The 57,671-nt window shown below is 75.3% G+C and carries 39 protein-coding genes and 1 pseudogene (1 of these 40 running past the window's edge); 16 read left to right on the top strand and 24 right to left on the bottom strand.

Annotated elements, in window-relative coordinates; genetic code table 11:
* The 3 genes and pseudogenes from ACWDBE_RS15475 to ACWDBE_RS15485 all read right to left on the bottom strand — a co-directional run.
* A pseudogene (locus ACWDBE_RS15475) lies at nucleotides 1–1,825 on the bottom strand (hypothetical protein); the annotation flags it as partial.
* 296 nt (nucleotides 1,826–2,121) lie between these two features.
* On the bottom strand, nucleotides 2,122–3,723 hold the full coding sequence (locus ACWDBE_RS15480) for a lipase maturation factor family protein (RefSeq protein WP_449808302.1): 1,602 nt from the start codon (nucleotides 3,721–3,723) through the stop codon (nucleotides 2,122–2,124).
* Between the two features lie 335 nt (nucleotides 3,724–4,058).
* Entirely contained in the window at nucleotides 4,059–5,132 is a 1,074-nt protein-coding gene (locus tag ACWDBE_RS15485) for a GAF domain-containing protein (protein ID WP_449788560.1), read from the bottom strand.
* Between the two features lie 413 nt (nucleotides 5,133–5,545).
* Between ACWDBE_RS15485 and ACWDBE_RS15490 the strand changes: the two genes are divergently transcribed.
* Both ACWDBE_RS15490 and ACWDBE_RS15495 read left to right on the top strand, forming a co-directional pair.
* The gene (locus tag ACWDBE_RS15490) at nucleotides 5,546–6,823 is read left to right on the top strand and encodes an acyl-CoA dehydrogenase family protein (RefSeq protein WP_449788561.1); all 1,278 of its coding nucleotides are present in this window, start codon (nucleotides 5,546–5,548) and stop codon (nucleotides 6,821–6,823) included.
* 406 nt (nucleotides 6,824–7,229) lie between these two features.
* A complete protein-coding gene (locus ACWDBE_RS15495) occupies nucleotides 7,230–9,092 on the top strand; it encodes a sensor histidine kinase (RefSeq protein WP_449808254.1) in 1,863 nt (620 codons plus the stop codon).
* A 112-nt stretch (nucleotides 9,093–9,204) separates the two neighbouring features.
* Here ACWDBE_RS15495 and ACWDBE_RS15500 read toward each other — a convergent pair whose 3' ends face one another.
* The 8 genes from ACWDBE_RS15500 to ACWDBE_RS15535 all read right to left on the bottom strand — a co-directional run bounded on the left by ACWDBE_RS15500 (nucleotide 9,205) and on the right by ACWDBE_RS15535 (nucleotide 24,916).
* A complete protein-coding gene (locus tag ACWDBE_RS15500) occupies nucleotides 9,205–9,663 on the bottom strand; it encodes a MarR family winged helix-turn-helix transcriptional regulator (RefSeq protein WP_392872158.1) in 459 nt (152 codons plus the stop codon).
* Between the two features lie 152 nt (nucleotides 9,664–9,815).
* Nucleotides 9,816–11,834, bottom strand: a complete 2,019-nt coding sequence (locus ACWDBE_RS15505) for a hypothetical protein (protein WP_449808255.1) — start codon at nucleotides 11,832–11,834, stop codon at nucleotides 9,816–9,818.
* Nucleotides 11,831–15,766, bottom strand: coding sequence for a vWA domain-containing protein (locus ACWDBE_RS15510; RefSeq protein WP_449808256.1), 3,936 nt, complete (start codon nucleotides 15,764–15,766; stop codon nucleotides 11,831–11,833). Before ACWDBE_RS15510 ends, ACWDBE_RS15505 begins: the two co-directional genes overlap by 4 nt.
* 4 nt (nucleotides 15,767–15,770) lie before the next feature.
* The gene (locus ACWDBE_RS15515) at nucleotides 15,771–16,922 is read right to left on the bottom strand and encodes an ATP-binding protein (RefSeq protein WP_449808257.1); all 1,152 of its coding nucleotides are present in this window, start codon (nucleotides 16,920–16,922) and stop codon (nucleotides 15,771–15,773) included.
* Nucleotides 16,919–21,973, bottom strand: a complete 5,055-nt coding sequence (locus ACWDBE_RS15520; RefSeq protein WP_449808258.1) for a hypothetical protein — start codon at nucleotides 21,971–21,973, stop codon at nucleotides 16,919–16,921. Before ACWDBE_RS15520 ends, ACWDBE_RS15515 begins: the two co-directional genes overlap by 4 nt.
* Nucleotides 21,970–22,827, bottom strand: coding sequence for a DUF4132 domain-containing protein (locus ACWDBE_RS15525; RefSeq protein ID WP_449808259.1), 858 nt, complete (start codon nucleotides 22,825–22,827; stop codon nucleotides 21,970–21,972). The genes ACWDBE_RS15520 and ACWDBE_RS15525 overlap by 4 nt, the downstream gene beginning before the upstream one ends.
* 252 nt (nucleotides 22,828–23,079) lie before the next feature.
* A complete protein-coding gene (locus ACWDBE_RS15530) occupies nucleotides 23,080–23,862 on the bottom strand; it encodes an ABC transporter ATP-binding protein (protein ID WP_449808260.1) in 783 nt (260 codons plus the stop codon).
* Between the two features lie 28 nt (nucleotides 23,863–23,890).
* Nucleotides 23,891–24,916, bottom strand: coding sequence for an ABC transporter substrate-binding protein (locus ACWDBE_RS15535; RefSeq protein ID WP_449808261.1), 1,026 nt, complete (start codon nucleotides 24,914–24,916; stop codon nucleotides 23,891–23,893).
* A gap of 107 nt (nucleotides 24,917–25,023) precedes the next feature.
* Between ACWDBE_RS15535 and fhuB the strand changes: the two genes are divergently transcribed.
* The 6 genes from fhuB (at nucleotide 25,024) to ACWDBE_RS15565 (ending at nucleotide 29,663) form a co-directional block, all read left to right on the top strand.
* Nucleotides 25,024–27,240 carry a Fe(3+)-hydroxamate ABC transporter permease FhuB gene (gene fhuB, locus ACWDBE_RS15540; protein ID WP_449808262.1) on the top strand — a complete coding sequence of 739 codons (2,217 nt, stop codon included), beginning with the start codon at nucleotides 25,024–25,026 and terminating at the stop codon, nucleotides 27,238–27,240.
* A 20-nt stretch (nucleotides 27,241–27,260) separates the two neighbouring features.
* Nucleotides 27,261–28,391, top strand: coding sequence for an enterochelin esterase (fes, locus tag ACWDBE_RS15545; RefSeq protein ID WP_449808263.1), 1,131 nt, complete (start codon nucleotides 27,261–27,263; stop codon nucleotides 28,389–28,391).
* A gap of 26 nt (nucleotides 28,392–28,417) precedes the next feature.
* The gene (locus tag ACWDBE_RS15550; RefSeq protein ID WP_449788700.1) at nucleotides 28,418–28,579 is read left to right on the top strand and encodes a Scr1 family TA system antitoxin-like transcriptional regulator; all 162 of its coding nucleotides are present in this window, start codon (nucleotides 28,418–28,420) and stop codon (nucleotides 28,577–28,579) included.
* A gap of 68 nt (nucleotides 28,580–28,647) precedes the next feature.
* A complete protein-coding gene (locus ACWDBE_RS15555; protein WP_449788570.1) occupies nucleotides 28,648–28,854 on the top strand; it encodes a DUF397 domain-containing protein in 207 nt (68 codons plus the stop codon).
* 145 nt (nucleotides 28,855–28,999) lie between these two features.
* Nucleotides 29,000–29,272 carry a hypothetical protein gene (locus ACWDBE_RS15560; protein WP_449808264.1) on the top strand — a complete coding sequence of 91 codons (273 nt, stop codon included), beginning with the start codon at nucleotides 29,000–29,002 and terminating at the stop codon, nucleotides 29,270–29,272.
* On the top strand, nucleotides 29,262–29,663 hold the full coding sequence (locus ACWDBE_RS15565; RefSeq protein WP_449788572.1) for a hypothetical protein: 402 nt from the start codon (nucleotides 29,262–29,264) through the stop codon (nucleotides 29,661–29,663). Before ACWDBE_RS15560 ends, ACWDBE_RS15565 begins: the two co-directional genes overlap by 11 nt.
* A gap of 4 nt (nucleotides 29,664–29,667) precedes the next feature.
* Here the strand turns inward: ACWDBE_RS15565 and ACWDBE_RS15570 are convergent, their stop codons facing one another.
* From ACWDBE_RS15570 to ACWDBE_RS15580, 3 genes are read right to left on the bottom strand one after another with little or no spacing between them, the layout of a single operon-like run.
* Nucleotides 29,668–31,065: a DHA2 family efflux MFS transporter permease subunit gene (locus ACWDBE_RS15570; RefSeq protein ID WP_449808265.1), complete on the bottom strand. Its 1,398-nt coding sequence runs from the start codon at nucleotides 31,063–31,065 to the stop codon at nucleotides 29,668–29,670.
* The gene (locus ACWDBE_RS15575; RefSeq protein WP_449788574.1) at nucleotides 31,062–31,247 is read right to left on the bottom strand and encodes an MbtH family protein; all 186 of its coding nucleotides are present in this window, start codon (nucleotides 31,245–31,247) and stop codon (nucleotides 31,062–31,064) included. Before ACWDBE_RS15575 ends, ACWDBE_RS15570 begins: the two co-directional genes overlap by 4 nt.
* Nucleotides 31,244–38,596, bottom strand: coding sequence for an amino acid adenylation domain-containing protein (locus ACWDBE_RS15580; RefSeq protein WP_449808266.1), 7,353 nt, complete (start codon nucleotides 38,594–38,596; stop codon nucleotides 31,244–31,246). The genes ACWDBE_RS15575 and ACWDBE_RS15580 overlap by 4 nt, the downstream gene beginning before the upstream one ends.
* Before the next feature lie 119 nt (nucleotides 38,597–38,715).
* On the opposite strand from ACWDBE_RS15580, the gene ACWDBE_RS15585 reads away from it, so the two are divergent.
* Entirely contained in the window at nucleotides 38,716–39,906 is a 1,191-nt protein-coding gene (locus tag ACWDBE_RS15585; protein ID WP_449788576.1) for an amidohydrolase, read from the top strand.
* 114 nt (nucleotides 39,907–40,020) lie between these two features.
* Here the strand turns inward: ACWDBE_RS15585 and ACWDBE_RS15590 are convergent, their stop codons facing one another.
* From ACWDBE_RS15590 to ACWDBE_RS15620, 7 genes are all read right to left on the bottom strand, one after another.
* Complete coding sequence (locus ACWDBE_RS15590) at nucleotides 40,021–40,767, bottom strand: AMP-binding protein (RefSeq protein ID WP_449808267.1); 747 nt, start codon at nucleotides 40,765–40,767, stop codon at nucleotides 40,021–40,023.
* Between the two features lie 77 nt (nucleotides 40,768–40,844).
* Nucleotides 40,845–41,069, bottom strand: coding sequence for a phosphopantetheine-binding protein (locus ACWDBE_RS15595; RefSeq protein WP_449788578.1), 225 nt, complete (start codon nucleotides 41,067–41,069; stop codon nucleotides 40,845–40,847).
* Between the two features lie 5 nt (nucleotides 41,070–41,074).
* Nucleotides 41,075–41,809 carry an isochorismatase family protein gene (locus tag ACWDBE_RS15600; protein ID WP_449788579.1) on the bottom strand — a complete coding sequence of 245 codons (735 nt, stop codon included), beginning with the start codon at nucleotides 41,807–41,809 and terminating at the stop codon, nucleotides 41,075–41,077.
* Nucleotides 41,810–41,881: 72 nt separating this feature from the next.
* On the bottom strand, nucleotides 41,882–43,594 hold the full coding sequence (locus tag ACWDBE_RS15605; RefSeq protein ID WP_449808268.1) for a (2,3-dihydroxybenzoyl)adenylate synthase: 1,713 nt from the start codon (nucleotides 43,592–43,594) through the stop codon (nucleotides 41,882–41,884).
* Entirely contained in the window at nucleotides 43,591–44,802 is a 1,212-nt protein-coding gene (dhbC, locus tag ACWDBE_RS15610) for an isochorismate synthase DhbC (RefSeq protein WP_449808303.1), read from the bottom strand. The genes ACWDBE_RS15605 and dhbC overlap by 4 nt, the downstream gene beginning before the upstream one ends.
* 193 nt (nucleotides 44,803–44,995) lie before the next feature.
* On the bottom strand, nucleotides 44,996–45,778 hold the full coding sequence (locus ACWDBE_RS15615; protein WP_449808269.1) for a 2,3-dihydro-2,3-dihydroxybenzoate dehydrogenase: 783 nt from the start codon (nucleotides 45,776–45,778) through the stop codon (nucleotides 44,996–44,998).
* Between the two features lie 774 nt (nucleotides 45,779–46,552).
* Complete coding sequence (locus ACWDBE_RS15620; RefSeq protein ID WP_449808270.1) at nucleotides 46,553–47,821, bottom strand: CapA family protein; 1,269 nt, start codon at nucleotides 47,819–47,821, stop codon at nucleotides 46,553–46,555.
* Nucleotides 47,822–48,158: 337 nt separating this feature from the next.
* Between ACWDBE_RS15620 and ACWDBE_RS15625 the strand changes: the two genes are divergently transcribed.
* The 4 genes from ACWDBE_RS15625 to ACWDBE_RS15640 all read left to right on the top strand — a co-directional run bounded on the left by ACWDBE_RS15625 (nucleotide 48,159) and on the right by ACWDBE_RS15640 (nucleotide 52,227).
* On the top strand, nucleotides 48,159–48,965 hold the full coding sequence (locus tag ACWDBE_RS15625; protein ID WP_449808271.1) for a universal stress protein: 807 nt from the start codon (nucleotides 48,159–48,161) through the stop codon (nucleotides 48,963–48,965).
* A 197-nt stretch (nucleotides 48,966–49,162) separates the two neighbouring features.
* Nucleotides 49,163–50,416, top strand: a complete 1,254-nt coding sequence (locus ACWDBE_RS15630; RefSeq protein WP_449808272.1) for a M48 family metalloprotease — start codon at nucleotides 49,163–49,165, stop codon at nucleotides 50,414–50,416.
* A gap of 30 nt (nucleotides 50,417–50,446) precedes the next feature.
* Nucleotides 50,447–50,869, top strand: coding sequence for a MarR family winged helix-turn-helix transcriptional regulator (locus ACWDBE_RS15635; RefSeq protein ID WP_392872236.1), 423 nt, complete (start codon nucleotides 50,447–50,449; stop codon nucleotides 50,867–50,869).
* Between the two features lie 71 nt (nucleotides 50,870–50,940).
* Complete coding sequence (locus ACWDBE_RS15640) at nucleotides 50,941–52,227, top strand: PP2C family protein-serine/threonine phosphatase (protein ID WP_449808273.1); 1,287 nt, start codon at nucleotides 50,941–50,943, stop codon at nucleotides 52,225–52,227.
* A gap of 163 nt (nucleotides 52,228–52,390) precedes the next feature.
* Here ACWDBE_RS15640 and ACWDBE_RS15645 read toward each other — a convergent pair whose 3' ends face one another.
* A complete protein-coding gene (locus tag ACWDBE_RS15645) occupies nucleotides 52,391–53,002 on the bottom strand; it encodes a hypothetical protein (RefSeq protein ID WP_449788586.1) in 612 nt (203 codons plus the stop codon).
* 587 nt (nucleotides 53,003–53,589) lie between these two features.
* Between ACWDBE_RS15645 and ACWDBE_RS15650 the strand changes: the two genes are divergently transcribed.
* Genes ACWDBE_RS15650 through ACWDBE_RS15660 form a run of 3 tightly spaced genes read left to right on the top strand, consistent with a single transcriptional unit; the run spans nucleotide 53,590 to nucleotide 55,710 of the window.
* Nucleotides 53,590–53,922, top strand: coding sequence for a type VII secretion target (locus ACWDBE_RS15650; RefSeq protein WP_449808274.1), 333 nt, complete (start codon nucleotides 53,590–53,592; stop codon nucleotides 53,920–53,922).
* A gap of 2 nt (nucleotides 53,923–53,924) precedes the next feature.
* Entirely contained in the window at nucleotides 53,925–55,184 is a 1,260-nt protein-coding gene (locus ACWDBE_RS15655; protein ID WP_449808304.1) for an amidase domain-containing protein, read from the top strand.
* 4 nt (nucleotides 55,185–55,188) lie between these two features.
* Complete coding sequence (locus ACWDBE_RS15660; protein WP_449788588.1) at nucleotides 55,189–55,710, top strand: hypothetical protein; 522 nt, start codon at nucleotides 55,189–55,191, stop codon at nucleotides 55,708–55,710.
* A gap of 244 nt (nucleotides 55,711–55,954) precedes the next feature.
* On the opposite strand, the gene ACWDBE_RS15665 is transcribed toward ACWDBE_RS15660, so the two are convergent.
* Together ACWDBE_RS15665 and ACWDBE_RS15670 are read right to left on the bottom strand one after the other, a co-directional pair.
* The gene (locus tag ACWDBE_RS15665) at nucleotides 55,955–56,728 is read right to left on the bottom strand and encodes a GNAT family N-acetyltransferase (RefSeq protein WP_449808275.1); all 774 of its coding nucleotides are present in this window, start codon (nucleotides 56,726–56,728) and stop codon (nucleotides 55,955–55,957) included.
* Between the two features lie 240 nt (nucleotides 56,729–56,968).
* Nucleotides 56,969–57,671, bottom strand: partial view of an SDR family NAD(P)-dependent oxidoreductase gene (locus ACWDBE_RS15670; RefSeq protein WP_449808276.1) — the 3' portion only. The gene runs 86 nt beyond the window's last position; only the last 703 of its 789 coding nucleotides appear in the window; its start codon lies beyond the right edge, outside the window; it ends in the stop codon at nucleotides 56,969–56,971.

Genomic DNA, 57,671 nt, shown 5'->3' on the forward strand with positions numbered 1-57,671 from the left:
GCTCCGCCGCTACGGCCTCAGGCTCGGACTCGGACTCGATCTCGGCCGCCGGCGCGACCTCAGCAGCGGCCTCCTCGACCTCAACGGCCGGTTCCTCGACCGCGACGGCGGGCTCGGCCACGGCGGGCTCTGCGACGACAGCCTCAGGCTCGGGCTCTGCGACGACAGCCTCAGGCGCGTTCTCGACCACCGGCGCGACCGCGTCCTCGACGGCCGGCTCCTCGACCGTGACCTCGGCAGCGGTCTCCTCGGCCCCTACGGCCTCAACGACCTCAATGACCTCGGCGCTCTCGGTGACCGGGGCGTCCTCCGGCTCCACCTCCGCCGTCGGCTCGTCCGCGGCCTCGGCCAGAGCGGCGGTCGCGGCGGCCACCAGGTCGTCGGCCGCCGGGGAAGGCGCCGGGAGGGAGACCACGGCAACCGGCGTCTCCTCCTCGGCCTGCGCCGCCGGCGGCTCGTCGTCAGCGGCACCCGCGTCCGACGCCGTCTCTGCCTCCGCCCCTACCTCTACCTCGACCTCCGTCACGACGTCGGCCTCGACCTCGTCAGCCTCGGTCACAGTCGCCGCAGCAGCGTCGTCGGCCGACTCCGCCACAGGCGTCACCAGGACCGGAACCTCCTCCACGAGGCCGTCCCGCTGCCCGGCGGCCAGCGCCTGCAGGGCAGCCGCCTCGGCGTCAGCCCGGTCGACCGACTCCTCGGTCCCCGGCTCGTCGGTCCCGGACTGCTCGGCCGCAGCCTCCTCTGCACCGGTCCCACCGTCGACCTCGGCGCCGACCTCGACCGCGGTCTCGGCCGCCGCCTCCGCGGTCTCCTCGGTACCCGGCTGCTCCTCGACCACCGTCTCCTCGACCGCGACAGCGGCCGCCTGCTCCGCCAGCCCGTCCCGCTGCCCGCCGGCGAGCGCCTGGCGGGCCGTGTAAGCGGCCTCGGCGGCGCGGCGGTCGGCCTTGGCGGCGGCGAGTTCGGCGAGCAGGTCGGCGAGGCCGGCCTCCTCCAGGCCGGCGCGCAGGCCGCGGATGGTGGGCAGGCGGTAGAGGGTGCCCTCGTCCGCGGCGAGCCGCTCGACCAGGTCGATCAGCTCGGCGAAGGGCAGCCCGTCCAGGTCGTGGTCGGGCAGCAGGCGGGCGAGGCCGCGCAGGCCGGTGTTGATCGCCTCGAAGGCCTGGGCGGTGCGGTCGACCAGGGCGCCGTCGGTGGGCACCCGCGGGAGGGTGCCCACCGGGGCGAGCGCGGCCCAGGCGCGGCGCTCGATCTCCGCGGAGGTGAGAGCCTCGTGCAGGTCCTCCCGGCGGATGCGCCGGTCGATGGCGAGCGCGACGGCCTGCTTGCGCAGCGAGCGGCCCCGCAGCCAGGAGAGCTTGACGCCGTTCTCGCGGCGCCAGGCGCTGTCGGCGGTGGCGGCGGCGAGGGCGCCGAGGTCGGCGTCGTACGCGGCGGGGAAGAGGGTCGCGGAGGTGCGGTGCACCCGCTGGAGCATCTCGACCAGGAGCGCGGTCTTGGCGACGGTGTCGGGCTCTTCGAGCTTGGCGTCGGCGGCGAGGGCGGCGACGGCCTCCCGGGTCTGCTGGAGGTCGCTGCCGCGCAGCTCGGCGAGGGCCGTGGAGGCGGCGCGGGCGTCCTCGGGGGTGGCGACGGTGTCGACGGCCGCGTACCAGGCGTGGGTCTCGGCGGTGAGCGTGAAGGCCCCGAGCTCCGCGTAGCGGCCGAGGTCCTCGCGGAGGTCGGGCTCCGCGGCGGCGTCCTGGGGGTCCTTGACGTCTGCGGCGTCGGCGACGTCCGCCGGGTCGGCTGCGTCGGCGTTGCGCGAGTGAAGCACTGTCATGTGAGGTCCGGTTCTGGGCGACGACGGCGGGGCTGGCGGCGAGGGGGCGGCGGACCGGGTGCGCGAGGTCGCCCCTGGGGGGCAAGGGGGCGCGCGGTCGGGCTGCCGGTTGTGGACGCCCAGAATACGGGTGCCCGTTCGAGCCTTGCACGCACCCACCGTCCGGATGGGCGGGTGTCGTATGCCATACCGCCCGCCTGGCCGCCACTCGGGCGGTCCGCACGGGTGGTCCGCACGGCGGTCCGTCCTTGGTCCGTCATTGGTCCGTCATTGCTCCGGACGGGTGTCCGTGCTGCTCACGGCTCCTCTCCGCGGGGCCCGCGCCGTCCCCCGTCGGACGGCCCGGACGGCCCTGACGGACCGGACCGGCGGCCGGACTGGCGGCCGGGCCGCTGGAACCCTCCCAGCGGCACCTCCCGGACGCCCCGGCCTCCCGCCGGGCCCCGCCGGCCGAGCGGCGGCCGGTACCCGGCGCGGCCGAGGGCCCGCAGATCGACCGGCGCGAGGTACTCGCTGAGCGCGGTTCGGTGCCACCACGCGCCGGTTTCCCGCAGTTCGCGCCAATCGGTGAACCGGTACAGGTAGAGGGTCGCCCGGACGTGGGTCGGCGGGGCGTCCGGGAAGGGGTTGTGGCGCAGCAGGCGCAGGGTGGCCCGGTCGCCGGCGAGCAGGCGGGCGACGAAGGGCAGGAACCAGGGGCGGGCGTAGGCGGGCGAGATGCCGGCGAACCACATCAGCCAGTCGAGCCGCAGGTGGTAGGGCGCGAACTGGCGCGGGAGTCGGCGGACGTCACCGGGCTTGCCCTTGAAGCCGTACTCGCGCCAGACGGTGTGCGGGGTGAGCACCGCCTCGTCGGTGCCCTCGACCACCACCTCCTGGCGGAGCCGGTTGACGCTGCCGAAGGCGCCGTAGGTGTTGACGAGGTGCAGCCGGTTGAAGGAGCGGTTCATGGCCTGGCCGCGGGACAGCATGTTGCGCACCGGCCAGTAGCTGAGCACGACGACGGCGGCGGTCAGCGCGATCACCAGCGCCTCGTACCAGACCGGCGCGCCGGGGTACGCGCGGGCGTGGACGGGCAGGCCGAGGCGGGCGGGCTGCACGGCGGCGATGGCGAGGGCGATGGTCAGCCAGTTGAGCCAGGCGAAGTTGCCGGAGGCGACCAGCCAGAGCTGGGTGGCGAGGACGGCGCAGGCCGCGTAGCTCGCGACCGGCTGCGGCAGCAGCAGGCAGACCGGTACGACGAGTTGGACGACGTGGTTGGCGGCGGCCTCGACCCGGTGCAGCGGGGCGGGCAGGTGGTGGAAGAACCAGCTGAGCGGTCCGGGCATCGGCTGGGTCTCGTGGTGGTACTGGAGGCAGGTCAGGTCACGCCAGCAGCTGTCGCCGCGCAGCTTGATCAGTCCGGCGCCGAACTCGACCCGGAAGACCAGCCATCGCATCAGCCAGAGCACCGGGGCGGGCGGGGCGGTGTCGGCGTTGCCGAGGAACGCGGCGAGGAAGCCGGCTTCGAGCAGCAGGGACTCCCAGCCGAAGGAGTACCAGGTCTGCCCGACGTTGACGATGGAGAGGTAGAGGCCCCAGAGCGCCATCCACAGCAGGACGGACGCCCAGAGCGGGACGGCGTCGCCGAGCCCGGCCACCACGGCGGCGGCGAGGGCGGCGCCGCTCCAGGCGACGGCGGCGAAGAACCGGTCGCTGTAGTGGAGGTGAAACAGGCCGGGTGACTGTCGGAACGGGACGCGGGCGGTGAACCGGGGCACGGGCAGCATGCCGTCGGCGCCGATCAGGGCGCGGAACTGCGCGGCGGCGGCCAGGAATCCGATCAGGTAGAGGGCGGCGAGCAGGCGTTGGACGAGCAGTCGGCTCAGCCAGTAGTCGGGGGCGGCGAACCAGTCCATGCGGCCCATGCCTACCACCCGGGACCCCGGGCGCGGGGCCGGTCGGGGCGGTGGTACGGGGTCGGTTCACCCGCTCGGCCCGGACGGCGGGCCCGGCGGGCTCGGGCGGGCTCCGACTCGGGCGGGCTCCGGCGGGGTTCGGGTCCGGCGGGCTCCGACTCGGGCGGGGCTCGGCTCCGACTCGGGCGGGCTCCGGCGGGCTCCCGGTGAACTCCCTTCCCCGGACGGCACCGTGGCGGCACCGCGCCGGCACCGGGGCCGCACCGCGGCGGGGTCCTCTCCACGGGGGTGAGAGGCGCCCGCCACGGTGGTGGACGGTCCGCACCGGCCGGGGGTCAGCCGGGCAGGCGGGTTCCGGCCTCGCCGGCGATGGCCGAGCGGCCGGGCACCGAGGCGCCGCTCTGCTGGAGCCGGTCGACGAGCAGGGCGGCCAGCGTGCCGAGCTCCTCCTCGGTGCGGGAGCGGGCGGTGATGTCCATGCCGACGGTGAGGACGCCGTTGATCCGGCCGGTGAGCGCGGCCCGCAGCGGGGTGCAGGTGAAGCTGAAGACCTGTGGGCCGCGCTGGGCGTCCGGGCGGGCGGACTGGATCCGGACGTCGTCGAGGACGGCGGTGCGACCGGTGTGGTAGGCCTCGGCGACGGTCTGTTCGAGGCCTACCGCGCCGAGCAGCGGGTACGCGGCGCCGATCGTCCCGTAGGCCGTCGGCGCGCCGAAGGTGTCGGCGTGCTGGGCGTTGGCGTACCGGATCTCCTGGCCCGGGCCCTCGGTGAGCATGATGGGGAACGGCGAGCCGTCGAAGGCGGCGAACATCTCCTGGCGCTGGGCGAGCAGGCTGTCGCGCAGCCGGATCTCGGAGAGCAGCGCCTCGGCGAGGTGCTGGATGTCGCGCAGCCGCTCGCGCCCCCACTGCCGGGGTTCCCGGTCGAGGACGCAGACGGTGCCGATGACGGTGTTGGTGTCGTCGACGAGCGGGGCGCCGAGGTAGGCGCGGACGCCGAGTTCGTCCACCACCGGGTTCCCGGCGAACCGGGGGTAGGCGAGGATGTCGTCGAGGGCGAGGGGGGAGCGCTGGGCGACCACGTGCGGGCAGAAGCCGTGACTCAGCGGCATCTCGCGGGTGGGGAGGTCGAAGGCGATGCCGCGGTCCGCCCAGGACGACCCGTCCTCGGCCGGGGCGTCGGCCGAACTTGGCGGGATGTAGAGCCCCCGGAACATCTGGCGCTCGTCGTTGATGAAGTTGACCATCGCGATGGGAGCGCGCGTGATACTGGCTGCCAGGTGGGCGAAGCGGTCGAAGGCCTCGTCCGCGGACGGGTCGTTGAGCCCAAGGCCGCGCAGCCTGCGGGTTCGCGCGGACTCCCCGGAGGCACCCGGGAACTGGCCTTGAGTGCTCATCACATCAGTCATGGCGCACATGTAACCAGACATCAGAACCGCTGGAACGCTTCGATCGGGCGTTCCTCGGCATTGCCGATGGCTTGTCAAAACCGCATGTGAACGACAGGTCGACGGACCGTCACGGAAGCGAAGTTCGATTCCCGTCCGAGGCCCGGGCGAAACCCCTCCCGGCGGGGATGGACCGAATCGCGCCAATCCAAGATCGACTCTGGGATGCCCCGGTGCCCCATACAACAATGAGCCCTGCCGAAGACACGGACGGCGCCCGTCACCGGGACACCGCCCCGTGACGCATGCGCCGATCGCACCGGGGCGACCGGCCGGAACTCCCGCACCCCCACCGCCCCCCGAGGGCGTCGCCGGAGCGGCATCGACGGCACGGACGGAGGCACGGCACCACACGCATCGAGAGGACCGGAGCAATGGCGATGGACTACTTCACCGACGACCGTCACGAGGACCTTCGCGCCGAGGTCCGTGACTTCGCGGAGAAGGAGGTGCGGCCGAGGGTGGCCGGGATGGAGTCCGAACGGAAGATCGAGTTCGAGCTGGCCCGGGAGATCGCCCGCCAGGGCTGGATCGGCGTGACGATCCCGCGGGAGTTCGGCGGCCTCGGCCTGGGGCACGTCGCCAAGACCGTGATCATCGAGGAGCTGGCCCGGGTCAGCGGGGCCGCGGGCTCGATCGCGCAGGCCTCCCAGCTGGGCGTGGCCAAGGTCCTCCACTACGGCTCCCAGGCCCAACGCCGCAAGTGGCTGCCGAAGTTCGCCTCCGGAGAGTGCCTGCCGACCATCGCCGTCACCGAGCCGGAGTCCGGCGGGCACGTGCTCGGGATGACCGGCACCGCGGTCCGCGACGGCGACGAGTACGTGCTCAACGGCCGCAAGTGCTTCGTCGGCAACTCCCACATCGGGGACGTGCACGGCGTGGTCCTGCGCACCGGCCGGGGCAGCCGGGGCCTGTCCGCCTTCCTGGTCGAGAGCGACCGCGTGGGGTTCCGCACCGGCTCCCCCGGGTCGCAGAGCGGGCTGCACGGCTTCAGCTTCGGCGAGATCCTCCTGGAGGACTGCCGCGTTCCGGCCGCCAACCGGCTCGGCCGGGAGGGGCAGGGCCTGGACGTCGCCTACTCCTCCTCCACCCTCTACGGCCGGATCAACCTCGCCGCCGTCGCGCTCGGCATCCACACCGCGGTCGTCGAGGACACCGTCCGGTTCGCCGAGGGGCGCGTCCTGTACGGTCGGCCGATCAACCAACTTCCCAACATCATGCTCAAGTTGGGCGAGATGCAGTCCCGGCTGATGACCGCCAGACTCGCCGCCTACCACGCCTCCCACCTGCTCGACCACGGCCGCGCCTGCGACGCCGAGCTGATGAACGCCAAGCTCATCAACACCGAGTACGCGCTGGACTCCGCACGCAACGCCATGGAGATCCACGCCGCCCGCGGACTCCAGCCCGAGTTCGGCATCGAGCGCTACCTGAGGGACGCCACCCACGTCTACCCGCCGGCCGGCACCTCCGACGTCCAGCGGCTGCGGCTCGGGCAGTTCGCCTCGGGCACGTACGGCAAGCAGTGGTCGGCGGAGCTGTCCGACCTGACCAGCTGGGCCTGGAGCGAACTCGCCGCCCAGCGGGACGCCCCGGCGGAGAAGCCGCCGGGACGGGGCGGACGGGTGCTGCCGATGCCACTCGCGGGCTGAGACCCGTCCGCCCGCCCCGCCACGAGCGGTACTTGACCTGTTCCTGGCGGCCTCTCCCCGGGGCCTCACCCGACCTCCGGGGACCGCCGCTTCGACCCGGCCGAGGGCCGTGAGCTGCGGCGTCACGTCGGCGGAGCGTGCGGCACGAGCGCCGCCACAGCGCCATCAGGCCCTCGTACCCGGCCAGTTGATGTTCATCGACGACACTCGGGCTGATAGCGTTCCGTGCCGTCGGCGGCCGCGCTGCACCCCGCCGGGCCAGTGACAGCACGTCACCGGCTCCGGCAGCCCAGGCCTCGACGCCCCGAAGCCCGGCCGCTCCGTACGGGGTCGAACCGCCGCCCGGACCCACCGGTCCGGACCGGCGTCCCGGTTCCCGCGACGCGGCCCTGCAGCAAGGAATCAGATGCCAGGCATACCGGCCCGCCGCACGGGCCACCGCGCCGGCCGGTCCGGCTCGCTCCGCGGCCGGCTCCTCTCCCTCGCGCTGGTCCCCAGCCTGGGCCTCGCGGCCGCCTGGGGCTACGCCGTCCACCTGCTGCGCGACTCCGGACAGCGCACCGCGCTGCTGGCCGGCAGCGCGGCCGTCGCCGCGGTGGTGCTGATCAGCCTGTTCCGCGGCATCCGAACCGCCTGGACGCTGTCGGCGCGGCTGTCCGACCTACGGGCCGACACCGTCGCGCTCGCCCGGCAGGAGATCCCCGAGGTCGTCGAACGGCTGCGCGCCGGAGAGCAGGTGGCCGCCCCGACCGCCTGGGCACCCTCCCGGCGCGGCGGCGACGACCTCCAGCAGGCCTCGGAGGGCCTGGCCACCGCCCGGCAGGCCGCGGTCGCCGCCATCATCCACCAGGCCCAGGGCCGCGAGGGGACGAAGAAGGTCTTCCTCAACATCGCCCGGCGCACCCAGATCCTGATCCACCGGCAGATCAGCATGCTGGACGCGCTGGAACGCGAGCACGAGGACCCGGAACTGCTGCGCGAACTGTTCGCCGTCGACCACCTGGCCACCAGGATGCGGCGCAACGCCGAGAACCTGGTCATCCTCGGCGGCGCCCTGCCCGCCCGACGCTGGCGGACCGCCGTGCCCGTGGTCAACGTGCTGCGCAGCGCCGTCTCGGAGACCGAGAGCTACTCCCGGGTCGTCGTCCAGGGCGTGCCGCGCGTCTCGCTCGACGGGCAGGCCGTCGCCGACGTCATCCACCTGGTCGCCGAGCTGATCGAGAACGGCACCACCTTCTCCCCGCCGTACACCCAGGTGCAGGTCTCCGCGCAGGAGGTTCCCACGGGCCTGGCCGTCGAGGTCGAGGACCGCGGGCTCGGCATGACCGAGGAGGAGCACCGGCGGATCAACGATTACCTGGCCGCCCCTCCCGAGCTGGACGTCTCCGCGCTCGGCGACGACCTGCGGCTCGGCCTGTTCGTCGTCGCGCGCCTGGCCGCCCGGCACGACGTCCGGGTCTCCCTGCGGCCGTCCCCGTACGGCGGCACCCGGGCCGTGGTGCTGGTGCCCTCGGCGCTGCTGGAGCGGGCCGGGCAGCCGCCGCAGTCGGCCGCGGTGCCGGGGCTGCCGTCGGGGGCCCGGATCACCCGGGTCCCGGCGTCCGACGCGCGTCCGGGGGCGGGGGGTGGCAGTGCTGGGGGTGGCAGTGCGGGGGACGCCAGTGCGGGAGGCGGCAGTGCGGGGGACGCCAGTGCGGGAGGCGGCAGTGCGGGAGGCGGCTTCCGGCCTGGAGTCGGGTCCGGGGCCGGTCCTGGAGCCGGGGCTGGTGTCGGTTCGGGTTCCGGTTGGGGGTCGGCTTCCGGTTCGAGTTCGGGGGCGGGGTCGGGTACGGGGTCTGGTTCGGAGGCGGGGTCGGGTTCGGGGCACGACGGCCTCGGGCGGGATCCGTCGGGCGCGACGGCCGTGGGAACGGGCGGAAGGCGGGACGGGGGCCAGGCAGCTCCGGGGCCCTTCGGCGCCCCGGGGGCTCCCGCCGTCCCGTACGCCACGGACGGCGGCGGGACCGGCGCTGTCGACGTCGTGCGGGCCGATGCACCCGACAACGGGGGCCTGCCGGTCGGCGCCGAGATCCCCGGACTGCCCGGCGCCGTGGTCGTTCCCCGGCCCGTGCCGCCCCGCATGTACGACCTGTCGGGCGGCCCCACCGTGGGCCACGGCGCCACCGCGCCGGTGCACGGGGCGCTCCCCGCACCTTCGACCCCGCCGCGAGCCCCCGGGGAAGCCTTCGGGGAAGCCCCCGCCGTCCGGGAGTCCGAGGGCCCGCGGTGACGCCCCGGCGGACCGTGGCCGCCCCGGCCCTGCCGATGAGCGCGGTCCGGGTACCGCCGGGCGGGCCGGTCTGGGCGGGACGGGCCGTCTCTACGGGCGGCCCGCGCCGGGCTCAGGCGTCGGCGTGGAGCGGGTGCAGGTCGGCGAGCGACTCGACCAGCGGCGCCAGTTCGGGGACCTCGGTGGCCTCGGCCAGCGTCGCCTCCAGCGCGGCGTCGTGCACCGGGCGGGCGGCCGTCAGCAGGTCGCGCCCCTCGGGCGTCAACTCGGTGTAGATGCCGCGCCGGTCGTCCGCGCAGAGGTAGCGGCCGAGCAGGCCCCGGTCCTCCAGGCGGCTGACGAGTCGGGTGGTCGCGCTGCTGCTGAGCGCCGCCGCGCGGGCCAGCTGCTGCATCCGCATGTGCCAGCCGTCCTGGCGGGAGAGCGCCTCCAGCACCGTGTACTCGACCACCGAGAGCTTGAACTCGGCCTGGAGCGCCTTCTCCAGCGCGGTGTCGATCATGCCGTGCAGCGCGGCGAGCGTCCGCCAGCCGCGGGCCCGGATCTCGGCCGCATCGTCGCGGATTCCCATGACTCGCCTACCCTTCCGTCGCGCTGCTCGTACCCTGTGCCCGACGAGGCCCCGTGCGCGGTGTCGTACGAGGTCTCGTTCCGCGTCTCCTCGTCTTCCGCTGACAAGTATGCCAGTTGGCGCGGAATACCGTTCTGTGCAAATAGTTCGGCTTATACCCCGGCCGCCTCCTCCCCGGACCAGGCCGCCGCACACAGCGCCGCGGCCAGTTCCTCGGTGTAGGAAGCCGCCGTCAACCAGGCGATGGCGAAGGCCCCGTGGTCGTCCGTGACGATCCGGCCGAAGACGTCGCGCTGCCGGTGGGCCGCGCCGGCCCGGAGGCCGTCGAGGAGTTCGGCGGCGGTGGCCAGCCCGGCGGCGCGCAGCAGTGCGCGGTCGGCCGCTGCCGAGGCCCCGCTCGGCGCGAGGGCGTGCCGCCCCGTGGTGACCGTCTGCTCGACCCGTCGGGCGAGCACATGCACGGGCGGGCCGTACGGCGCCGGGCCCGCTGCCGGGGCCGTCGGCTGGGCCGTCCGCTGAGCCGTCGATGCGTCCACCCGGTCGTCGGCTGTCGGGTCGGCCTGAGTGGCGGAGGCCTTCGCGGGCGCGGCGAGGTCGGCGGTCTGGAGGCGTTCGAGGCCGAGGTTGACCCGGCCCGCCCGCTCCACGGGCCGGGAGAGCGGGCCGGGGTCGTCCGGGGGCGTGCCGATCGCGAGCAGGCGCAGCTCGGGACGGTCCGCGCGCTCCAGACGGCCGATCACCCGCAGCCGCAGGCCGGGCGTGGTGGCGAGCAGCGCGAGGTTCGCCCGGAAGGGGAGGTCGGGGTGCTCGTGCGCCGGGCGCAGGACGACCACCGGGCCACCCAGCGGCCCGTCCGCCGGCCCGCCCGCCGGCGCCCCCGTCGTGCAGCGCGCCAGCAGCTGCGACGTCCCGCCCGGACCGGTGGGGGCGGTGCCCAGCAGGGTGACGTCCAGGAAGAGCAGGTCGCTCCCGGCCGGGCGGCTCTCGTACGGCAGCTCCTGCGCCGCGAGCGCCCGGGCCACCTGAGCGGGCACCGGTTCGGCCCAGAGCCGGGCGGCCGGCTCCGCCGTCCACGCCGTGCCCGCCGCCCGGACCGCCCGGACCGAGGCGCCGGCGCCCAGCCGTCCGCCGGTGGACCTGGTCGCGCCCTGGACGGCCAGCCCGGCGCGGCTGAACTCGCGGTGGCTCAGCGCGGCGTCGCCCAGCCGGACCGTCCGGTTGCCGGCCCCGACCGCCTGCGGGGCGGCGGCCGCCGCGTCGTCATGCGGCATCACCTCGGCGATCGTGCTGAGACGCCCGTTGGCGTCCACCGCCCAGCTGACCGCGCCCGCATGGGTGGCCGTCAGCACCGGCTCGGCGAACAGGCCGTAGAGCCGCAGCCCGCCCTCCTCCCGGTAGGCCTGGCGCGCGGTGCCGCGCAGCTCGACGACCGGGGCGGCACCGGCGGCCAGGGCGGTGGTGAGGCCGAGCAGTTCGCGCAGACCTGCCACCAGGTCGACCAGCCGGTGGTCGGGCGCGCCGGAACGCGCCGCCCGGACCCGGGTCACGACGGTGACGGCGGCCGCTGCCGGGCGGTGCAGGCCCACCAGCCGCACCCGGTGGGCCGCGCGCAGCAGTTCGGCCTGGGCGACAGCGCCCGCCCCGCTGACCCCGGCGGCCAGCACGGCGGCCGCGGCCCGGTGGAGGTGGTGGACGGCTTCGAGCTCGACGGCGGTGAGCGGGGTGGGGGCCGGCCGGTCGGCCGACTCGGCGGCCGCCGCCGTGGGTGCCGTCGCAGTGCCGCCCCCGGGCTCGGGCGCCGGCCCGGGCTCGGACCCGGTTTCGGCCCCGGACTCGGAGGCGGGCCCGGGCGCCGGCTCGGGCTCGGCCTCGGCAAGCGGGCAGAGGGTGACCGCGGCGGCCCGGTGCACGCAGGCCGGGGCGAGCAGGCAGCCGCAGCGGACGCCGGCTTCCCCGGTGACCACCCCGCCCGGGGCGTGCAGCACGAGCACCGTCTCCTCGTCCACCTCCACCCGCCACTCGTCGCCCTCTCGGACCACCGGCCGCTCCGCCAGCTTCGCCGCCGCGCCGTCCAGCCGCTTCTGCAGCCGGGCGCTCAGCCCGGCCACCACCTCGGCGACCACCTCGGGCCGCACGCCCGGCCAGTCGCTCGTCCGTGCCGTCACACTCATCGCACCTTCTCCCCCACCCAGCGGGCCAGTTCCAGCGGGCTCAACGCCGCCACGGGCATTCCGGCCGCGACCAGTTGGCCCGCGACCGCCTTCGAGTAACGGGCCGTCCCGGTGTCGTCCAGCGCCGCGCAGCCGAGAAGGTGCACGCCGGAGTCCACCAGCGCCCGGGTCTGGGCCAGCAGCCCGCCGACCGGGCCGCCCTCCTCGAAGTCGCTGACCACCGCGATCAGCGTGCGGGACGGCACCGTCACCAGCTCCCGCGCGTAGCGCAGCCCCTTCGCGATGCTGGTGCCGCCGCCGACCCTCACCTCCAGCAGCAGGCTCAGCGGATCGTCCACCCGCTCCGTGAGGTCCAGGACCTCGGTGGAGAACGCCACGAAGTGGGTGCTCAGCGAGGGCACCCCGGCCAGGATCGAGGCCGTCAGCGCGGCCCACACCGTGGAGGCCTCCATCGACCCGGAGACGTCCACGACCAGGATCAGCCGCCAGTCGTTGGCCTGCCGCGCCCTGGTCCGGAAGACCGGGCGCTCGGGCACGATCAGGGTGCCGCCGTCCGGCGCGGGACGGGCGGTGGCGAGGTTGGCCCGGATGGTCCGGTCCAGGTCCAGCCCGCCGCCCGGGCGGCGGGACGGGCGCGGCACGGCGATCCCGGTCAGGGCCGGGCGCAGCCTGGTGGCCAGCTCCCGGCTCAACTCGTCCACCAGGCGCCGCACCAGCGGGCGCAGCCGGGCCACCCGGGCCTCGGGCAGACCGCCCGCGTGGTCCAGCACGGTGCGCAGCAGGTCGACGGACGGGCGGACGGCGGACGGGTCGATCGCCTCCAGGACGTCGGTACGACCCTGCGCGACGGCGGCCGCCAGCACCTCCTCCCGCACGCCGGGGCCGAACAGGGACTCCAACTCCTCGGCCCACTCCCGCACACCGGGGTACGGGGCCTCGCGGCCGCCCTTGCCGCCCCGGCTGTCCACGCCCGGGCCGGAACCCTCGCCGTGGCCGCTGCCGTACAACTCGTCCAGGGCGGTGGCGAGTCGGGCGCCACGGCCGGTCAGGCCGCCGCTGCCCGGGCGGCCGAGGAGCAGCCGCCAGCGCTCGGCGGGGGCGAGGGTGCGCGGCGGGGTGGTCACGGCAGGAGGCCGGGTGGCCGGCAGCTCCGTGGCCGGGGGCGGCGTGGCCGGGGGCGGCGGCGCAGCGACCGGAGGCTCCGCGGACGTCGGGGGCTCCACGGGTGTCGGGGGCAGGAGGCCGCGACGGGCGAGTGCCGCACGCGCCGCGAGGTCCGCGCGTACCCAGCCGGCGAGCACGGCGGGGCCGGCCTCCTCGGGGAGAGCGGCGAGCCGGGTGCCCAGGCGCTCCTCGACCAGGGCCAGCAGCCGGTCTCGGGCGGCCGGGCTGAGGGTGTCGAACCCGCCGCGCAGTGCGGGCAGCCGGTCCAGGAAGGCCTCGTCGGGCAGCGAGGTGACCCGCTCCAGCACCGGTTCCAGCGCCTGCGGCGCGGAGTCGAACAGGCCCTCCGCAGCCGTCAGCAGACCGACCAGTGACCGCCCGAGCGCGTGGCGTGCCTCCGGACCGGTCGCACCGTCCACCCAGGAGGCGGCCCGGCCGCCCAGGGCCTCGGCCGGCTCCTGCCCGAGCAGCACCCGCACCGCACCGGCCGCAGCCCGCACCAACGGGCTCCCCCGCTCGGCGAGTTCGGCCAGCACGTACGCCAGCCGCACCCCACCGAGTCGGTCCGCCCGCCGCACCAGTTCCACCAGCGCCCGAGCGTCCAGTGGGTCGTCCGACCCGCCCAGCCCCTCCAACTGCCGGATGGCGGCGACGGTGAGCACCTCTCCGGCCGCGGCGAGCACGGGCCGGCCCGTCGGTGCGGACGGCGCGCCGGGCCCGGTGCCCGGGTGAGCGTCTCCCGCAGGGGCGTGACGGCCGCCGGCAGTGGTCGCGCCCGTTCCGGCAGGGGCCGGGGCGGAGCCGCGAAGAGCGGTGTCGCCACCACCTCCGGCGGCCTTCCCAGCACTGCCCGCCGGTTCGGTGCCACCGGGGCCGGGTGCACCAACCACCGTGCCGTTCCCGTCCGTGGCGCCCCCGTCGACCGGGGCGCGGCCGGGCTGCTCCCGGAGGGCGGGGCGGGCAGGGGCGGCGGGCGCCGAAGCCGTCCCGCCGTCTGCGGCCGCGACGGCGCCGCCGTTGGCGGCGGCCACCACCTCCCCTCCCCGCGGGGTGCAACCCGGGAAGTGGCCCGCCGTCAGGCGGTCGACGAGTGCCAGGGCGTCGAGGAGGTCGGGGAGGGTGGCGGAGGTGGGGAGGACGGTGGTGAGCTGGGTGAGGCGGGTCTCGGCGAGGGTGGGGAGAGCGCAGGAGGCGGCGGCGGTGAGGCCGTCGATGATCTCGCGCGGGGTCGGCTGGTCGCTGAGCCGGGCGCGCAGGGCGCCTTCGGCGGCCTGGGCGGGGGTGACGCCGCGGGTGCCGGCCACGGTGAGCATGGCGGCGGTGGCGGGCGTCCAGTGCAGGCGCCAGCGGGTGCCGAGGGTCTCGGTGCCGCCGGCGCCGGTGGTGGCGACGGCCTCGGCGTAGGGGACCTCGCAGGCGGTGAGGCGGTGCAGGAGGACCTCTCGGCGGCGGTCGAGGGCGCTGCGCAGCGGGTCGAGGCGCAGTTCGCGCGGACCTGGGTCGGCGGGGCCCGGGAGGCCGAGGTCGCCGAGGAGGGTCTCGACGGCCGGACCGAGTCCGCTGCGCGGGGCGGCGGGGGTGGGACGGCCGGTGCGGGTGCCGACCAGGACCTGCTCGAGGGCGCGGGCGACGGCCCGGCCGCGGCCGAGGGGTTCGCCCTGGGCGAGGACGGTCTGCACCGCTTCGACGAGTTCGCCGCGGCTGGGGGCGGCGTGGCCGCGCAGTCGGGCGAGGTCCCCGGCCAGGCGGACGATCTCGCGGGCGTCCGCCGGGCCGCTGGGGTGGTCCTGGGTGCGCAGGGCGGCGCAGATCCGGACGGCGGTGGTGGTGATTGCCTGGGCGAGGCGTTCCGGGTCGCCGCCGGCGTCCAGGACGGTGTGCTGCCACTCCGGGTCGCGGATGCCCGCCGGGTAGCCGGAGCGGGCGTCGAGCAGCGGGTAGGTGTACGGGATCAGGGACAGGACGTGCCCGGGGTCGTCCGGGTGCGGCGGCTCCTCGGTGGCGAGCGGGCCGTCGAGCAGGGCGGGGGCGTGGAAGGCGCCGATCACGGCGGCGATCCGACGCCCGTCGGCCGAGGCGGCCTGGATGCGGGCTCGCATCCAGGCCTCGCGGCGCAGGTCGTACGGGTCGACGCCGGGGCCGGTCTCGGCGTCGCGGCGCAGCGCCCAGCCGACCAGCAGGGCGGCGCGCCGGACGGCCTCCGGGGTGGAGCCCGGGGCGGCCGTCTCGACCAGGCGGTCCCACAGGTCCCCGTCGGAGTCCCGTCCGGTGAGGCGGTGACGCAGCGCGTCGGCGACTCCGGGCGCGTCGGGGGTGGGGCCGGCGGGTCGCCGTTCGGCCGTGCGGGCGGCGCGGTGGGCGAGCGGGAGGTCGCAAGCGATGGCCTCCACTCCGTTGCGCCGGGCCCAGCGCAGGGCGGCGAGTTCCGGGGAGAAGTCGGCGAACGGGTAGAAGGCGGGCCCGGCCACCTCCCCGAGCCCGGACTCGGCCCCGGCCGGGGCCGCGGCGAGGGCGACCGGGGCCTGGGTGGCCTCGTCGGCGAGCCAGTCGAGCCACGGCTGGAACTCGGCGGGCAGCTCGACCAGGACGGCCTGCGGCCGTGCGGCGTCGAGCAGCGCGGGGACGACCGCGCTGAGGGACGGCGCGTGGTGGCGCACGCCGATCAGGTAGGGCCCGGGGCGGCCGGTGCCGGAGGCGGCCAGCCGGTCGGCCTCGGCCCGGACCTCGCGGTCCGTGTCCTCCGGGCGGTGGATCTCCGCGCTGCTCATCGGATCAGGCCTCCAACACCGAGCGGAGGTCCCACAGGGTGCGCCAGGTGGCGGCGCCCTGTTCGGCGCGGCGGCGGACCGGGCCGTCCCAGTAGCCGAGCAGCCGGCCCGCGTCGGACGGTTCGTCCTTGCGGACGACGCCGAGGAGCTGGCCGGGCAGCCGGCCGAGCAGGTCCCCTCCGTCGGGCAGGTAGGCGGCGCTGACGCCGAGCGAGGTGGCGACGGAGACCGCCTCGGCGGTGCTCATCACGGTGGACGGGCGTTCGACGTCCCAGCCCTCGGTGGAGCGGCCGGTGCGCAGGTCGCGGAAGGCGGTGACCAGGGCCTCCAGGACGGCGTCGTCCACCGCGTAGGCGGCGCCGGCCCGGGCCACGGCGGCGGTGGACTGGCGGCGGACCAGGTCGACCTCGGCGGCGAGGCTGCCGATCGGGCCGACCGTCTCGAAGTTGAACCGCCGCTTGAGCGCCGCGGACATCTCGCTGACGCCCGTGTCCCGCAGGTTGGCGGTGGCGATCAGGGTGAAGCCGGCTGCGGCGTGCAGCTGCCCGTCCGGGGTGCCGGCCAGCTCGGGGACGGCGATGCGCCGTTCCGAGAGCAGCGAGACCAGGGCGTCCTGCACCTCGGGCAGGCAGCGGGTGACCTCCTCGACCCGGGCGACCGCGCCGGTGGTCATCGCGGTGAGCACCGGCGAGGGGACGAGGGCCTCGCGGCTGGGCCCCTTGGCCAGCAGCAGGGCGTAGTTCCAGCCGTACTTGAGCTGGTCCTCGGTGGTGCCGGCGGTGCCCTGGACGGTGAGCGCGCTGGTGCCGCAGACGGCGGCGGCGAGCAGTTCGGAGAGCATGGACTTGGCGGTACCGGGCTCGCCGACGAGGAGCAGGCCGCGTTCCCCGGCGAGGGTGACGACGCAGCGCTCGACCAGGGCGCGCTCGCCGACGAACTTCGGCTCGATGACGAGGCCCTTGCGCCCGGCCTTGAGCTTCTCGCCGCCGCTGCCCATCACGAAGGTGACCACGGCGCGCGGGGTCAGGCGCCAGCCGGGCGGGCGCGGGCCGCTGTCGTGGGCGGCCAGGAACTCCAGTTCGGCGGCGTACTTCTCCTCGGGCGGAACGGTCTGCCGGTCCGCGGCGGCGGGGGCGGTGGTGGTGGTCGTGCTCATCGGCGGGCCTTCCTGCGCTTGCTGGTCTGGAGCTCTTCGTAACCGGGGGTGTCGCCGTCGACGGTCCGCTGCCAGGCCCGGGCGAACAGCTCGGGGACGGGCAGGGTGACCAGCGCGGGCCGGTGGGTGGGCAGGTCGTACAGGGCGGCCTTCCAGGTCTCGGCCGGCAGCGCGGGCGCCTTGGCCTCCTGCCAGCCGCCGGGCAGGAAGAGGCTGCGGCCGGCCCGGGCGCGCTTGGCCTCCAGCACCAGGCCGGTGGCGGCGAGTTCGGCGCGGGCCTTTTTCAGCCTGGCGGGCTTCCAGCCCGTCCAGCGGGCGGCGTTGCGGTCGGTCGGGTCGGGCAGGGCGAGCAGCTGGAGGTAGAGCGTGGCCGCGTCCTCGCCCAGGCCGTGGGTGCGGGACACCTCGGTGACCAGCCCGGGGACGGACAGCTGGGGGTTCTGCAGCCAGGCCGGGCCCTCGCCGTCGGCCGGCACGGTGGCGGCGGAGGCCAGTTGCTCCGGCTCGCCGCGCAGCAGGGACTCGATGGCACGCCGCTCGACGGAGTACCAGTAGCTGTCGGTGAGCCCGTCGAGCAGTTCGAGCAGCGGGTCGTCCGGGCCGGTGAGGGCGGCCGGGCGCAGCCAGACCCGCTCGTACTTCTCGTGGTGCGGCGCCAGGACGAGCGCAGGACCGCAGCGGACCAGGCCGTCCTGGTCGGCGCCGCCCTCGGCGGGCAGCCCGAAGTGGGTGCGCAGGACGGCGGACAGCGGGGCGCCCTTGACGGTGCTGATCAGGTGGAGGTCGAGCAGCAGCTCCGGGTCGGCCAGCCGGTCGCGCAGCGCGGTGGCGGCGGTGGGCAGCAGCGGGCGCAGCGGGCTGTCGGCGGGCAGGTGGTAGGCGAGCCAGCGCAGCGCCTCGACGGTGTCGCGCAGCGCGCCGTTGTCGGGGAGGGCGGAGGCGTCCTCGGGGACCAGCCGGGGGCCGGACCCGCCTTCCTCGGTGATCCGGTAGCCGGTGCGTCGGGTGAGCCACGGGGTGCGGGAGGGGTTGAGCACCGCCTCGACGGTGTCGATGGACACGCCCTGGACGGTGGCCAGCGCCTCCTCCGGGAGGGTGACGAGCCGCCCGAAGCGCCGGATCCACTCCTCGGCTCCGGCGGCGAGGTTGGGGCCGTCCGTCCACAGGGTCTTCGGGTCGGCGGGCAGCAGAGCGCCCCAGACCGCGGCCAGGCCGGCGTGGTCGTGGCCGCACAGCCAGGCCCTGGCGGCCTTGAACTCGCCGGTCTTGAGGCCGAGTTCGGCGGGCACTGCGACGGAACCCCAGTGCAGCAGGCCGGACGGCGGGCTGAGCAGCAGGGCGGCGCGGGCGGCGCCGATGCCGGTGAGCGCGCTGAAGGCCTCGGCCCGGGCGGGGTCCACCGGGATGGTGCGGCGCAGCGCGGCGACCCGCCAGAACTTGGCGACCCAGGCGGCGGAGACCAGTTCCTCGGTGCCGCGCTCCGCGACGGTGGTGAAGTGCGCGACGGGGCCGAACTCCCCGCTCGGGTCGTGGTCGACGGCGAGCCAGTGGACCGTGCCGTCGTTGTACTGCCGCCGGTGGCCGAGGATGACGACGGTGCGCTCTCCGTGCCGCAGCACCTCGCCCTGGCGGCGGGTGACCTGGCGGTTGCCGGTACCGTTCGCGGCCGCCGGGACCGGCTCGGCGAGGACGATCTCGCGCAGGGTGGCGCCGCGGTCGGCCAGCGGGCCCCTGGTCAGTTCGCCGAGCAGCAGGACCAGCGAGGAGCGGTGGGCGGGCCGGGTGAACGGCGCGGCCACCGCGTAGGCGAGGGCGTGCAGCCGGCCGAGCAGGTCCAGCCAGCCGTGGTGGGCGTCGGCGCTGCGCAGAGTGACGGTGGCGGGGGTGGTCCAGCCCTCCCCGGCCGCGGCGGGCGGGGCGGCCAGCACGGCGCTGACGGTGCGCAGGTTGTTGAGCACCGCCCACTGCTCGGACTCGCCCCAGTTGCTGCCGAGGCCGTCGATCCCGGGCAGCACGGCCCGCACGGCGTCGCGCAGTTCGTGGTCGCGGCCGTGGTCGGGCCGCCACTCGGTGTCCTTCGCCGTGCTCGGGCGCTCGGCCTCCGGCTGCGGGAGGAACCGGGCGACCTGGTCGAGGAGGTTGGCCGCGGTGCGGGCGAGCCCGGCGACGCCGGCCAGCAGCCGCGGGTGGGCGATGCCGGGCAGGGCGGCGCCGACCGCCTGGACGGGCAGGGAGCGCAGGGCCTCGCCGTTGCGGGCGAGCGGGCGGCGCACGCCCTGGACGGTGAGCCAGCGCCGCTCGTCCTCCGGGCCCGGCTCGGCATCGACCGGCCAGGCGGCGTCGATCAGCCGGGCGGCCTGTTCGGCGGTGACGGCGCGCAGCACCTCGGAGCCCGCCTCGTCGCGCGGGCGCAGGGCGTGCCAGTGCGGGTAGGGCGGGATCAGCGGGGTGCCGGCGGCGGAGAGCTCTCCGGAGCGGCAGGGGCGCAGGTCGGTGGTGCGGTCGGCGCGGCCGGTGAGGTCGGGCAGGTTGAGCGCGAAGTGGTCGCCGGAGACGTGGCTGACCACCGGCGCGGCCCCGCCGGGCAGGCTGAGCCGGCCGACCGGGACGGTGTCCGTGCGCTGGCCGCCCAGCGGCACCACGATGTGCTGCCCGTCGGCGGTGAAGGTGGTGACGGCCTTGCCGGGCTCGACCCGGGCCCAGCTGCCGAGCACGGTGCCGTCGGTGCCGAGCGGGGTCCGCTCCAGGCCGGGCTGGAGCGGCAGCAGCCAGGTGCTGCGGTGGACCAGTCGGCCGGCCGGGGCGGTGGCGGCGATCACCGGTGGTTCGGCGGTGCGCCCCAGGGTGCCGGTGGCCGGGTCGAGTTCGCGCAGGACGGCGTCGCCCTCGGAGGTGCGGCGCTGCGTCCAGTAGCCGGTGCCGTCGCCGAGGACGCGGTGTTCCTGGGGCATCCGGGTGTCGCCGGCGTGCAGCGGGCGCTCGCCGGTGGTGCGGCCGCCGCCGGGCAGTTGGAGGGACGGCGCCTGGGGATCCCGGTTGCCGTAGTAGTAGCCGGTGATGGTCTGGCCCTCGAGCTCGAACTGCTCGTCCGGGCGGCTGGACCAGTAGGCGAGCTGCTTGCCCTCGTGCCGCCAGGCGACCAGCAGCTCGCCGTCGACCAGGCGCAGCCTGGTGCGGGCGGCCGGGCCGGGCGTGCGCAGGGTGTGCTCCAGCAGGATGCCCTCCGGGCCGACCACGACGGCCTGGTCGCGGCGGGAGAGGATCAGCTGCGGCCAGGCGTCCTCGATGACCAGCTCGTCCAGGCCGGCGACGCCCAGGCTGGGGACGGGGTGCTGCGGGGCGTCGGCGGCGGGCGGGTCGGCGAGCTTGGCGAGCGCCTCCTCCAGGGCGGGCCAGCCGAGTTCGTCCAGGATGCCGGCCCGGAGGGCGTCGGTGAGCAGCGTGGTGACGTCGAGGGCGGCGATCCGCTCGGCGACGGCCGGGGCGACCGTCCGGACGGCCGTGCGGTACTGGTCGATCGAGCGGACCAGGTCGGCGGCGCCGGCCAGGCCGCGGGCGGCGGACAGTTCGTCGGCGCGCTGCTCGGCCCATTCGGCGAACAGCTCGTTGAGCACCGGCAGGGCGGGTGCCCGCCGCTTGACGGCCGTCTCCCAGGCGCCCGGGGTGGCGGTGCGCAGCAGCGGCCGGTACCGCTCGTCGGCGGCGACGGCGGTGAGGGCGGGACTGTCGGGGCCGCACTGCGCGACCCACTCGCGCAGGTCGAGGCCGAAGCCGGACGGCGGGTCGGCGACCGGGACGCCCGCGGCCAGCAGCTGGTCCAGCAGGTCGATCCGGGTGTGGCTGCCGCGGATGCCGGTGTGGAGGTCGACCGGGACGGCGTCGGCCTTCAGCCGCTCGGCCATCCGGCCGGCCAGCGCGAGCGTGGCCGGGCAGCTGGGCCGGCTGCGCCAGCCGCGGCCGTGGTGGTTGCACCAGCGCTGGAGCCAGGCGGCGGCGGGTTCGGCGCCCTCGGGGCGGGGGCCGGTGAGCAGTTCCTCGGCGCCGGTCTCGGCGAGCAGCTCCAGCCAGGCGGTGTCGTGCGGGGCCGGGTCGGTGGAGGCCGGGTCGGGCAGCAGTTCCAGCAGGCGGGTGCGGACCGCCGCGTCGCCGCGGCCGAGTTCGACCAGCGCGCCGTGCCAGGACTTCCAGAACGCGCCGGGCGCCCGGTTGACCGCCGGGGAGTCCAGCAGCTCGGCGAGCAGCGCGCGTTCGTGCTCGGCACGGTCCAGTCCGGCGGCCTTGATCAGGGCGCGGGCGTCCTCGGCGACCCCGGCGTACGGGGCCATGCCGGCCGCGGAGCGCTCGGTGCACAGCTGGCGGAAGCGCTGCCAGGCGGTCAGCGGGTCGAGCCGCTGGGCGAGTTCCTTGACGTACTGGCGCAGGGACTTGACGGTGAGCGCACCGGCGAGGGCGAACTCCAGGAAGACGGCGCGCAGCCGCTCCTCGTCCACGGTGAGGCCGTGGGTGCGCTCGGCCTCGCGGGCCTTGCCGAACCAGGCGGCGGCGTAGGTCCGGTTCTCGTGGCGGAGGAAGATCCGGCCGACCTCCTCGCAGAAGGTGGGCAGGAAGTGCGGGACGGCCCGGCCGAGGCGCACTGCCAGTTCGTCGAAGCCGTCCTTGGCGGCGCCGGGCTTGGCGGCGGCCTGGCGGGCGAGCCGCTCCATCTCCTTGACCAGGGCGAGCGCGTGGTGGCCGTTGGCCGGGTCGTGGACCAGGGCCCAGGCGGGGAAGCCGAGCGCCTCCTGGCGGACCTGGCCGACCTCGGCGGGCGCGGCCTCGGGGGCCAGGCCGAGGAAGTCGAGGGCGAGGTCCTCGGCCTGCCCGAGGGAGCCGGGGACGAGCCGGACGATCCGGCGCCCGTCGAGCGCCGGGTGGGTGTAGGTGCGGGCGGTGAGCACGTCGGCGGCGCTGTCGGGGCGGCCGGCGTCGGGCAGCGTGCCGGGCGGGAGCACGGCCCCGGCGTCGAGCAGCTCCTCGGGCGTGGCGGCGGTCGGGTTCACGGTGGTGGTCATGCGGTCTCGTCCCCCTGGATCGTGCGGCCGGCGTACAGGGCCGCGGCCATCCGCATGCCCTCGGACCAGGCGACCGGTCCGACCTCGGTGAGCGGCAGGGCGCGGCCGTCGGGGCCGGCCCAGCTGAGCGCGCCGGTCTCGCACTCGTCGTACTCGTAGTAGTCGCCGACCCAGACCCGGGCCTCGACGGTGCGGCCGCCCTCGGTGACCGGCTGGACGGCGCAGCCGCCGCGGATTCGGCAGCCGAGCCGGTTGCTGCGCCCGACCAGCTCGCGCAGTTCCCGGTATCGCCCGCCGGCGTAGGTGGCGACCTCGGTGCCGGCCGGCACCTGCGCGGGCCGGTGCCAGACCTCGCGGTAGAGCTGCTGGACGCGCTGGGAGACGCCGAGTTCGACGGCGAACTCGCGCAGCTCGTCGAGGTCCTGGAGCAGGACGGGGTGCGGTATCAGGATCTCGCCGTCGGTGAGGCGCACGGTGTCGCCGTCCAGGTCGACCAGGCCGAGGCCGCGCTCGGCGTCGGCGCCGCGCAGGAAGCCGGCGACGGAGCCGTCCGTGGCGGTGACCACGAGGTCCTTCAGGACGCCCTGCCAGGCGTCGTCCGGCCACACGGCGGTGAGCACGGCGGCGGGCACCGGCAGCGAGCGGACCATCCAGCGCTCGACGGCCTCCAGGCAGCCGCGCTCGTGCGCGGCCAGCCACTCCGCGAGCTGCTTGAGCTGGGTGACCACCGGGTCGTCACCGAGCTTCGACGGTAGCGACTTGAGGTCGCGGCCCGCCGCGTTGCGGCACACCACCCTGCCGTCCCCGTCGAGCGCGACGCGGTACCCTCCCGCGCCCGTCTCCACCCATGCCACGGCCGTACTCCTCCCACCGGGAAACACCTGTCGATCGCCTTGCTGACCAGCGATGCGAGGAACGTAGCGAGGGGTACTGACAACGCGACGGGCGGGGTGACCCGGGCCCTGACATGGTGAATTCAAACCACTCGAACGAGTGATCGAAGAAGCGGAGAAAGGCGGGGCTGCTGCCCCCACGCAGCCGCCCCGCCCGTCCTTCAGCCCCCGGCCCCGGCCCCTCGGCCCCCGCTCCCCCGGCCCCCCGGTCCCTCAACCCAGCGGCGCCCGGGGCACGATCACCGGCGCACCGTCGCCCGGCGCCGCGAGCACATGGCTGTCGAGGTCGTACAGCGCCCGCACCAGCGGCGCGTCCACCACCTCGCGCGGCGGCCCGCAGGCCACCACCGCGCCGTCCCGCAGCGCGACCAACAGGTCCGCGTAGCGGGCGGCCGCCGCGAGGTCGTGCAGCACCATGACCACCGTCCGCCCGCCCGCCGCGACCCGGCGGACCAGTTCCAGCACCTCCACCGCGTGGCCGAGGTCGAGCGCGCTGGTCGGCTCGTCGAGCAGCACCACCGGGGTGTCCTGGGCGAGCACCATGGCGAGCCAGCAGCGCTGGCGCTGGCCGCCGGAGAGCCGGTCGAGGCGGCGGTCGGCGAGGTCCTCGACGCCGGTGGCGCGCAGGGCCTCGGCGGTCAGCCGCTCGTCCTGCTCCGACCACTGGCGGAACAGTCCCTGGTGCGGGTGGCGGCCGTAGCGGACGAGCCCGGCCACGGTGACCGCCTCCGGGGCCTGCGGGCTCTGCGGCAGCAGCGCGACCCGGTGGGCGGCCTGGCGCGGGCGCAGCCGCCACACGTCCTCGCCGCCGACCAGGACCCGTCCGCCGTCCGGCCGGTGCAGCCTCGCGACGGACCGCAGCAGGGTGGACTTCCCGCAGCCGTTCGGGCCGACCACCGCCACCACCTGCCCGGCCGGTACGGTGAGGTCGACGCCGCCGAGCACCGGGCGCCCCGGCCCGTAGCCGGCGCTGAGACCCTCGATCGTCAACTCCATGGCAGTCTCCCCCTCGCCCGGCGCGCGCTCAGTTGCCGCCCAGCGCCTTGGAGAAGTCGCCGATGACGACGTCGGCGGCGAGCGGGCCGCCCCGGGTGGACCAGACCGAACCGTCCACGGTGACGGTGTGGTTGTTCTTCACCGCGCCCAGTTCCTGGTAGGCGGGCTTGGACTGGACGTCCTTGAGCGCGGCCTTGCCGTCGTCGGTGAGGGTGGAGAGGAACAGCCAGTCGCCGTCGATCTCGCCCAGCTTCTCCAGGCTGAGCGCCGGGCTGTGCGCGTTGCCGTCCTTGTCCTGGGCGGCCGGGCGGGTCAGGCCCATGTCGAGGGCGACGCCACTGGCGAACTGCTTCTTCTCCATCCAGCTCGGGCCGGTGGGGTTCCAGCGCACGATGGACACGGCGGCGCCCTTGTTCCTGGTGAGCTCACCGCCCGCCCTGGCGGCCTTGGCCTCGTAGTCGCCGATCACCTTGTTGGCCTGGTCCAGCTTGTTGACGGCGTTGCCGATGCCGCGGAAGGCGAGCTTCCAGTCGTCGGTGGGCGCCATGGTGACCAGCGTGGCGGGGGTGATCTCGCGCAGCTGCTTGAGCACCTGCTCGTCCTGCATGTCGCCGGCCAGGATCAGGTCCGGCTTGGCGGCGATCACCTTGTCCATCACGGGCTGGAGGAGGTTGCCGACCACCGGGACGCCCTGCACCTTGTCCTTGAGGTACGCGGGCGGCTCGGCCAGGCCCTGGCCGTTGGTGATGCCGACCGGCTTGACGCCCAGGGCGAGCACCGCGTCCAGATCCTCCTGAGTGAGGGTGACGATCCGCTTGGGCTCGGCGGGGACCTCGACCGCCTTGCCGGTGGCGTCCTTGACGGTCCGCTTGTCACCGCTGCCGCCCTTGCCGCCGGCCGCGTCCGCCGCCGGGGAGGCGGCCGTGGACGAGCCCGAGGAGGAGGACCCGGAGGAGCCGCAGCCGGCGAGCAGGAGCGCGGCCGCCCCGGTGACGGCCAGCGCCTGGGCCGCGCGGCGGCGGACGGGGCTGAGCGGGCGACGGGCGAACGACATGGGGGCCTCCGGGGCAATGCTGGTACGGGAGTTGAGCGAGGTCCGGGCAGCTCGACGGAGCGGGGGTGCCCCACGGACGGGCTCGATCGTTAGGTTAGCCTTACCTTATGACATTGTCGCAAGTCGGCGTCCACCCGGCGCCCCCGGCGCCCCCGGCGCCCCCCGCCACCGCGCCGAAGCCCCGACGGCCCGGGCGGCCCCGACAGTCCGGGCAGTCCGGGCAGCGCACGGAGGGCCCCCGCCCCACCTGGCCGGCCGTCACAGCGGTGGTGGTGCTGCTGCTCGCCCTGGCCGCGCTCTCGCTGTCGGTCGGCGCCGGCGGGGTCGGCCCCGGCCGGGTGCTGGACTACCTGCTGAACCGCGACGGCGCCCGCGCCGACGGCCGGCTCGCCCTGGTCGTCGGCGACCTTCGACTGCCGCGCACCCTCACCGCCCTACTGGTCGGCGCCGCGCTCGGCGTCGCCGGGGCGCAGCTGCAGTCCGTCACCCGCAACCCGCTGGCCGAGACCGGGCTGCTCGGCGTCAACGCCGGCGCCTCGCTGGGCGTCGTGCTCGGCATCGCCGTGCTCGGCGTGCAGACCTCCTTCGGCTACCTCGCCTTCGCCTTCGGCGGCGCGGTGCTCGCCAGCACCGTGGTGCTGCTGGTCGCCAGCACCCGGGGCGGCGGCTCGCCGATGCGGCTGGTGCTCGCCGGCTCCGCCGTCGCGGCGGTCTTCCGCGGGCTCACCGACGTGCTGATCGTCAACTCCCCTGAGGCGTACGAGCGGTACCGGGTATGGGTGCTCGGCTCGCTGGCCGGGGTGGAGGGCTGGACGACGCTGCGCCAGCTCGCCCCGGTGCTCGGCGCCGGGTTCCTGCTCGCCGCCCTCACCACCCGGCCGCTGACCGCACTCGCCCTCGGCGACGACCTCGCCCGCGGCCTCGGCCACCGGCCCGGCGCCATCCGGGCCGCCGTCGCCGTCGCCGTCACCCTGCTGACCGCCTCCGCGGTCGCACTGGCCGGGCCGGTCGCCTTCCTCGGACTGCTCTCCGGCTTCCTCGCCCGCGCCGTCGCCGGCCCCCGGGTCGGGCGGCTCACCCTGCTCGCCGCGCTGTTCGGCGCCGCCGTGCTGACCGGCGCGGACGTGCTCGCCCGGGTGGTGGCCCGGCCCTTCGAGGCGCCGGTGTCGGTGATCGTCGCACTGATCGGCGCCCCGACCCTGATCGCGATCGTCCGCTCGCGGCGCTCCGCCGCGCTGTCCATGGCCGACCCCGCCGAGTCCGCGCCGGCCGCCGCTCGCCGGGGCGAAGCTGCCGCGCCCAAGCCGGACTTGGCGCTGCGGTACGGCACCTGGTCACTGCTGCTGCCGCACCGGGCCCTGCTGGCCTCGCTCGGCTTGGCCGCCGCGCTGCTGGCCGCCGTGGTGGTCTCGGCGCACGCCGGGCAGAGCGAACTCGACCTCGCCCGTACCTTCCGGGCCGTGTTCGGCCACGGCGACCGGCTGGACGTGCTGCTGGTGCAGAAGTTCCGGCTCGGCCGGATCGTCGCCGGGCTCGCCGCCGGGGCCGCCCTCGGCCTGGCCGGCTGCCTCACCCAGACCCTCGCCCGCAACCGCCTGGCCACCCCCGAACTCCTCGGCGTCAACGACGGCGCGACGGCCGCCGTGCTGATCTCCGCCGGCACCGCGGGCACCTTCGGCGCCTGGTGGGCCGGACCGCTCGGCGCACTGGTCGCCGTCCTGGTCGTCACCCTGGCCTCCGGCGGGCTCGGCGCGCGCGGCTACCGGGTCCTGGCGGTCGGGCTCGCCATGTCCGCGCTGGCCTCGGCCGTCATCCAGGTCGCGATGGCCCGGCGCTCGCTCAACTCGGCGAGCTCACTGTACATCTGGACCAACGGCAGCCTCAACGGGCGGGACCTCGCCGTCGCCACGCCCGCGCTGATCGGGCTGGCGGCGCTGGTGCCGATCGCGCTGGTGGCGGCCCGTCGGCTGGCGGTGCTGCGGTTCGACGACAGCGTCGCCTCCGCACTCGGCGTCGACCCGGGCCGGGTCCGGCTCGCCTGCCTGCTGCTGTCCGTCGCGCTGGCCGGGCTTGCGGTCGGCGTCTGCGGGCCGGTCGGCTTCGTGGCGCTGGCCGCGCCGGTGATCGCCGGGCGGCTGGCCGGGCCCGCGCGGGTGCCGGTGCTCGGCTCCGCTCTGACCGGCGCCCTGCTCGTCGTGCTCGCGGACACGCTGGGGCGGGTGCTGTTCGCAGGGGTGGAGATCCCCGTCGGCATCGTCACCACCGTCCTCGGCGGCCCCGTCCTGCTCTGGGTGCTGCTCGGCCGCAAGGGCAGCCCCGCGTGACCACTCCTGGAGGCCCCACCGTGGAAACCCGCTCCCCGCTGATCGCGCCCGACCCCGCCGACCCGGCCTACCGCCTGGTCACCTTCACCCACCGGGGCGGGGACTGCGACGGCGTGCTCGCCCTGCTGCACACCGTCACCGACAAGGACCGCCACGCCGGCGACCTGACACCACACCTGATGGAACGCCAGAGGGACGGGGCGTGGTCGATCACCTACCGGCTGCGCGCGGACCACCGCGCCTCCTACCAGCTGTACCCGTTCCGGGGCGAGGCCCCCGGCACCACCCGCCCCGACTGGTTGCGCGTCCTCGACCACGCCCGCCCCGACCCGCACGACACCGAGCCCCGGCTGCCCGCCCGCGACGGCCGCCACCCGTCCTCGGTGCTCAGCCTGCCCGCCGCGCCCGCGCAGCCGTACGTGCGCCGGCGTGAGGGCGTGCCGCGCGGGCGCACGCTCGCCCGCACGCAGGCCGGGCGGCGGGTGGACGTCCACCTGCCAGCGGGGCACCGCGCGGACGGCGGCCCGTACCCGATCGCGGTGCTGCTGGACGGCGAGATGTGGGGCGAGGTGCTGTCCGTCGGCGACACCCTCGACAACCTGACGGCGGACGGCGCCATCCCGCCGACCGTCGCCCTGCTCGTCCACACCATGGGCCCGAAGCGGCCGGACGACCTGAGCTGCAACCCGGCCTTCGTCGACCTCCTCGCCGACCGCCTGTTGCCCTGGGCCGGGGCGGAGTTCGGCGCGACCACCGATCCCTCGGCCACCGTGATCGCCGGCCAGAGCGCGGGCGGCCTCACCGCCGCCTACGCGGCCTACCGCCGCCCGGAGCACTTCGGCAACGCGCTCTGCCAGTCCGGGTCCTTCTGGTGGCCGGACGAGACCGAGTTCGACGCCGGCAGCGAGTGGTTGACCCGCCGCTTCGCCGCCGAGGAGCGGCGCCCGGCCCGCTTCTGGGTCGAGGTCGGCCTCCAGGAGTGGATGCTCCTCGCCCAGAACCGCCACCTGCGCGACGTCCTCACGGCCCGCGGCTACGACCTCGCCTACCGCGAGTTCAACGGCGGCCACGACTACGCCTGCTGGCGCGGCGGGTTGGCGGACGGGCTGGCGCACCTGCTGGGGTCACCCGGAGGGATGATTTCGGACTGACGGTCGCCACGCAACGCAACGTCGTCATCCAGGTCGTTCCGTCGGAGGGTTTCCACCCTGGCCTGGAAGGACAGCTCATTCTCCTCGACTTGCCCGAACACAAGCGGATCGCCTATGAAGAGGGCCAAGCTGGCGGGCGGCTGTACTCGGACGTCGACAAGGTACAGCTCCTGAGCCAACGCCATTAAAGGATCCTCCGACAGGCTCTCACGCCGGAGCAGGCGGCCGGGTTCATCAACAAGCTGGTGGAGGATCAGTGAATCGCGAGTTGGTCTGGTTCAGGTCCAGTCACAGCGGGAGTGAGGGTGACGCTTGCGTGGAGGTCGCCCGCACCCCGGGCATCATCCACGTCCGCGACTCCAAGGACAAGACCGGCCCCCAACTCACCTTCACCACGGAATCCTGGGCCGACTTCGTCTGCTTCGCCCGCCTCGCCACGCCCGGGGCCGGTCGGTCCCGATAGGGGAGAAGCCCCGGGCACGGTACGGCTCCGAGCCTACGGCGCGGTCCCGCGGGTCGCGCCGTAGGCTCGGCGGATCTAGGCGTACGGAGGGGTGGGGCGCGTGGGGCACGTGGTGGTGACGGGGTCGGCCGGGTTGGTGGGGTCCGTGGTGGTTCGGCTGCTGCGGGGGTCGGGCCGCGAGGTGCACCGGGATCCGGCGGCCCTGGTCGCGGAGCGGCTGCCCGCGGCGGCGACCGGGTTCGGGCGGCTCGGATGGGACCTGCCCTCCTCCGTCGACCGCGTCTACGTGTCCGAGCGGGCCTCGGCCGTGCTGGGGTACCGGCCGTGGCACGGGGTGGCCGAGGTGCTGGCCGAGGCCGAGGGACACGGCTTGTCGAACGATCAGACCAGCCACCAGACTTGCCCCCATGTCGACTGAACGAACCACCCGGTCCGTCGGAGCCGGTATCGGGCTGGTATTCCTCCAAGCCGGCGCGGGAGCCCTGCCGCTGGCCTTCGAGGTGCCGGTGCGGGTGCTCTCGGTGGCCGCGTTCCTCGGAGTCATCGGGGTCGGGAAGCGCTGGGGCGGCCGGGAGGAGCCGGCGGGCCGCACCTTCGACCTCGCCGCCCTCCTGCGGCGGCCCGCGCTGCGCGTCCTCGGCGCCGCGATGGCACTGTGCTGGGTCGGCGGACTGGTGCTGGCCCTCCGCGGCGCCCCGACGGCCGTCGTCGGCGCGGTCGCCGGGATCGCCCCGGGCGCGCTGCTGCTGGGCGCGGTGTGGTGGCTGTCCGCCCGGCCGCAGCGCGCGTCCGGGCGGACCACCGGCTGAGGGCTCAGTCCTCCGGCGGCGGGCCCGGAGCTCCGGCCGGGAGGCGGAGGGCCAGGAGGGCGCCGGCGGCGACCAGGGCGGCGGTGAGCAGGAGGGCGAGGCGGTAGGGGCCGGCGCCCGTGGCGTCGCCGAGCGCGCCGAGCAGCGCGGCGGTGGCCGCGATGCCGAGCGCGCCGCCGAGGGTGCGCAGGATGGTGAACAGGCTCATCGCGCGACCCATCGCGGGCGGCGGGACGTCGGCGAAGCCGGCGATCTGGACGGTGAGCACCGCTGTGCCCAGGATCAGGCCGACGCCGAACATCAACGCCCTTACGGCCCAGGGGTTCTCGGCGAAGCCGAGCGCGGCGAGGACGAGCGCCGCCAGCAGCAGCCCGGGCAGGGCGAGTCGGCGGGGGCCGAGGCGGGGCAGCAGGCGGTCCACCACCTGCGAGGCGGCCATCAGGCCGATCGCCTCCGGGAAGACGCTCAGCCCGGCGTCCAGGGCCGAGGCGCCGCGCGCCGCCTGGTAGAGCAGCGGCAGCACGAACAGTGCGCCCATCAGCCCGGCCGAGGTCAGCAGGGCGAGCCAGCTCGCCGCGCCGAAGGTGCGGTCGGCCAGCAGCCGAATGTCCACCAGCGCTTCGGCGGTGCGCAGTTGGTGCCGTACGGCGGCGCCGAGCAGGGCCAGTCCGAGCAGCCCGCCGAGGGCCACGCCCGGGGAGGTCCAGCCGTGCGCCGGGCCGAAGCCGAGGGCGTAGGTGAGCAGGCCGAGGCCGGGGGTGGCGAGCAGGAAGCCGGTGGTGTCGAAGCGGCCGGCCGGGGGCTCCTCCTCCGCGCCGCGCAGGCCGGTCAGGCCGATGACCACGGCCGCCGCCCCGATCGGCACATTGACCAGGAACAGCGAGTGCCAGGACAGGTGTTCGGTGAGGAAGCCGCCGAGCGGTGGCCCGAGGGCGGGCATCAGCGCGGTCGGGACGATCAGGATGCGACCCAGGCCGGCCCGCTCGTGCGGGGCGAAGGCCCGGAACAGCAGGGTCATCCCGACCGGTGTGAGCAGCCCGCCGGCCACGCCCTGGACGGCCCGCGCGGCCGAGAGCGCGCCCAGGCCGGGGGCCGCCGCGCAGAGCGCGCAGGCGAGGGTGAAGGCGGCGAGGGAGCCGAGGAAGACCCGCTTGACGCCGTACCGGTCGCCCAGCCAGCCGGCCGCCGGCAGGCCGAGGGCGAGGCCGACCAGGAAGGCCGTCTCCACGGCGTTGGCCGCCGAGACCGGCCGTCCGAAGTCCTCGGCGATGCTGAACAGCGCCGGGTTGACGATGGTCGAGTCCAGGCCGTTCATGCACATCGCGGCCGTGTAGACGACCACGACCGCGGCACGCCCCGCGAGCAGGGGGCGCGCCGGGGCCTGGACTGCCGGAGGGGTCACAGGGAGGTCCAGTTGGCGGTGATCCACTCCAGGGCGGCCGCTCGCTCGCACGGGCCGTGGGCGATGTCCCAGCCGGCCGGGACGGCGGCGAAGGCGGGCCACAGGGATTGCTGTCCCTCGGAGTTGACGAGCGCGAGGAACTCGCCGTCGGCGTCGAAGGGGTTGGCGGGGGCGTCACTCATCGGTGGTCTTCTCCATCGTCGGTCGCCTTCGGGAGGTGGGCGAGGTGGTGGGCGATCACACTCGCGATGTGCGCGATCGGGGCGGGCAGGGTCATGTCCTTGTGGGAGCAGGCCACGTCGGTGTTGGCGATCCGGCCGGACACGTACGGCTCCCAGAGTTCGGGCACCAGGGTGTCGTCAATGGTGTCGACGGTGGCGCGGAAGAACAGCACGTCGCCGTCGAAGCGGCGGTGGTCGTAGCCGCGCACCAGGTGGTCGGTGTTGAGGTAGATCCCGTTCAGCGCCGCCACGGTGGCCTCGTCCAGCCCGGCGAGCGGGCTGCCCTCGCGACGCAACAGCTCGGTGACGGCACCGAGTTCGAGCGGGCGGCCGTCCAGGTCCTCCGGTCCGAAGCCGCCCATGGTGAGCAGCGCCTCCAGCGCCTCGGCCTGGTCGGGGACGGGCAGTTCGCGGAAGCCCTCGGCGGGGTAGGCGTCCAGGATCGCCAGCAACTCGACGTCCTGGCCGAGCTCTTGCAGCCGTACGGCCAGTGCGTGCGCGATGATCCCGCCGGTGGACCAGCCGAGCAGCCGGTACGGCCCTGAGGGCTGGACCTCGCGCAGCCGCTCGGCGTAGTGCGCGGCCAACTCCTCCAGGGTGCCGGGCAGCGGCCGGGTGGCGGTGGCCGCGCCGACGCCCTGGGCCTGGAGGCCGTAGATCGGCACCTCGCCGGGCAGGTTGCGGATCAGGCCGGTGTAGCACCAGCTGAGGCCGCCGGCCGGGTGGACGGCGAACAGCGGGCGCTGCCGGCCGGGGGCGGCGGGCCGCAGCGGGAGCAGCACGTCCAGGGCGTCGGCGTCCGGCGCGCCCGCCGCGAGGGCGGCGTCCAGGGCGGCCACGGTGGACGCCTGGAACAGGGCGCCGATGCCGACCTCCAGCCCGAGCACCTCGCGGATCCGCCCGGCGAGCCGGACGACCAGCAGCGAGTGCCCGCCGAGCGCGAAGAAGTCGTCCTCGACGCCGACCGAGGCCAGTCCCAGGACCTCGGCGAACAGTTCGCACAGCTGCTGCTCGCGCGGGGTGCGCGGCGGGCGGCCGGCGCCCGCGGCGGGGGCCTCGGGGGCGGGCAGGGCGCGGCGGTCGAGCTTGCCGTTGGCGGTGAGCGGGAGGCGGTCGAGCAGGACGACGGCGGAGGGCACCATGTGGGCGGGCAGTTCGGCGGCGGTGTGGGCGCGCAGCTCCTCCGGCACCGCGGTGTGTGACGGCCCGTCCGGGTTGGCACCGGCGGCCACCGCGTAGCCGACCAGTCGCTTGTCCCCCGGCACGTCCTCCCGGACCACCACCGCGGCGTCGGCGACGGTGGGGTGAGCGGCCAACACGGCCTCGATCTCGCCGAGTTCGATCCGGAAGCCGCGCAGCTTGACCTGCTGGTCGGCGCGGCCGAAGTACTCCAGCACGCCGTCGGCGCGGCGGCGGGCGAGGTCCCCGGAGCGGTACATCCGGGTGCCGTGCTCGCCGAACAGCCCGGCGTACGGGTCGGCGACGAAGCGGGTGGCGGTCAGCTCGGGGCGGCCCAGGTAGCCGCGGGCCAGGCCCGCCCCGGCCACGTACATCTCGCCGGTGACGCCGGGCGGGACGGGCTGGAGGTGCTGGTCGAGGACGTAGACCCGCAGGTCGGGGATGTTGACGCCGATGGTGCTGCTGCTTCCGGCGGCGGCGCTCGCCCGGTCGAGGGCGACGTACGAGACGTGCACGGTGGTCTCGGTGATGCCGTACATGTTGACCAGCGTGGGCGCGTCCTCGGCGTGCCGGTCGTACCAGTCGTCCAGCCGGGCGAGTTCGAGCGCCTCGCCGCCGAACACCACGTAGCGCAGGGCGAGTTCGCTGCCGGGGCGGTCCCGGTCGGCGGCGCTGAGCTGGTAGAAGGCGGACGGCGTCTGGTTGAGCACGGTGACCCGCTCGCGGGCGAGCAGCTCCAGGAAGGCCGCCGGGTCGCGGCTGACCAGGTGCGGGACGACGACCAGCCGGCCGCCGTGCAACAGGGCGCCCCACAGCTCCCAGACCGAGAAGTCGAAGGCGTAGGAGTGGAACAGCGTCCACACGTCCTCGGCGCCGAAGCCGAACCAGTGATCGGTGGCGTCGAACAGCCGGACCACGTTGTGGTGGGTGACGGGCACGCCCTTGGGGCGGCCGGTGGAGCCGGAGGTGTAGATGACGTACGCGGTGTCCTCGGCGCGCAGCGGGCGGGTGCGCTCGTGCTGGGCCAGCGGGACGGCCGGTTGGCGGTCGGGCTCCGGCCCGTCGACCAGGAGTCGGCGCGCCTCGTGGGCGGGCAGCCGGGGCGCCGTGGCACGGTCGGTGAGCAGCGCGGCGGGGGCGGCGTCGGCCAGCATGTAGGCGAGCCGGTCGGCCGGGTAGTCGGGGTCGAGCGGCAGGTACGCGGCGCCGGACTTGGCCACCGCCAGCAGGGCGACGACGAGTTCGAGCGAGCGTGGCAGGGCGAGCGCGACGATGGTGCCGGGGCCGATGCCCTCGGCGGCCAGCAGCCGGGCCAGCCGGTCGGCGCGGGCGCCGAGTTCGGTGTAGTCGAGTTGCTCGTCCTGGTAACTGACCGCGATGGCCCGCGGGTTGGCCGCCGCTGCCGCCTCGAACAGTTCGGGCAGGGTCACACTCCGCCTCGTCGAGGCGACGGGGGTGCCGTTCCAATCGACCAGGGCGCGCTGCCGCTCCTGCTCGCTGATCAGCGGCAGCCGGCCGATCGGGGTGTCGGGGGCGCTCGCGGCGGCGGTGAGCAGTCTGGCCAGGCGCTCGCCGAGGGCGGCCACGGTGGCGGCGTCGAAGAGGTCGGTGCGGTACTCCAGGAAGCCGCCGATGCCGCCACCGGGCAGTTCGCCGGCATTGAGGGTGAGGTCGAACTTGGCGGTGCCGCTGGGGATGGCGGCGACCTCGGCGGTGAGGCCGCCGCCCAGGTCGATCCGCTCGTCCGGGCGGCTCTGCCAGGCGAGCATCACCTGGAACAGCGGGTGGCGGGCGAGCGAGCGGGCCGGGTTGAGCTCCTCGACCAGTCGGCCGAAGGGCAGGTCGGCGTGCTCGTGCGCGGCGAGCACGGCGGCGCGGACCCGGGCCAGCAGCTCGCGGAAGGTGGGGTCGCCGGACGTGTCGGTGCGCAGCACCACCGAGTTGACGAAGTAGCCGACCAGCGCGGCGGTCTCCTCGTCCTCGCGGCCGGCCACCGGGGTGCCGACCGGGATGTCGGTGCCGGCGCCGTGCCGGGTGAGCAGGGCCGCGAGCCCGGCCTGGACGGCCATGAAGACGGTGCTGTCGGCGGCCCTGGCGAGCCCGGCCAGGGCGGCGTGCGCCTCGGCGCCGAGCGCGAAGGGCACGGTGGCGCCCTGGTGGCCCGCGACGGCCGGGCGGGGGCGGTCGAGGGGCAGCTGCAGCTGGTCGGGCAGCCCGGCGAGCGCGGCGCGCCAGTGCTCCGCCTGCCGGACGGCGAGCGGGCTGGGCGCGTCGGCGGTGCCGAGCCGCTCGCGCTGCCAGACCGCATGGTCGGCGAACTGGACTGTGAGCGACGGGAGTTCGGGTTCGCGCCCGGCGGTCCTGGCGGTGTAGGCGGCGGCCAGGTCGCGCAGCAGCGGGGTGGTGGAGGCGCCGTCGCCGGCGATGTGGTGCAGCAGCAGGAGCAGGGTGTGCCGCTCCGGGCCGCCGGCGGACGGGGAGGGTCCGACCGGTGCGGCGACCCCGGCGGACGGGGAGGGTCCGACCGGTGCGGCGACCCCGGCGAACAGCGTGGCGCGCAGCGGAGGTTCGGCGGACAGATCGAAGGCGTACCGGACGGCCGCGGCCAACTCGCCTGTCCCCTCGTGCAGTTCGACCGGGCAGGAGGGAAGGATGCGCTGGTACGGCGTGCCGTCCGGCTCCTCCCCGTAGACGGTGCGCAGGACTTCGTGCCGGGCGACGAGGTCGCCGAGGGCGAGGGTGAGGGCGTGCCGGTCGAGCGGGCCGGTGAGGGTGAGCGCCAGCGGGATGTTGTAGGTCGGGCTGGGGCCTTCGAGGCGGTGCAGGAACCAGAGGCCGCGCTGGGCGGGCGAGAGCGGCATCCGGTCGGTGCGCGGCACCGGAACGGGGCCGGGTCCGCGCTCGGTCTCCGCGCCCCTGCCGGACGCCTCCGCGAGCAGCGCGGCGAGGCCGGCCGGGGTCGGCTGCCGGAACACGTCGGCGAACCCGACCGGGGTGGCGAAGGTGTCGCGCAGTCGGGCGGCCAGGCGCCCGGCGAGCAGCGAGTGGCCGCCGAGGTCGAAGAAGGAGGCGTCCCGGCCCGGCGCCTGCGGCAGGCCGAGGACGTCGGCGAACAGCCCGCAGACCAGCTCCTCCCGGGGCGTGGCCGCAGCGGCGCCCTCGGCGACGGCGGTCGGCTCGGGCAGGGCGCGGTGGTCGAGCTTGTCGTGGGAGGTGCGCGGAAGTTCGTCCAGCAGCAGCACGGCCGCCGGGACCAAGTGCGCGGGCAGCCGGGCGGCGAGTGCGGCGCGCAGCCCGTCCGGGTCGGGCGTGCTGCCACTCTCCGGGACGGCGTAGCCGAGCAGGCGCTTGCCCTGCGGACCGGGGCGGGCGATCACCACGGCCTGGGCGACGCCGGGCAGTTCGGCGAGGACGGCGGCGATCTCGCCGGGCTCGATCCGGAAGCCGCGGATCTTCACCTGGTCGTCGGCCCGGCCGAGGAACTCCAGGGTGCCGTCGGGGCGGCGGCGGGCGAGGTCGCCGGTGCGGTACATCCGGCCGCCGGGCGGGCCGAACGGGTCGGCGACGAAGCGTTCGGCGGTGAGGTCGGGGCGGCCGAGGTAGCCGCGGGCCAGGCAGGCGCCTGCCACGTACAGCTCGCCGGTGACGCCGTCGGGCGCGGGGCGCAGCGAACCGTCCAGGACGTAGGCGCGGGAGCCGCGCACCACCCGGCCGCGCGGGGCGCCGTCCGGGCCCGGGGTCCAGGCGTAGGCGTCGACGGTGGTCTCGGTCGGGCCGTAGAGGTCGACCGGGTGCAGGCCTGGGACGGCGGCCAGGCGCTGCCAGAGGGCGGGCGGGGTGGCCTCGCCGCCGACCACGAGGACGGACGGGCGGTGCCGGCCCTCGTCCAGGATGCCTTCGGCGAGCAGGACTTCGAGGTAGGAGGGGGTGAGGTCGAGGTAGTCGATGCGCTCGCGGTCGAGCTGGGCGGCGAGCGCGGCCGGGTCGCGGTAGGTGGCGTCGTCCAGCAGGTGGAGCTCGTGGCCGTGGACCATCCAGAGCACCGGGTCCCATGACGCGTCGAAGGCGAACGAGGCGCTGTGGGCGACGCGCAGCCGGTCGCGGCCGGCGCGGCGCACGGCGGGGGCGATGTGGTCCTCACCGAGGCCGGCGTGCAGGTTGGCCAACGAGGCGTGGGTGACCACCACGCCCTTGGGGCGGCCGGTGGATCCCGAGGTGTGCAACACGTAGGCGGGGTCGTGGAGTCGGGGTGCGGGCGGGGCCTCGGCGGGCTCGGGGTCCGCCTCCCCCGGCTGGACGGTGGGCAGGTCGGCGGGCAGGTCGAGCCCGGCGAGGGCCTCGGCGGTGCCGATGGCGCAGACCGGGCGGGCGTCGGCCAGTACGGCGGCCAGGCGTTGCGCCGGGTGGGCGAGGTCGAGGGAGACGCAGGCGCCGCCCGCCTTGAGGACGGCGAGCATCGCGACCAGGGTGTCGGTACCACGCGGCAGGGCGATCGCGACCGGTGCGCCGGCCCGGACTCCGAGGGCCGTCAGGCGGTGCGCGAGACGGTCGGCGGCGCGGTCGAGTTGCTTGTACGTCAGGGCCGCTGAGCCGCAGCGGACGGCGACGGCGTCCGGGGTGCGGGCGGCCTGGGCGGCGAACAGCTCGGGCACGGTCCGCTCGACGGGGGGCTCGGTGCGGCCTTCGGTGGCGCGGCGCAGGCCGTCGGGGTCGAGCAGGTCGATCCGGGCGATCGGCGTCCGCGGGTCGATGAGCAGGAGGTCGGCGAGGGCGTCGAGGTAGCGCAGCAGGCCGTCGCGGTGAGCGGCGAGGGAGGCGAGGCCGTAGCGGACCGGGTCGGCGTCGATGACCAGGCGCAGCGCGCCGTCCGGGCCGGGTGAGACGTTCACGGCGAGATCGTCGACCGGGCCCGCGGCGAGATTGCGGACGGTGCCGGGCAGGCCCGCCAGGTCGAGGTCGCTCTCGAAGGCCTTGATGTTGACCATCGGGCCGAACAGGGCGCGACGGTCGCCGGTGCGGCCGAGGTCGCGGCGCAGTTCCTCCAGCGGGTAGCGCTGGTGGCGGCGGACGGCGCGCAGCTCGCGGACCACGGCGCGCAGCAGGGCCTCGGCGCTGTCGGCGGGGTGGACGGCGAGGCGCAGCGGGAGCACGTTGGCGGTGGCGACGGGGGTGCGCAGGGCGGCCGGGCCGCGGCGGTTGGCGAGTGGCAGGCCGAGGACGACGTCCCGGGTGCCGGTCAGGCGGTGCAGGTAGCCGGCGGTGGCGGCGAGGACCAGTTCGGCCCAGGTGGCGCGGACGGCGTCGGCGGCACGCTGCAGGCGGTCGCGGGTGCCGGGGGGCAGGTCGGCGGTGAGGCGGATCGTTTCGGCGGGGGCGTTGCCGGCGCTGGTGTTGTCGGTGGCGGGTTCGAGGGTGGCGGTGGCGGCGTTGTCGGTGGCGGGTTCGGGGGTGGCGGGTTCGGGGGCGCTGGGGAGGGTGGCCGGGGTGTCGGCGTCGGCCATCCGGGCGGACCAGTGGGCACGGTCGGCCTCGTACTCCGCGCTCTCCCGGTAGGCGGCCTCCTCGGCGGCGGTCGCGGCGAGTCCGGCGAAGGGGTTCGGAGCGGGTTCGACTCCGGTCGTGCAGGCGGTGTAGAGGGCGGAGACCCGCTCGCCGAGGAGGGTCAACGCGTAGGCGTCGACGGCGAGGTGGTGGATCCGGCGGTACCAGAGCCGACGGCCCTCGGCGAGCCGGATGAGCGCGTGGGCGAACAGCGGGCCCTCGGCGAGGTCGGCCGGGCGGGCGAGGTCGGCGCGCATCCAGGTCTCGGCCTCGGCGGCCGGGTCGGCGGCGGCCCGCAGGTCGAGGCGGTGCAGCGGCCAGCGTCGGCCGGGACGCAGCCGCTGGCGGGGCGTGCCGTCCGGACCGGTCACGACGACGGCGCTCAGCGCCTGCGCCTCCTCCACCGCCTGCCGCAGCGCCTGTTCGAACCGGTCCTCGTCGAGCGGGCCGGTGATCTCGACGGCGTCGCCGGTGTTGTAGACCGGGCTCGCGGGGTCGAGGGCCTGGGCGTACCAGATGGCCGACTGGGCGGCGAGCAGCGGGATGTCGGCGGTCTGGCGGTCGGCGATCTGGGTTTCGACGGCAGGCATGGGGTGGAGAGCTCCTCGGGGATCCGGAACGCCTTACTTAGGTTAGCCTAATCTAACTTCACATGATCTGGTCAACGGCCCCACAGGGCCGGGCCCCTGACAACCCGGAGACGCCACCCATGCCCCCGACCGAGCCGCCGACCGCACCCTCGGCTGATCTCTCGACCGGCCTTCTCGCCGAGGCCAAGCAGGCCGTGCGCGACCGCGTCCACGGCCACAGGGCCGAACTGCTCGCGCTCAGCCGCCGCATCCACTCCCACCCCGAGACCGCCTTCGAGGAGCACCTGGCGGCCGCATGGTGCTCCGAACTACTGCGCGCGCACGGCTACTCGGTCACCGCGCCCGCCCACGGCCTGGCCACCGCGTTCGACGCGCGCCTCGGCAGCGGGCCGGTCACCGTCGCGCTGGTCTGCGAGTACGACGCGCTGCCCGACCTCGGCCACGCCTGCGGCCACAACCTGATCGCCGCCGCCGGCCTGGGCGCGGCACTCGGGCTCGCACCGTTCGCGGACCGACTCGGGCTCACGGTACGGGTGATCGGCGCACCGGCCGAGGAACGCGGGGCCGGAAAGGCGCTGCTGCTGGAGGCCGGGGCGTTCGACGGGGTGGACGCGGCGATGATGGTCCACCCGTGCCCCGTCGAGGTCGCCGACTTCCGGTCCTTCGCGCTCGGCACGCTGTCCGTCCGCTACACCGGGCGCGCCGCCCACCCGAGCCTCGACCCCCACCGGGGACGCAACGCCGCCGACGCGCTCACCGTCGCCCAGGTCGCGATCGGGCTGCTGCGCCAGCAACTCCCGCCGCAGTGGCGGGTGCACGGCATCACCACGGCGGCCGGGACGGCGCCGAACCTGATTCCGGACAGCGCGAGCGCCGAGTACGAGATCCGCGCCTCGGCGGCCGAGGACCTCGCCGAGCTTCGCTCCCGGGTCGAGGACTGCTTCCGGGCCGGGGCGCTCGCCGCCGGCTGCGAGGTGGAGTTGACCCGGCCCGAGCCGGACTACCTGGACATGCGCTCCGACCCCCGGCTGCTGGCGCTGTGGCGGGCCAACGCGGCGGCTCTCGGTCGGCCGGAGCCGGTCGAGAGCGGGCCGTTCGCCCGCACGGACATGGGGAACGTGTCGCACGCGGTGCCGTCGATCCACCCGGTGCTGGACATCACCGGCCGCACCTGCGCCCCGCACGAGGCGGCGTTCGCCGAGGCGGCGCTGGGCGCGGAGGCGGAGCGGGCGGTGCTGGACGGCGCGGTGGGGATGGCGTGGACGGCGGCGGACCTGGCGGTGCGGGCGGCGGCGGTCGAGCCGCGCTGACCGACGGGTGACAGCCGACGACTTTCAGCGAACAGATGACGAAATCTGTTCGCTGAAATCTGTTCGCCGACTTCTGTTCGCTGACTTCTGTTCGCTGAAAGTCGTCACCCGTCCTCACCCGCCCAGCAGCGCTCCCGGCGCCACCCGCACCGCCGTGACCCCCAGCGCCCGCACCAGCGCCCCGACCTCGCCCTCCTGCCCCGGGTCGACGAGCACCACGGCGGCGCCCGTCCGCAGCGGCCACAGGTACTCCCAGAGCGGCAGGCCCAGCTGCAGCACCCGGTCGCCCGGCCCGAGTGGGTGGGCCGCCTGGAGGTCCCGGACCCGGCGGTCCGCCTCGGCATGGGTCAGCCGGACGGCGGTCGGGCGCCCGCCCGGACCGTAGCCGACGCAGAGCAGGTGCTGCGGGGTCAGCGCCCGGGGCGGGTCGGTGGGCAGCTCGTGGTCCGTCTCCAGCCCGGTCACCGCCCTCGCGACCCCCTCCCCCAGCACACAGACCGGCACGTTCTCCGCGAGCAGCCGTTCCCGCCGCCCGGGCGCGTCCGTCGGGTCCAGCGGCAGGTACGCCGCGCCCGACTTCGCCACCGCCAGCAGCGCCGTGAGCAGCTCCGCCGGGCGGCGGAACCCCGCCAGGCCGACCACCGCGCCCGGGCGGGCCCCGCGGGCGGCCAGGGCGCGCGCCAGCCGGTTGGCCGAGGCGTTCAACTCCCGGTAGCTGACGGTCTCCCCGTCCGCGAGCACCAGCGCCGGCGCATCCGGCGTCCGGGCCGCCTGCGCCTCGACCGGCCCCACCACCGTCGTCGCCGGGTACCTCACCGTACGGCGGGGCAGCGGAGGCAGCCCGGGCGCCGTGGGCGGCACGGCTCCACGAGCCACGGCCCCACAGACCACGGCCCCACCGGCCACGTCCCGGACCGCCTCGTCCACCCCCGCCGCCATCACGCCGCGCCCAGCAGCTCGGCCCAGGCCTCGATCGCCGGGCGTTCCGCGAGCCGGACGAACGCCACGTCGGCGCCTTCCTGCTGCCAGCGCGCGGCGAGCGTCATCAGCCGGATGGAGTCCAGCCCCCAGTCGACCAGGTTCTCGTCCAACGGGATCTCCGCCGGCTCCTCGCCGAGCAGGTCGGCGACCTCGGCCCGGATCCGCTCCACCGTGAAGCCCATGCCCGTCACTTTCCACCCACCCCTTCGAGCTCCGAAGTCCCGTACTCGCCCTCGAGGTTCGAGGCGGCCGGCTCCACAACCGACCCCACAACCGACCCCGCGGCCGACCCCAGCGTCCCGAGCACCGCCTCCGCCGTGGTGACCATCCCGCAACGCCCGGCCACCCAGGTCAGCGCGCCGCGGTGCTCCGCCGGGCCGAAGTCGGCGACGGCGTCGGCCACCACGAAGGCCTGGACGTCCCGCATCCAGGCGTCGCAGGCGGTGGCCTGCACCCCGATGTGCGCGTACACGCCGGTGATCACCAGCTGGTCCCGCCCCTGCTCGCACAGCAGCTGCTCCAACTCGGTGCGCACGAAGGCGCTGTACTTCCACTTGGTGAGCACGGTGTCGCCGGGTGCCGCGGCGACGGCCTCGGCGATCGCGGTGGCCCGCGGGTCGTCCGGGACGCCCGGCCCCCAGAAGTCCTGCTGCAGCCCGCGCTCGGCCGGGCTCTGCCCGCCGAGCTGCGCCGAGTACACGACGGGGACGCCGGCGGCGCGCGCCGCCTCGGCCAACGCCGCGACATTGCCGAGGAGTTCAGGCACCGGAGCGGCCTCGGCGTCGAAGGCGTCCAGGAAGTGGTTCTGCAGGTCGTGCACCAGCAGGACGGCGCGCGCCGGGTCCACTGCCCAGGCGACCCGGTTGGCGGGCAGCTCCTCGGCGGCGGGCATGGGATAGGAGGGAATGCGTGGCAGGCCCACGGTGGTGTTCCTTAACTGGACGGAAGGCGAGATGACGTGCGGGGAGGGAGACAGCCGGCGGTCGGCGGTCGGTCAGCGGCCGGTCACCGAGGCCGCGATCGCGGCGCGCAGGTCCTTCTTGCTGACCTTCCCGATCCCGGTGGCCGGGAAGGCCTCGACGAACTCGACCCGGTCCGGCACCTTGAACTCGGCGAGCCCGCGCTCGCGCACGAACCGCTTCAACTCGAAGCTCCTCGGCGGCTGTTCACGGTGCTCGGCGTGCAGCACCAGGTACGCGCAGGTGCGCTCGCCCAAGTACGGGTCGGGCATCGACACCACCGCGGCGTCGTGCACCGCGGGGTGGGCGAGCAGGTGGTTCTCGATCTCCTCGGCGGCGACCTTCTCGCCGCCCCGGTTGATCTGGTCCTTGGCCCGCCCCTCGACCACCAGGTGGCCGGTCGGGGTGCGGCGGACCAGGTCCCCGGTGCGGTAGAAGCCGTCCGAGGTGAAGGAGGCGGCATTGTGCTCGGGCGCGTTCCAGTAGCCGCGGATGGTGTACGGGCCGCGCGTGAGCAGGTGGCCGGTGACGCCGTCGGGCAGGTCGCGGTCCTGGTCGTCGACCACCCTGACCTCGTCGTCGGGCGAGATCGGCCGGCCCTGGGTGGTGGTGATCAGCTCCTCCGGGTCGTCCAGCCGGGTGTAGTTGACCAGTCCCTCGGCCATCCCGAACACCTGCTGGAGCGTGCAACCCAGCACCGGCCGCACCCGCCGGGCCGCCTCCTCGCTGAACTTGGCGCCACCGACCAGCAGCACCTCCAGGCTCTCGTACCCGGTGGCGCCGCGCTCGGCGGCGTCCAACCAGAGCAGCGCGAGCGGCGGCACCAGCCCGGTGATGGTCACGCCCTCGCGCTGGATCAGCGGGAAGGCCGTCTCCGGGCCGGGCTGCGGGCAGAGCACCACCCGGCCGCCGGCGTACAGCGTTCCGAGCGAACCCGGCGAGCTGAGCGGGAAGTTGTGGGCGGCGGGCAGCACGCACAGGTACACGCTGTCCTGGTCCTGCCCGCACAGCTCGACCGAGCCGCGCAGCGAGTAGATGTAGTCGTCGTGGGTGCGCGGGATCAGCTTCGGCACGCCGGTACTGCCGCCGGAGAGCTGGAGGAACGCGACGTCCCCGGGTTCGGGCTCCCCGCCGGAGATCGTCTGGTCACAGGCCGTCGGGTCACAGGCCTCCCCGTCGCGGGCCTCCGGGTCGGGCAGGTCGCAGGGCACGTCCGCGAGCCGAACGTGCTCCCCCGGGTCATCGCCGGCCACCAGCACCAGCCGAAGCGCAGGGTTCTCCGCCCGTACCCGGCCGGCGAGTTCGCGGTAGTCGAAGCCGCCCTCGACGGTCGGCACCACGTACGCGGCCGCCTCGGTGAAGGAGCAGAAGTACCCGATCTCGGCGTACCGGTGGGCGGGCAGCGCGAAGACCGGCAGCGCGCCGATCCGGAAGAGTGCGAAGACGACCTCGAAGAACTCGGCGACGTTGGGCAGTTGGACCACCACGCGGTCCCCGGAATGGATGCCCCGGGCGCGCAGTCCGGCGGCCATCCGGTCGGCCCGGCGGTCGAGTTCGGCGTACGTCCAGCGCCGCTCCGTCGCCGCCACCGCGTGGCCACCCGGGTCGACGACGGCGGTCCGCTCGCCGTGCGTGGCGGCGCGCTCGCGCAGCATCCGGCCGAAGGTCTCGCCGCGCCAGTACCCGGCGGCCCGGTAGCGCTCGGCGAACTCGGCGGGATACGGGGTGAACCCGTCCAGCGGCGTCACCGGGCCACCCCCGCGGCATCCAGGAAGGTGCGGAACTTGGCGCTGGTCTCGGCGAGTTCGGCCTCCGGCCGGGACTGCTCGACCACGCCGGCGCCGGCGTACACCCGCAGCGTCCGCTCCTCCGCCTCGGCGCAGCGGATGGTGACCACCCACTCGCCGTCACCGGTCGCGTCCTCCCAGCCGACCATGCCGGTGTAGAGGCCGCGGTCGAAGGGCTCGACCTCGCCGATCACCCGGCGTGCCACGTCCGTCGGCGTGCCGCAGACCGCCGGGGTGGGGTGCAGCGCGCAGGCCAGCTCCAGGGCGGAGACCGCGGGGTCGGCCAGCTCGCCTCGGATGGTGGTGGCCAGGTGCCACATCGCCGCCGTCCGTACCAGGGTGGGCCGTTCGGGCACCTCCAGGGTGCGGCAGTACGGAGCCAGCGCCTCGCGGATGGCGTCCACCACGACGGCGTGCTCGTGCAGGTCCTTGGGCGACTCCAGCAGCGCGGCGGCGCGCCGGACGTCCTCGCCGAGGTCCTCGCCGCGCGGCACCGAGCCGGCCAGCGGGTTGGCCAGCACGGCCGTTCCCCGCCGGGAGAGCAGGAGTTCGGGGCTGGCGCCGATCAGGGTGCGGCCGCCGCCGGAGGGGACGGCGAAGGTGTGACCGCCGGGGTCGCGCCGGGCCAGCCGTTGCAGGACGGCGGGCAGGTCGAGCGGCTCGGCGGCGCTCAGCTCCAGCGTGCGGGCCAGCACCACCTTGCTCAACTCCCCGCCGCGCAGCCGCTCGACGGCCGCCGCGACGCCCGCGCCGTACGCCTCCGGCGCGGGCACCGGGTGGATCCGCCAGTCGATCCGCTCGGCCGGCGGAGCGGGCAGGGCGATCAGCGGGTCGTCGCGCAGCGCGCCGGCGGTGCGGACCCGGGCGGGGACGGCGAGTTCGACCCGACTGTCCCGGTCGAACGCCACCGCGCCGACCACCAGCGGCCATTCGACCCCGGCCCGAGCCGCCTCGGCGAGCGTCTCGGCGACCCTCACCGGCAGCGGCCGCCCGTCCTGCGGAACCCGGGCATGCACGCCGGAGCCGAGCAGGGTTCGGGTCGGCGAGGCGAAGAACGCCTCGTCGGAGCCGGCCCGGTACTGGCCGAGCAGTCCGCTGGCCGCTCCGATGACGGCGTGATCCGGGACCGCGGCGAGGGCGGTCGCCGGGGCGTCGGGCCCGACGGATATCGGCCCGGCAGGGGCGTGGTGCACCGTGGTCACGGCGGATTCTCCAGTCTGGGACGGTTCTTCGGAAGGTAGGAGGAGGGCCGGCGGCGCGCCGCTCAGGCGCGCAGGGTCAGAAGCAGGGGGTCAGGCACGCGGGGTCAGACACGCGGGGTCAGGCACGCAGCGTCAGGCACGCAGCGTCAGTCGCGCGGGCTCAGGCGCGCAGGGTCGCGCCGCCGTCGACGTACAGGTCGTGCATGGTGATGTGCCGCGCCCGGTCGGAGGCGAGGAACACCACCGCGTCGGCGATGTCGGCGGGCGCGGCGATCCGCCCGAGCGGAATGCCGACCCGCCAGGCTCCCAAGTCGCCGTCGATGACCCGGCGTTCGGCCGCCTCGGCGTCCTCGCCCCACAGCGCGCGCTGCATCTCGGTGTCGGTCGAGCCCGGCGACACCACGTTGCACCGAACCCCGGAGCGGGCGAGTTCCAGCCCCAGGCAGCGGGTGAACATGGTGGCCGCCGCCTTGGACGCCGCGTAGGCGGCCATCCCGGCCCGCGGCACCCCGGCGGCGTTGGACCCGACGGTCACGATCGCCCCGCGCCCGCGGGCCGCCATCCGCCGGCCGACCGCGCGGCTCGCGTGGAAGACCCCGGTGGTGTTGACGGCGAAGGTGTCCGCCCAGTCCCCGTCGGCGAGTTCGACGACCGGGGCGGTACGCAGGATGCCCGCGACGTTCACCAGCGTGCCGATCGGCCCGAGTTGGCCCTCGATCGACTCCACGGTCCCGTCCACCGCCCGGGCGTCGGAGACGTCCAGCACGTACGGGCGTGCGGACGGCACCTCGGCCACCAGGGCCTCTAGCCCTTCGGGGTTGCGGTCCACCGCCGCGACGACGGCCCCCTCGGCCACCAGCGCCCGCACCACGGCCGCGCCGATGCCCTGCCCGGCCCCGGTGACCATCGCGACGGCACCGGCGAATTCGGACTGTTGCTGCACAGGACATCCCTCCGACCAGCAAGATTAGGCAAGCCTAACCTAACACAGCAGTTCGCCCGCGCCGAGCGCCTGTGCGAACGTCAACTCGCCCCGGAGGCCCCCACGGCGGACGTCCCACACCAGAGCCGCACTCGGAGCCGCACCCGAACCTGCACCCGGACACGCCGAGGCCGCCCAGCCCTGGACGGGTCGAGCGGGCTCGGCGCCCTGTGGCGATGGCGCGGCGACGCGGGCCGCTACGGCAGGCGGCTCGCGAAGATCAGGGCGCAGCCGTCGCCCCCTCCGCCGTCCAGGCGCTCCGCACGGCGCAGGCTCGCGCGCAGTGCGGCGCGTCGGAAGGAGGGGTTTTCCGGGCGGACGTGGGCGGTCAGCGGGCGGTCGGGGACGTGGGCGGCCGCCCATCGGGCGACGCCGGTGACGGCCTCGGCGAGGCCCGGCCCCAGGAGGCGAGGGCGAAGCGGTGGAAGGGGTTGGGGATCGGCAGGCCCGCCGACTCCATCGGCTTGGTGCCGCGGAAGCCAAGCGCAGACGGGAAGTTGGGCGCGCGGACGGTCCGCTGGCGGTAGCCGTGGCGCTGCCGGACGGCGCTCCAGCGGTTGCACGGTTCTTCGACCTCGGCCTCGGCCCGGGTGGCGAGCGCATCCGAGGGCTTGTGGACGCAGGCGGCCGGGTCGCGACGGAGGGCCAGGGCGGCGTCGACGCCTGTCTCAGCGGGGCTCAGCGGGAAGAAATGACGGATCGTCAGCTCTTCGTGCCCGCCCCGTGGCGGGCACCCTAGCGCGGGACGGCGGGGGTCGTCGAAGCCTTCGCGGTACCCGAAGGAGCCTTTGCTTGAGGCGTGGAGCCGGGAGGCGGGGAGGCGGGAGGCGGGGAGCCGGGAGGCGTGGCAGGCGGAGCCGTCGAGCCCGCGGCAGCGGCAGCGGCAGCGGGTGCCGGGGAGAGGCCGGTGCAGCCACGCAGGCCGTCGCGGCGCTTGAGGGCGGCCTCGGCGGTGGCGCCGGTGACCGGCTCCGGGATGCCCTTGTCGTCGATGGTGGCCGGAGTGAAGGCCTCGCCCGTCACCTTGCCGTCGGCGGTGAGGGTGAGGGTGGTGACGCCGGTCTCGTTGGAGTTGGCGTAGTTGGAGGTGCCGTACCACAGGAAGTTGCCGAAGCCGTACCCGATGTAGGTGTTGCCGAGCATGCCCGAGCCGACCATGGTGTGCGCGTGGGTGCCGACCACGGCGGTGGCGCCGGCGGCGGCGAGCTTCTTGGCGATGGTGGTCTGCGGTCCGGTCGGGCAGGCCTTGCCCTCGTCGCCCCAGTGCAGGTAGACGAGCACCACCGGGGCCTGCTGCTTGGCCGTCTCCACCGCCTTGACCAGGGCCGGGACGTCCAGCGCCGAGGCGATGCCCGGCTTGTTGGCGCCGGCCCGCCACTTCTGGTTGGTGAGGTCCTCGACCTGGCTGGCGGCGACCACGGCGACCTTCACCCCGCGCACGGTGGTGACGTACGGGGCGTACGCCTCCTTGGCGTTGCGCCCGACGCCGACCACGGGGATCGGCGAGGAGTCCTTGGCGGCGAGGGTGTCGGTGAGGCCGTCGGCGCCGAAGTCCACGGCGTGGTTGTTGGCCATCGAGACGACGTCGACGCCCGAGTCCTTGAGCACCGACAGGGCCTTGGGCGAGGTGCGGAAGGTGTACGTCTTCGGCTCCGGGGCGCCGCGCCCGGTGATCGCGGTCTCCAGGTTGAGGACGGACAGGTCGGCGTCGGCGAGGGTGCGGGAGATCGGGCCGAGTGCCTGCTCGGGCGCCTGGACGGCCAGCCGGGCCTCGGTGCGGCCCTCGAAGTGGACGTCCCCGGCGAAGGCGACGGTGATGGTGCCATCGGGTCGGGGCGGGGCGCTCTTGCCCGGGGCCGTGCCGGAGGGCGAGCCGTCCGGTGCGGACGCGGTGGGCGGGGCGGGGGCGGCGGAGGCCGGGGCCGGGTCGGGGTCGTCCGGCCCACAGGCGGCGACGGCGGTCATTCCGACGAACAGCGCGACGGCGGCCGCGGCACGGCGCATGAGTGAATCCCCCCGAGGATGATGCAAGAGCGGTCAGCCTACGCCACCGAATCACCATCACTCGGGCCCGAGCCCGCAACATTCCGGCCACAAAGTATTCCGCCGACCCCCGGCCGGACACTGACGGGCGCCACTGGACCGCGCCGTCGGCCCATCCGTCCCTCTCGTCCCAATCGCCCCGTCCGACCCGGCCACCGCGTCCCTGGCGCGCGGGCGGGCGGGGCGCGCAGCGTGGTGTGCGGGGGCAGTGTTGGTATACGGGGGGCAGTGTGGTGCACGGGGACCGGCGCGGTGTGCGGAAGCGGGTCCCGCGCCTAAGGCCGGGAGGTGTGACGTGATGGACAGCAACCAACTCTCCCCCGCGGGCGGCGGTCGGCCCTCCGCCGAGGGCGGCGGCCGGCCCTCCCCCGCCCGGGAGCGCCGGATCGTGGTCGGGATCGACGGCTCCGCGCCGTCGAAGGCGGCCCTGCGCTGGGCGGTCGGCCAGGCCGTGCTGACCGGGGCGACGGTGCACGCCGTGGCGGCCTGGGAGTACCCCTCGCTGTACGGGTGGTTCGCACCGATGGTGGACGACGGGTTCGAACAGACCGCCAGCCGCACGCTGAGTGCCGAGATCGACGAGATCCTCGGGCCCGACCGGCCGGTGGAGGTCCGGGAGAGCCTGGTGCTGGGCCACGCCACCGACGTGCTGCTGGAGGCGGCCGACGGGGCCGATCTGCTGGTGCTGGGCAGCCGCGGCCGGGGCACCTTCGCCCGGACGCTGCTCGGCTCGGTGTCCACCCGCTGCGCGGTGCACGGCACCTGCCCGGTGGTGATCGTCCGTGCCGACGGGACGGCCGTCGCCCCACCGCAGGGCACGGCGGTGGCCGGCGGTGCCGAACAGGGGGCGCCCGGCCGCGTGCGCACCAAGGACTGGCAGCTCAGCCTGCACGTGGTCGAGGACGAGGACACCACCCGGGTGCACGCCGTACTGGACGCCGACGGCAACGTGCTGCACAGCGACGCCCGCTCCCGCCGCAACCCGCGCGACGCCCCGGCCCCGGAGGTCGGCGACGAGTTCGCGGTCGGCCGCGCCCTGGTGGACCTCGGCCACCAGCTGCTGCGCGCAGGCGTTCACAGCGCCACCGGGCCCACCGAGGAGTGAGCACCCGTCCTCGGACGGGTGCCGGGCGGTGGAGTGCGCGCCGACCGGTCGGGTGCGCCATGCTGGCACCGCCGGAGCAGCATCGAACCGCCGTACCATCACGGCGCTGAACCACTGAACCGCTGAACCGCACCGCACCACCGCCGTACCGCCGAACCGTTCCTCCCTCGATCCGACCGGAAGAGCCACACCCCGCCATGGACACCACCCCGGCCGCCAATACCCCACCCGTCGGCACCCCACCCACCGAGGCCCCGCCCACGGAGACCCGGGCCCCGGACTTCACCGCCGGCGAGCGCGCCCGGGGCCGTGCGCTGCGCCGAGCCCAGTTGCCGTGGGCGCTGGGCGGGCGGCTGGCGGGCCTGGCGCTGACCCTGCTGCTCGGCCTCACCCCGGCCGGCGCGGCCCTGGTGACCACCACCGGCGGCTGGTTCGGCGGCTCCCGGACGGCCGGCGTGCTGGCCGGAGCGGCGGCCCTGGTGCTGCTCGGCCAGGCGCTGCACCTGCCGTTCGGGGCCGGGGCGAGGACCGTCCGGGCCCGGTACGGGCTGGTGACCCAGGGCTGGGCCGGCTGGGCCCTCGACGCCGTGCGCGGCCTCGCGCTCACCCTCGTCCTCGTCCTCCCGCTCGCGCTCGGGCTGTCCGCGCTGACCGCCTGGTCACCGCAGCGCTGGTGGCTGCCGGCGGCAGGTGCGGCGGCGCTGCTGACGGCCGCGCTCTCCTTCCTCCACCCGCTGCTGATCGAGCCGGTGTTCAACCGCTTCTCCCCGATGCCTCCGGGGGAACTGCGCGCCGCGCTGCTGGCGCTGGCCGAGCGGGACGGCGTCCGGGTGCGGGACGTCCTGGTGGCGGACGCCTCCCGCCGCACCACCGCACTCAACGCGTACGTCTCCGGGTTCGGGGCGACCCGTCGGATCGTCGCGTACGACACGCTGCTGACCACCGCCGAGCCGCGCGAGGTGGAACTGGTGGTCGCGCACGAGCTGGGGCACGTCAAGCACCGGGACGTGCCGGTGGGCACCGCGCTGGGCGCGGTCGGCGCGGCCGTCGCGGTGGTCGTCCTCGGTCTGCTCGCCGCTTGGCGGCCGCTGCTGGACGCCGCCGGGGCGACGGACACGGCGGACCCCCGGGCGCTGCCGCTGCTGGCGGCGCTCGCGGCGCTGCTGGGCACGCTGTCGGGGCCGCTACAGTGCACGGTGAGCCGCCGGATCGAGGCCAGGGCGGACCGGCACGCGCTCGAACTGACCGGGGACGTGGAGCAGTTCGTGGCGATGCAGCGCAGACTGGCGGTGGCGAACGTCTCCGATGTCGACCCGCCGAGGGTGCTTGAGCTACTGTTCGCCACTCACCCGAGTGCGACCAGCCGGATCGCCGCCGCCCGCGCCTGGCAGGCCGCACCGGAGCAGCGGGCGCCGGAGCGACGCGTCACGCCGGGCGAATCTGTTGTATAGTGCAACAAATATCGAGGAGGTAGGAACGCCGTGCCCGGCCGCCAGTCGTCCATCGAGACCATCCAGCGCGAGCTGACCGCCTTCGCCCGCCGCGCCCGGCACAAGGCCTCCCAACTGCACCCCGACCTCTCCCTGGTCACCTACAGCATCCTCGACCTGATCACCGAGCGCGGCGGCTGCCGGGCAGCCGACGTGGCCGCGTACTTCATGCTCGACAAGTCCACCGTCAGCCGTCAGGTCACCGCCCTGGAGAAGCTCGGCCTGCTGGCCCGCGAGACCGACCCGGACGACCAGCGCGGCCAGATCCTGCGCGCCACCGAGGCCGGGCTCACCCTGCTGCGGGACGCCAACGAACAGCGCCGGCTCTCCTTCACGGCGCGCTTCACCGACTGGTCCGACGACGACGTCGCCCGCTTCGCCGACTACCTGGCCCGCTACGGCCAGGAGGGCTGACCGACCCCTCGGCCGGCGGGCCCGGCCCCTCCGGGGTGCGCAGGGCCACCTCCACGGTGTACAGAGGAGGAGTGCCCCTCCGGCAGCGTCCCGATGCGCCGCACCCGCCGCCCGCGCCGCGTCCCCCCGACCGCCGCCGCGCCTGGCGGCCCGACCGCCGGGTGCTGACGGCGCTGACGCTCGCGCTGATCGTGCTGATCACCGTGGTCGACCTCCTCTCCCCGCCGGACATCCACCTCGGCCCGCTGCTGATCGTCGCCCCCGCCATCACCGCTTCCTTCGCCAGCCCCCGGGCCACCGCCACGGTCGCCGCGATCGCCTTCGCCGCGCTGACCGTCATCGGCTCCGTCCGCGAAAGCCTGACCAGCACGAACATCGAGACCCAACTCAGTGCGCAGCTGATCGTCTCGGTGCTGATCATCGGCCTGCGGGTGCTGCGCGAACGGCACGAGCGCGAACTGGCCCGGGTGCGCTCGGTGTCCGAGGCCGCCCAGCGGGTACTGCTGCGCCCACTGCCCGACCGGATCGGACCGCTGCACCTGGCCTCCGTCTACCTGGCCGCCGAAGCCGAGGCCCAGGTCGGCGGCGACCTTTACGCGGCTGCCCGCACCACCACCGGCACCCGGCTGCTGGTCGGCGACGTGCGCGGCAAGGGCCTGTCCTCGCTCGGCGACGCGGCCCTGCTGCTCGGCGCCTTCCGCGCCGCCGCCCACCTGCACGCCGAGCTGCCCGACCTGGCCGCCTACCTGGACGGCAGCGTGAGCTGGGACCTCGCCCAGCTCGCCGAACAGTCCCAGCGGGACCGGCAGGAGCGACGGGAGCGACGGGAGCGGAGCGGGCGAGGCGACCGGGGCGAGCGGCAGGGCCTGCAGGCGCTGTCCGCACTGCCGCTCGCCGCGCCCGAGGAGCCTCCCAAGGAGAGCGGCGAGGCCGGAGAGTCCTTCATCACCGCCGTCCTGCTCGACATTCCCGACGACGGCTCCCCGGTCCGCCTGATCGACTGCGGTCACCCTCCCCCGCTGCTGCTGCGTCCCGACGGCATCACCACCCTCGCCGCCCGCCACCCCGCCCCACCGCTGGGCCTCGGCGAGCTCGCACCGGTGCGGTACGAGACGGAGACCTTCCCGTTCCAGCCCGGCGACCGGCTGCTGATCTACACCGACGGCGTGATCGAGGCCCGCGACGCCCAGCGCCGCTTCTACCCACTCACCGAACGCGTCACCGCCTGGCGATCCGAGTGCCCCACTGCCCTGCTCCACCGCCTGCGCCGCGACCTGCTCGCCCATGTCGGCGGCCGACTGGACGACGACGCGGCCATGGTCGTGGTCGAGCGACTGCCGAGAGGGGCGGGCGGCTGACAGATGACAGATTCCAGATGACAGATTTCGAAAGCTGTCATCTGAAATCTGTCATCTGAAACCTGTACGGCCCAGGCCCTCGCCCCCTGCACCACCTCCACCAGCCGGCCGACGAGGCTCTGCCACGGAGGTTTCGTCGGCGGCGCGTGTCGACGGCATCCGGTCAGCTGCAGCCGGGGATCGGGTTGGCGGTGGCGCTGCCCGCCTGGGTGAGCAGACCGCACAGGGTCGAGCGGGACACCTTCCAGATGCCGTTGTCGAGGACGGACTGGCCGGTCGCGCTCGGCTCCACCGCGTTGCCCTGGAGCGAAAGCGAGTACGTGACGGTCGCGTGGCTCGCGTCCGTGAGCGCGACGTCCTCGACCTCCACCTGCCCCTGGCCGACCTGCGGGTCCTGGGCGAAGCCCTGGAGCACCGGAAGCAGCATGTCGCCGTCCTGGAGCAGCCTGGCCTTGTCGGCGACCGACGTGCTGGGGTCGAAGAACCGTTCCCAGTTGCTGGTGACCTCCTCCTTGGCCGCGGCAGGGTCGGCGGGGGCGGTTTCGGCGGCGGTCTCCGTCGCCGGGGCGGACTCGGTGGCGGTGGCGGTGGCAGTGGCAGTGGCGGTGGCAGTGGCAGTGGCGCCCGTGGCCGCCGGGGACGTGGCTGCGGAGCCGGAGCCGCCGCCACCGCCGCACCCCGCCGCCGCACCCACGAGCAGCAGGGCGAGCAGCGCGCCCGCCGTCCGCAGAGCCCGGCCGCCGGTATCGGGGGTGCCGCTTCGCATCACATGCATGGTCGTCTTCCCTCTCGACTGCGCCGCCCGGGCCCCACTCTCGGCGCCCCGGACGCCGTTCCAGGCCGATCCTGGACACGTCTCACGTGACACCTTGAGGCGGATCCACGGCTGAATCGCAATTCGACGGAGAAATCACCCGTAACGCCCCGGGCGTTCGCCCGTCCGGGACTGGTTCCACCGAACTCGGGTTCCACCGGGGTCGGTTCTTCCGGACCGGCCGGGAGCGGGCGGGAGCGGGCGAGCCGGCTGCTCGCCGCGGCCGGCGCCGTGCCGTGCCGCGCACGCTCGGCCGGTACGGGACCTCCGGTGAACGCTTCGTCGAGCACAGGCCCCCCGCCCGTCCTCGGCCGTCATCCGCGGCGCGGCGCTGATCGCGCCCGGGGCTGTCGGGGTGCCCTGCGGTCGCCGCCCGCTCCGCCGAACCAGTGGCCGAATGCTCCGGGGACCGGCAGGATCGAAGGCAACCGGCCCTGCTGGATTACCTGTTCATGACTTCCAGATGACCCCTCCCTTCCGATCCGATGGCTACGATGGCCGCACCCATGTCGATCAGAGTCGACATAGCCGGGTAGGGGGAACTGACGGTGAATCACATCCACGTCCAGACGCATGCCCTGCGCCAGTCGGCGAACGGCCTCACCGAGGCCGCCAAGACCTTCGGGCCCGTCGGGCACTGGCTCGACGACAGCCACACGGCCGCCGACAGCATGTCGGCCTGGGGCTCCGGACCGGCGCTGAAGGACTGCGCTGACGCCTGGCAGGCCCATGTGAAGTCCGTCGTCGATCAACTTCACGTCTACTCACAGCAGTTGCACGATTCGGCCCACTCCTACGACCAGGCCGACCAGGAGTACGCCCGCCGACTCGAGTCCGCGCTCAACGACCTCGGCGGCGCGGCGACGGAGCAGCAGCCGTGACGATGACCATCGCGGCGCTCAAGGCCGCCAACAGCATCGACGTCGACGCCGCCGCCGGCTCCTGGCTCGCCCTGTCCAGGCAGGCGTGGCAGGCCGTCAACGACATCCACGCCAACGGTGTCGACCCGCTCAAGGAGAACTGGAAGGACAAGGTCGGCGAGGCCGCCGGCCGCAAACTCCAGGAGCAGGCCGAGATCCTGGAGGCCGGCGCGGACATCATGCGCGGCGTCGTCATGGTCCTCGACGGGCTGAGCGCCAGCATCACCCGGGCCAAGCTCACCCTGAACTCCGCCCTGGACATGGCCAGGCAGTACGGCCTCACCGTCGACGAGTCCACGGCCACCGTCCACGGCAGCGGCGGCGCGGCGGCCTCCAACGACAACGTCGTCCAGGAGATCGACGCGCTGCTCCAGGAGGCGCTGCGCGAGGCCGCCCAGGCCGACAGGCTGGCCTCCGCCGAGCTGCGCAAACTCGCCGGGGCGACCTGCGAGACCGATCCGCGCAAGGCGCTGGACCAACTCCAGCGCGGAGCCTCACAGACCGAACTGTCCATGTACACCGGGGACATCCCCAGCGGGCAGGACCCCCGGCTGGTCAGCGACTGGTGGAACGCGCTGACCGACAACCAGCGCAAGCAGTTGACGCTCTCCGATCCCGTGACCCTCGCCAACCTCCCCGGCATCCCCGACGACGTGAAGGTGAGGCTGCGCGGCGGGCCCAACGCCAAGTACGACCGGGTGAAGACCGTGCAGTGGGCGCTGGAGCACTGGAACGACACCACCATCGACGTCTTCGACGACAACTGCACCAACTTCGCCTCGGAGGCGCTGCGCCAGGGCGGCGTGCACGCCAAGTGGGACCAGTGGTGGGGCTGGCGCGGGGACGACACCTGGGGGCGCAGCGACGACGCCGGCGGCGACTGGTTCGACCAGCGACTCGACTACTCGAAGAGCTGGGCCGGGGCGCAGAACATGCACGACTTCATGATGCGCCACGGCGGCCAGGAGCTCCCTCCGGACGAGGTGAGGCCCGGGGACATCGTCTACTACGAGGAGGACTCCGACCAGGACTCCCAGGACAAGAAGGGCGTCGTCCACCACACCGCGGTGGTGACGGCGGTGACCCCGGACGGGGACATCCGCTACACCCAGCACAGCGGCGGCCAGCAGAACGCGAGCCTGGGCGGCCGGATCGACAGCTTCCAGGAGCAGCGCGGGTACCAGAAGCTGCACTTCGTCCGCGTGAATCCGGACTGGTACTAGGCCTATGAATGAGGAACAGCGCTCTCCCCGGTGGCTGCGGGCGGGCGGCCCGCTGCTGCTCGGCTGCCTCGGGTGGGCGTTCGGCGTGCCGACGCTCCTCGCGGACGGCGACATCCACGCACTGGTGAGCCGCTGCCAGGACAGCCCCGGCGCCCCGGCCCACGTGCTGCCGCTCGCCTGGGCGGGGCTGGTGCTCGGCATCGGCACGGTGTGCTGGGGTGGTTGGCAGCTCGTCACCGCCGTTCGGCGCAGGACGTTCCGGATCGGCCTGGGGCACGCTCTGCTGTGCGTCCTGCTGCCGGTGGCGGCGATCGGGGTGCCGTTCCAGTACGCCCTCGCGCAGACCGCCGCGCACGACACCGGCACGCAGCGGAGCGCCTGCTTCGGACAGGGCCGGCTCACGGACGCTGTCGCTGCGGGCAGGACGGCTCCGGACACGGCGGCACCAGGTGCGGCGGCTCCGGGCGTGGCCGCCGCGGGTGTGGTCGGTGCGGCCGCGGCGCGTCAGGCACGGCTCCCGGCCTGATCGCCACCGTGCGAGTACCGGGCGGATGCCCGAGCCCGAGCCGGCGCCCAGGCCGACGAACGGGGACGGCACGGCCAGGCCGACGTACGCCGAGAGTCCCGCGCCGATCAGGTCGGCCGGTCGGCCGACTGGCCCAGGGTGGTCACGGCTCTCCTGGCCCCGGGTGGGTGCCGATGGCTCGGGACCAACCCGACTTCCGTCGGCTTCCGTCGTCCCCGCCAGGACCGACCGCCCCCGGCAGGTCCTACGGCTGGTGGACGTACGGCGTCGTCGTGCTCAGCCAGGCGAAGCCGAGGCGCTGCAGGATGGGCCGGCTCTGGTCGCTCGCGTCGACCTGGAGGTACTGGTAGCCGAGCTCGGCCGCGAGGCGGGCGCGGTGGGCGACGAGGGCGCGGTAGATGCCCCGGCCGCGCCAGTCGGGCGCGGTGCCGCCGCCCCAGAGGCCGGCGAACCCGGTGCCCGGGATCAGCTCCATCCGGGCGCCGCTGACCGGGCGGTCACCGGCCATCGCGACGACCATGCTGACCGTCTCGTTGCCGTGCCGCAGGTGGTCGAGCAGCCGCTCGCGCAGGTTGGGGTGCTCGGTGCCAAAGGCCTGTACGTGGGCCTCCATCAGCAGGTCCACCCCGGCCGGGTCGGTCACCGGGAGCAGCCGAACGCCCTCGGGCAGGGCGGTCTCGGTGGGCAGGTCCGCGATCCGGGCGATCATCAGCGCCTCGTCCGGCTCCGGGGTGAAACCGGCCGCCAGCAGTCGGGCGCCGAGGTCCGCGGGGCGGTCGTGGGAGTAGGCCTTCCACTCGAACTCCAGCCCCAGTCCGGCGAAGTGGCGCACCTGTGCGGCGATGGCCGCGTCCGCCCCGGCCTCGTCCAGGCCTGACCAGACCACGCCGTTCCAGCTGTGCTCCGGCCCCACCTGCCGGACCACCGCGCCGTCGCGCTCGACACGGCAGTCCGGGTCGGGCGGCGCGTTGCGTCGGAGTCGGTCGTCGAACAGGGCGAGCACTTCGTCATGATCCATCCGCTCACTCCAGCACGGCGCGGGAGCGCGCGCCATCGAGTTTCCGCGCCACCGGCCGCGAGCGGCGGGCCGGCGGGCGGACCAGGCAGGCGAGCCGGGCGGGCGCTGCCCGGGGCGCGGCGGGCGGGGAGGACCCCGGCGATCACGGCGCAGCCGAGTCCGGCCGGAGGGAGGGATCAGGAATCCGCACCGGGACGGCCCGCAGGCGCGCTTGTTGTGGCCGCAGCGCGGCGCCCGGGGTCACTGCGCCAGGTACCCGCCGTCCACCGGCAGCACGACCCCGGTGACGAAGGAGGCGTCGTCCGAGGCGAGGAAGAGGACGGCCGCGGCGACCTCGGCCGGGACGCCGAGCCGGCCCATCGGGTGCAGCTTCTCGATCGCCCCGAGGTACTCGGGTCCGCCGGGCTCGTCGTACAGCCGGGCGACCCGCTCGGTGGTGATGGTGCCGGGGGCGACGGCGTTGACCCGGATTCCGCGGTCGGCCCACTCGACGGCGAGGTGCTTGGTGAGGCCGGAGGCGACGAACTTGGCGGGCCCGTACACCGCCTGGCCGCGCTGGCCGGCCTCGCCGGAGATGGAGGACAGGCAGACGATCGAGCCGCCGGGCCGTTCCTGCGCCGTCATCGCCTCGATCGCGTACTTGCAGGTGAGGAACATGCCGCGGCCGTCCACCGCCATGACGTGGTCCCAGTCCTCGGCGGTGGCCTCGGTGATCTCCATCAGCGGGATGATCCCGGCGTTGGCGACCAGGACGTCCAGCCGCCCGTGCCGCTCGACTGCGGCCGCCACCATCCGGCGGGCGTCCTCGTCCCGGGCCACGTCGCCGACCACCGGGCTGACGGCGCCCGGGAGTTGCTCGGCCAGCCGGTCCAGTCCGGCCGGGTCCACGTCGGTGGCGACCACCGACGCACCCTCCCGGACGAAGCGTTCGGCGACGGCCCGT

The sequence above is a fragment of the Kitasatospora sp. NPDC001132 genome (assembly GCF_053598415.1).

Coding starts and splice junctions, on each gene's coding strand:
- ACWDBE_RS15480 (WP_449808302.1), bottom strand. CDS start 3,723: ATGGACTGGTTCGCCGCCCCCGACTACTGGCTGAGCCGACTGCTCGTC.
- ACWDBE_RS15485 (WP_449788560.1), bottom strand. CDS start 5,132: ATGACTGATGTGATGAGCACTCAAGGCCAGTTCCCGGGTGCCTCCGGG.
- ACWDBE_RS15490 (WP_449788561.1), top strand. CDS start 5,546: ATGGCGATGGACTACTTCACCGACGACCGTCACGAGGACCTTCGCGCC.
- ACWDBE_RS15495 (WP_449808254.1), top strand. CDS start 7,230: ATGCCAGGCATACCGGCCCGCCGCACGGGCCACCGCGCCGGCCGGTCC.
- ACWDBE_RS15500 (WP_392872158.1), bottom strand. CDS start 9,663: ATGGGAATCCGCGACGATGCGGCCGAGATCCGGGCCCGCGGCTGGCGG.
- ACWDBE_RS15505 (WP_449808255.1), bottom strand. CDS start 11,834: ATGAGTGTGACGGCACGGACGAGCGACTGGCCGGGCGTGCGGCCCGAG.
- ACWDBE_RS15510 (WP_449808256.1), bottom strand. CDS start 15,766: ATGAGCAGCGCGGAGATCCACCGCCCGGAGGACACGGACCGCGAGGTC.
- ACWDBE_RS15515 (WP_449808257.1), bottom strand. CDS start 16,922: ATGAGCACGACCACCACCACCGCCCCCGCCGCCGCGGACCGGCAGACC.
- ACWDBE_RS15520 (WP_449808258.1), bottom strand. CDS start 21,973: ATGACCACCACCGTGAACCCGACCGCCGCCACGCCCGAGGAGCTGCTC.
- ACWDBE_RS15530 (WP_449808260.1), bottom strand. CDS start 23,862: ATGGAGTTGACGATCGAGGGTCTCAGCGCCGGCTACGGGCCGGGGCGC.
- ACWDBE_RS15535 (WP_449808261.1), bottom strand. CDS start 24,916: ATGTCGTTCGCCCGTCGCCCGCTCAGCCCCGTCCGCCGCCGCGCGGCC.
- fhuB (WP_449808262.1), top strand. CDS start 25,024: ATGACATTGTCGCAAGTCGGCGTCCACCCGGCGCCCCCGGCGCCCCCG.
- ACWDBE_RS15565 (WP_449788572.1), top strand. CDS start 29,262: ATGTCGACTGAACGAACCACCCGGTCCGTCGGAGCCGGTATCGGGCTG.
- ACWDBE_RS15575 (WP_449788574.1), bottom strand. CDS start 31,247: ATGAGTGACGCCCCCGCCAACCCCTTCGACGCCGACGGCGAGTTCCTC.
- ACWDBE_RS15580 (WP_449808266.1), bottom strand. CDS start 38,596: ATGCCTGCCGTCGAAACCCAGATCGCCGACCGCCAGACCGCCGACATC.
- ACWDBE_RS15585 (WP_449788576.1), top strand. CDS start 38,716: ATGCCCCCGACCGAGCCGCCGACCGCACCCTCGGCTGATCTCTCGACC.
- ACWDBE_RS15595 (WP_449788578.1), bottom strand. CDS start 41,069: ATGGGCTTCACGGTGGAGCGGATCCGGGCCGAGGTCGCCGACCTGCTC.
- ACWDBE_RS15620 (WP_449808270.1), bottom strand. CDS start 47,821: ATGCGCCGTGCCGCGGCCGCCGTCGCGCTGTTCGTCGGAATGACCGCC.
- ACWDBE_RS15625 (WP_449808271.1), top strand. CDS start 48,159: ATGGACAGCAACCAACTCTCCCCCGCGGGCGGCGGTCGGCCCTCCGCC.
- ACWDBE_RS15630 (WP_449808272.1), top strand. CDS start 49,163: ATGGACACCACCCCGGCCGCCAATACCCCACCCGTCGGCACCCCACCC.
- ACWDBE_RS15645 (WP_449788586.1), bottom strand. CDS start 53,002: ATGCATGTGATGCGAAGCGGCACCCCCGATACCGGCGGCCGGGCTCTG.
- ACWDBE_RS15655 (WP_449808304.1), top strand. CDS start 53,925: ATGACCATCGCGGCGCTCAAGGCCGCCAACAGCATCGACGTCGACGCC.
- ACWDBE_RS15660 (WP_449788588.1), top strand. CDS start 55,189: ATGAATGAGGAACAGCGCTCTCCCCGGTGGCTGCGGGCGGGCGGCCCG.
- ACWDBE_RS15665 (WP_449808275.1), bottom strand. CDS start 56,728: ATGGATCATGACGAAGTGCTCGCCCTGTTCGACGACCGACTCCGACGC.